Consider the following 57,671-nt stretch of genomic DNA (forward strand, 5'->3'; position numbering starts at 1 on the left):
GGTGTCTTGATATTTAAACCCATGATTTCCCAATGTCCCGTCATGGTATCTTTCCCGTTGGAAGCTTCCTTCATTTTCGTATAAAAGGCAAGAGGTTTTCCCGCCTTTTGAATTCCTTTTAGCTCACGAATATTACTCAGACCTAGCTTCCCCATGTTGGGCATGTCGAGCCCGTTCATTTTTTCCGCGATATGTCCAAGCGTATCGGCACCCTTGTCGCCGAATTTTTCGGCATCAGGGGCTTCACCAATACCTACGGAGTCCATCACGACAATAAAAATACGTTTATATGTATTAGCCGCCATTTTACTCTTTTCCTCCTTAATGTTCACCGGCTATGGCCACCTGTTAACTGGCCACACAGCATTGATAACGTTTTCACACCTTCTAAAAAAGAAGCAATTCACAACTATATGTTGTCCTATTTAGGCTCTATTACTCTAAAAAAGCAGCCGAGCATTCGTCAGAAGTCTGACCTCTTTTATTTTACTAAATGCAGGGAAAATTACAAGGAAAAAGCTGCCCATTTTTTCGGCAGCTTATGACATTTTTATGAATCTATCAATCTATTAAGCTCTCGGATGAAATTTCCGATAAACATCAGTCAAACGAGGCTTCGTAACCTGAGTATAAATTTGTGTTGTCGAGATATCTGCATGGCCGAGCATTTCCTGGACGGCACGCAAATCAGCCCCATTTTCAACCAAGTGTGCTGCAAAGGAATGACGCAATGTGTGCGGTGTTAGCTCTTTATCAATACCTGCTTCAAGCGCCAATTTCTTTAAAATTTTCCAAAAGCCCTGACGAGAGAGGCGCTTTCCTTGATGATTTAAAAATAGGGCATTATCAGCATGTTTTAGGGAGACAAAATGGGGTCTACCCTGTTCAAGATAGTGTTTGATGGCGTCGGCAGCCGTTTTGCCAATGGGGATGATCCTCTCTTTATCCGCTTTGCCCCTGCAGCGGATAAACCCCATCGTCAATTGGACATGCTCGATATCCAAGTCAATCAGCTCGCTGACGCGAATTCCTGTCGCATAAAGAAGCTCAAGCATAGCCTTGTCTCTTAAACCATAATGGTCATTGGTTTTAGGAGTATCTAACAGCTGTTCCACTTCCTTAAGGGTTAACACCTTCGGAAGCGACCGTTCCATCCGCGGTGTTTCAATCTGCACGGTAGGGTCATCCTCAACCACTTTACTTCTTAATAAAAACTGATGAAATGCGCGAATGGAAGCAATATGTCTTGCCAATGTCTTAGCAGACTTCCCCTGCTCCTTTAAATATTCCAAAAAATGAATGATATGTACCCGCTGGACATCATTTAATGAAGGAATCAGTTCTACCTTGTGTAAATAGTCCAAGTAGCTTTTTAAATCGCGCTCGTATGACAGCAATGTATTTTGGGCAAGTCTTTTTTCAACACCCATATATTGCTTGAATTCCTGTAAATGCTGTTCCATTGCCTTACTCCCCATTTAAATAAAAAAAGATCAGCCGGTCTACTAGAGAAGAATCGCTTTCGCTCATTGTATTTGAGACCTTAAGCGCCGTTCCTTCCGGTTCGTCGTAGCGGTGATAATTTTGATATTCTTCAGATACCCACATGATACCATAATAAAAAAGAATCGTGCACCCTGTGAATATGATAAATACCTTTACGGTTTGCAGAATGATTTTCATAAAAGAGAGCATTTTACGTTCCCCCAAAAATAGTTTTCTATTACAAGGTATGCCAAATTGGACAGGTTTTATACCTTGCTGCATCGGGTTTTCGCATGCTCATTTAAATGAAAGTTCGTCTATTGGCGAGTCCGTTAGGACGGTTCATGAGGCGTAGTTGAATTTATGCGTTAAGAAAGTGTAAAATTTGAAATATTTTACACTTTCTTATTAGCTAAAAAAGAAAAAGCCCTTTTCATTCAAAGGACTGTTTGATCTTATTCTGTTTGGTTGGTTCTTCGTCTTTGTCTTTATCCTGGCAGCGATGGCAGATACCATGAAAGGTAAGTCGATGGTCTTTTATTTTAAAATTCCATCTCTTTTCTACCACTGCTTCGACATCTTCCAGTAAGTCCTCCTGAATTTCACTAACAGCACCACATTCGATACAAACAAGGTGGTGGTGAAAATGGGCTGCACCTTCCTGGCGGAGGTCGTAACGGGAGACTCCGTCACCAAAATTTATTTTATCGACAATTTTTAACTCCGTTAATAATTCTAAAGTCCGGTAAACAGTTGCCAAGCCTATTTCAGGCGATTTTTCTTTAACGAGGAGGTACACATCTTCCGCGCTTAAATGATCCTCTTCATTTTCCAATAAAACTCTGACGGTTGCTTCACGCTGAGGTGTTAGCTTATAACTTGCTGAATGCAACTGCTTCTTTATTCTCTCAATTCTAGTTTCCATCCTGAAGCCCCTCCCACGCCACTGTTATTTCACATTATAACAGATGAGAAAGGAGATTCAAAATAAAATTATTATAAAGTGGAGTTTATATATATTATTATTTAATAATTATTATATACTGATTGATGTAATCATGGTTTTCATCAGCCATGGTGATAAATACGCTTCAACGACTGACGCTGCTGAAATAAACACGACCGCCGCGATGAGGGCGAAAATATATCCCTTCAGTAAAGGTGCTAAAGGCTTTGCATACTGCTTCATAAATTGTTTCTTAATCATTCTCAATGAAAAAATAACTGACAAGGCCGCCATGATAATAAAGACTGGGATGATAATCAGGTTTTGCGGCAGAATCGAGGAGACCGCCAGCAGAAACCCTTTCCAGCCCATTTGGCTGACCAGGAACCCAACTGTAAAGCCTACCACCATTCCTTTGACAAACAGAAGAATGAGAATAACAGGAAGCCCGATAATGGAAATTCCCAAAATCCAAATTAATCCTATGAATTTACTATTATGAAGGAAGCTTTGCAAGAACAAATCGCTGTTCTCGCCTGCGTTTTCTGTGGAGACTTGTCCAAAGAACTGCGATAAATAATAGAATAAGTCTTCCTTTTGTGTAAAGCTCATACTATTGACGACAATTGCGCCAAAAATAACACCCATAAAAAACAACACAACAATAAATAAGAAAATTGAGGAATGCTCACGGAAACTTACTACATTGGATGGGTACAAACGTTTTTTCATTTGCGGTTCCTCCTGGCATTTGCTAATGATTAATACATTCTATGCCAGTCTAGTTTTTCTATGATTAAAATTGATAGATTCCATAAAATAATTGGAAAAACTATTTTATAACTTTAACAGGAGCTTTTTTTGAGGGTAGAACTTTTTATAACAACCGGGAATATGTATTTTTAGACATTCGGGCATTTAGAGCCTTTCATAACGACCTAGCGCTTCATTTTTTCAATTGGTCGGGTGTTATAAGACCTTTCATAATGACGGGTACCTTTGTCTTTTCAGCCGTTCGGTCGTTATAAGACCTTTCATAACGACCGGGCGCTGGGTTTTTTCAATCGTTCGGGCGTTATGGGACCTTCATAACGACCGGGCACTGGGTTTTTATAGACGTTCGGGTGTTATGAGGCCTTCATAACGACCGAGAGCTGGGTTTTTATAGTCGTTCGGGCGTTATGGGACCTTCATAACGACCGGGCGCTGGGTTTTTATAGACGTTCGGGTGTTATGAGGCCTTCATAACGACCGAGAGCTGGGTTTTTATAGTCGTTCGGGCGTTATGGGACCTTCATAACGACCGGGCGCTGGGTTTTTATAGACGTTCGGGTGTTATGAGGCCTTCATAACGACCGAGAGCTGGGTTTTTATAGTCGTTCGGGCGTTATGGGACCTTCATAACGACCGAGCGCTGGGTTTTTATAGTCGTTCGGGTGTTATGAGGCCTTCATAACGACCGAGAGCTGGGTTTTTATAGTCATTCGGGCGTTATGGGACCTTCATAACGACCGGGCGCTGGGTTTTTATAGACGTTCGGGTGTTATGAGGCCTTCATAACGACCGAGAGCTGGGTTTTTATAGTCGTTCGGGCGTTATGGGACCTTCATAACGACCGGGTACTTCATTTTTTCAATCGTTCGAGCGTTATGAATCCTTCAAAAAAGGGAGCTCGCCTATTGGCGAGCTTAATAGATTGTTCATATGCAATGTTGCAGTTATTGATCCGCAATTTTTCCGTATTTCCCGCCGCCCCCAGCAGCGAGATTTACTTTTCCTTCTCTCGCTTTCATGATGAGGTCCGCAATTTTCTCAGGAACGACCTCTTTTAATGCTTCAAAAGGAACCTCATGTAAAATTGCCATTTCGCTGCCGAAGTGGTTGACGAGTTTTTCCAGCATGCGCGGGCCCAGTCCGGGGATAAATTCGAGCGGCACCTGATGAACATAAGGCGGACGTCCGGGCGGGCTTGTTTCAGCAGTTTTTAATTCAAGGATTCGGTCGGCCACTCCTTTAATGATTTTGCTATGACCACACAAATCACAAATTTGGTCATCTTCCTGAAGCGGATTCAAACACTCGGCGCAAACGGTTTTATGGTATTTGCCGAGCAGTGGATCCAATCCGAAGTTAGCAATTATTTTGCGCCCATCCTCACCCTTTAAGGCCTTAAATAGTTCCTTAAAGGTTGGCTCCTCCATTTCCACCACCTGATACTCACGGGCAATTTTTGCCAAGGAATGGGCATCCGAGTTAGTCACAAACGTATAATTGTGCAGTTCGCCTAACTGGTCAGCCATTTGTGTGTCAGAGCTTAAACCAAGCTCAACTCCGTCTATCAAGTTCGGGTCAAGGACCTCTGAGAGAGACTTTTTAACCCCTTTACCGTAAAGGCTTTTAAATGGTGTAAACACATGCGCCGGAATAAATATACCGCCCATTTCTTTGACCTTTTTCTGCAGCTCCATACCGGTGATATAAATCCTTTGCGAGCTGAGCTGAATATTTTTCAAATGGCCCGACAGCCAATTAGAAAAGTCCCGCATGACAGCGAGTGTTGGGAAGTAGCAAAGAAGATGAATCGGGCCGTGACAGTTTTCATCATAAATTTCCAATTCCGAGCCCGGAATGACGGTCAAATCGCCAAATATCAAGCCCCCATCCTTATGCTCGTAAACCTCTCCACTTTGAATTAAGCTCTCCATTTCCAAAATGACTTCCGGAGAATGGCTGTCAATGATTCCAACCATGTTTAGCCCTTTTACATGGCGTGCATGTTCAATAATATTTGTAAATGTAAGAGATTTGGCGCCGGTTATTTTAACAGGCTTGCCCGTCCAGGTCCGGCCAATATGAATATGTAAATCCACATAATAGCGGTTCATTATTTCTTCAACGCCTCTTGTAGTTGTAAGTATTGGACTGCGTAAATCGTTTTTGCGTCATAAATCTTTTGTTCTTTCACATATTGAAGGGCTTCTTCCAGCGTCAATTCTTCCAAATTGACAAACTCATCCTCATCAAGGGCTGCGGAATCTTCTTTTTTCGTTAAGCCTTTTGCGAGGTAAACATGGACAATTTCATCGGCAAAGCCCGGCGAGGTAAAAAAAGATGTAAGCAACTCAAGGCTTTCGCACACGTAGCCGGTCTCTTCCTCCAATTCCCGGCGGGCGCAAGCATCCGGTTCTTCGCCTTTTTCAAGCTTGCCAGCAGGAATTTCCACGATCGTTCGTTCTAGTGCTTTACGATATTGCTCGACCATGATGATTTTATTTTCAGGGGTGACGGCTAAAATAGCTACCGCCCCTGGATGCTTGATAATTTCCCTCTTCGATGTTTTTCCATTTGGCAGTTCCACTTCCTGTAAGTGAAGGCTGATGATTTTCCCTGAAAAAATTTCTTCGCTTTTAAGTGTTTTTTCCTCAAGCTTGCTCATTATCGTCAACTCCTGTTCTAGTCCGGTTCATTCACGTCATACATTTTACCATACTTGATTGGGAGGCGTATGGGATGAAGGTGTATGTGCATGAAAAGGGGATTATCCTTGTCGGCAAAGGCTGGGAAGTACTGCAAAAGCTAAAGGAATATCGGAAAGAGTTTGAGAATGTTTCCGACTGGGTGCAAAACGTCAAGCAAAAATGAATCCTGTTGTTTGTAGTCTCCCCCGTTCTTGATTAAAATTATAGAAAAAGAACGGGGGGATTTATTTGAAGAAGCGAAGGTTGGGTAGATCTGACTTGTATGTGACGGAACTTGGACTTGGCTGTATGTCAATTGGAACTGATGAAAAAGCGGCCCACGAAATTATTGAAGCCGCTCTTGAGGAAGGGATCAATTATTTCGATACCGCGGACTTATATGATTTTGGGGTTAACGAAGAAATTGTCGGGAAAACGTTAAAAAGTGTCCGCGAAAAGGTGATTATCGCTACGAAGGTCGGGAACCGCTGGAAGCCGGATCATTCTAGCTGGACGTGGGATCCTTCAAAGGTCTATATCAAAGAAGCGGTAAAAAACAGTCTGAAACGGCTCGGAACAGATTATATTGATCTCTATCAATTACATGGTGGCACGATTGATGACCCAATCGATGAAACAATAGAAGCGTTTGAGGAACTAGTTTCTGAAGGAGTGATCCGCTATTACGGAATTTCCTCAATCCGTCCGAATGTCATCCGTGAATATGTAGAGAAATCACATATTGTTTCGGTGATGATGCAGTACAGTATCCTTGACCGCCGTCCGGAGGAAGAGGCATTGCCGCTATTGGCTGAACATAGCGTGGGCGTTGTCACACGCGGACCGCTGGCCAAAGGGCTGTTAAGTGATAAACTTTTGGACAAAGCTTCTGGGAAAGGGTATCTCGATTATAGTTTAGATGAATTGAGTGAGGTTTTGCCTCGATTGAAGGAAAAAGTGGGCATAGGCCGTTCATTTACAGAGGTAGCGTTACAATATAATCTTGCTAATCCTGCGGTTGCCTCTGTTGTGGCGGGTGCGAGCAGCGTGGAACAGATTCGAAGCAATGCTGCTGTGGTTAGAAGTCAGCCGCTGACCGATGAGGAGGTTTCGGTAATTAAAGAACTGACTAAGGGTAGTGTTTATTTGGAGCATCGGTAATAAATAAGGAGAGCACTGCTCTCCTTTTATTTAAATTCCTTCCAATTCATGCCGCTCTCATTTAACAGCTCTTCAAAGGATTTGTTCTTTTCTTTTAATCTTCTTTCTTCCCGTTTTCTCTGCTCTTCTTCCTCGCGTTTTCTATCTTCTTCCGCTTTTAGCTGCTCCTGCTGTTCTTTTAACTTTTTTATTAAATCGGGATTCATCATGTCTTTAAGCGTTACTGCAGCATCGTCTTTTTTCGGCTGACGTTTAGGTTGTTGTTGTTTTTTCTTCATAGGTTTGATGCTCCTTCAAAAACTGCTTTTTCTTTATTATACAACCTGCAATCACTTAAATCATGCAAAAAGCAGGCTCCCTCTAAGGTCAGCCAGCTTAATTATATTATGTCAATTCCACAACCGTCGCGACCCCCTGGCCGCCGCCAATACACAATGTTGCTAGACCCAACTGGGCATTTCTCCTCTTCATCTCGTGAATCAGGGTAACTAGGATCCGCGCCCCGCTGGCACCGATTGGATGTCCAAGCGCGATCGCACCACCGTTTACATTCAAGATTTCCTTGTTAAACTGAAGTTCACGGTCTACAGCCAGCGATTGCGCCGCAAAAGCTTCGTTTGCTTCGATTAACTCAAGCTCTTCCAAGGAAACAGCAGCCTTCTCTAATGCTTTTTTCACAGCCGGAACCGGGCCAATGCCCATGATGCTTGGATCCACCCCAGCGCTGGCATTTGCCTTAATAGTTACTAGCGGCTTTAACCCAAGTTCATCCGCCTTTTGCCTGCTCATCACCACTAAGGCTGCAGCACCATCATTAATGCCAGATGCATTTCCCGCTGTTACCGTACCGTCCTTTTTAAAAGCAGGACGCAGCCCAGCCAATTTTTCCACAGTGGTACCCTTTTTCGGATATTCATCCACGGCAAATATAACCGGCTCGCCTTTTCGTTGCGGAATCACAACCGGAACGATTTCCTCTTTAAACCGTCCTTCTTCTATCGCCTTCACTGCCTTTTCCTGACTCCATGCGGAAAATTCATCCTGCTCTTCTCTTGTAATCGAATATTTTTCCGCTAGGTTTTCCGCTGTGAGCCCCATATGATAGTCATTGAATACACAAGTAAGTCCGTCTGATGTCATGGTGTCAATCAGCTTTTGGTCACCCATTTTAAAGCCTTCGCGGGCATTTTTTAATATGTATGGTGCCTGACTCATATTCTCCATTCCGCCGGCGACCACAATTTCCGCATCTCCTGCCAAAATAGCCTGTGCCGCTAAGTGCACAGCTTTTAAACCTGATCCGCACACTTTGTTTATAGTCATCGAGGAAACAGTTTCTGGGATTCCTGCTTTAAATGCCGCCTGCCTAGCAGGATTTTGCCCAAGGCCAGCCTGAAGGACATTACCCATAATCACTTCATCGACCTGCTCCGGTTTCACGCCTGCCTTCTGAAGTGCCTCCTTGATGACAACTCCTCCTAACTCAGCTGCACTTACACTTTTTAATCCACCATTAAAACTGCCAAGCGCGGTTCTGACAGCGCTAACAATTACAACTTCAGTCATTAACTCTCCCCCTAATCAAATTACTCATCTTATTTTAACACAGAAAATTACCATTTTTGTTAAAATTCTTGCTTTTAAAAAATCGACCCCGTTACAATGAAATTATGACAGGACGAGGGGGAACGAAATGCTGACTTTACCGAAAAAAGTAACCATAATTGAGGTTGGGCCGCGCGACGGCCTGCAAAATGAAAAATTGTTTGTGCCGACAGAAATTAAGAAACAATTTATTTCTGCTTTGAGAAACGCGGGACTTAAAGAAATGGAACTGACCTCCTTTGTATCGCCGAAGTGGGTGCCGCAAATGGGCGATGCAGCGGAAATTGTGGCCGACAGCCTTGATGAGGAAACAAGAAACATTGTCCTAGCTCCAAACCGCAAAGGAATTGACCGGGTATACTCCACCAATTGTCAAGCCGTCGCTGTGTTTGTCGGCGTTAGCAATACGTTTAATCAAAAAAATATCAACAAATCAACTGTTGACAGCATGACTGAATTAAAACCGATTATTAAAGAGCTTAAGGAAAAAAATTATTTTGTCCGTGCCTGCATTTCGACCGCTTTTTATTGCCCATATGAGGGTAAAATCGAAGAGGAAGAAGCATTGAAGCTATGCCGGGAATTTGTCGAGGCCGGAGCCGATGAACTAAGCGTTGCCGATACGATTGGAATGGCTGCGCCACACGAAGCCTACTCGTTATTTTCAAAAATTAAAGAGGAGTTTAAAGAAACCCTTATTACTGCCCACTTCCATGACACCAGAAAACTTGGGCTGGCTAACATCCTTGCTTCCCTCCAAGCAGGCGTAAACCGCTTTGATACATCTGCCGGCGGGCTAGGCGGATGCCCATTTGCCCCGGGCGCGAGCGGAAATACTGCAACAGAAGATGTCGTTTACATGCTCGAGCGGATGGGAATAGATACAGGAATTGATCTCCAAAAGCTTGTCGATGCCATTGAAATCGTCCGTCCCCATATCTCCAGGGAAATCACAAGCGGCTATTTCAGTCTTCATAGCCAAACCGTCTCGTGAATAAATGCCCCTGTGTTTAAGCATCTTATAGATGATAAGACCATCGAAGGGAGATTTATTCATGAGCCAAAAGCGCGATAAAGGGAACAGCATGCAAGGAAAAAACTACGCGGACTCAAGCGGGGGCGGCAAACGGATGATTGCTGCAGAAGAAATGGAAAAAGCCCTTCATCCGACGAAGCGCCAAAACGCAGAATCATAATCATGCCTTTCATTCAAAGCCGCCCATTAGATGCCGCGGCTTTTCTTATGTTAAAATATGGATTACCAACCTTCTGGAGGTGCCAAGTTTGAAGAAGGCCTTTCGAACCCTGTTTATTTTGTTATTTTTTTGGCTCGCTATCGGTTTGTTTTTTACCAACCGAATCATGTATATGAAGAAGAAAGATGAGGATTTCATTTTAAAGCGGGAAAAGGAGGCGGGCAGGTTCAATCCCGATGAATTTGAGTCCCTGCCTAAACGGGATGTGGATATCCCTTCTCCGTTCGGCTATACAATCAAAGCCTTGCTTGTGGAACCGCATCAGACCAACCGCTATGTGATTATTTCGCACGGCGTAACGGAAAACAAAATGAATTCTGTGAAATACATGAACCTGTTCCTCGAGCGCGGTTTTAATACCTTGATTTACGACCATCGCCGCCACGGGGAATCCGGCGGCAAAACCACCAGCTATGGCCATTACGAGAAATTTGATTTAAAAGCAGTGGTCGACTGGCTTAAACAAGAAAAGGGACCAGACTTGCTCCTTGGGATTCACGGGGAATCGATGGGGGCAGCAACGATGCTGCTATATGCTGGACTTCTTGAAGACGGGGCCAATTTTTACATCGCTGATTGTCCATTTTCTGACTTTAAAGAGCAGGTTGCCCATCTCATTAAAAGGGATTTTAAAATTTTTCCAGGGCTGCTGCTTCCGATTGGGGATGCTTTCCTTCGCCTGCGCGATAAGTATTCCATCCGCCATGTTTCGCCGATTTCGGCTATCGAAAACATCAAGCATCCGGTTTTATTTATCCATAGCCAGAAGGATGATTATATTCTGCCATCGATGACCCATGATTTATTCGAACACAAACAAGGCCCGAAAATGCTCTATATTGCAGAGGAAGGCGTTCACGCCCAATCCTTTAACGAAAACCCGGATGACTATAAGCGGGTCGTGGATGAATTTTTGGAAAAATATGTCCACTACGCTTACCCAAGCTAAAAACAGACTGTCCATAATGGATCAGTCTGTTTCTTTTAGGACGAGGCTCATTCGTCCGTTCAGGATTTGCTGCGGACTTTTTAACTGAAAGCAATTACTGGTTGTCGAGAAATCAATTTTCATTTGCTCGTCGAAGAACACCATTTTGTGTTTTTCGATATACACTGGCCTGTCATTCGTTTCAATTTCAACTTCAGTATCGTCTAATTCGCCTGTGAACCACAGAGCGGCAACACCACTGACTGCTCAGCCGCAGCCATCCGTATCGTATTTAAGCTGTAAATAGCCTTCACGTCCCGCTACCCGCTCATTTATTTTTTTGGCAGCCTCTTCGGTTATGATGATTTCCATGCTAACACACTCCCCTCATTTAGGCATATGATGATTGTAGCATATGTTGGTTCGGGCTGTTTTTATTTTGCTCGGTGCCATTTGGTTGCATTTCCCTATTAAACCAGTTATTCTCATGGATAATAAGAATATTTTTAAAGGAGTGCTTCGGATGTCAAAGGTTACTATTAAAGTTAACGATAATGGGTCACTTAGAATTACAGGCGATGTGGAATTGTTGGATGGAGAAGGGAATGTGTATACGACGAAACCATCCTTTTCTCTTTGCCGTTGCGGAATGAGTAAAAACAAACCTTTCTGCGATGGTTCGCATAAAGGGAATTTTGAGTCTCAAGTTCGGGTGCCTAAGGAAGAATAAATAAGGTGAAGAAAGAGCGGCTTTCTAGTTGGAGTCGCTCTTTTATATGTTCGTCATTCGAACGTCAGCAATAGTATCGATGGGAATGCGGTGCACTTCTTGAAATCGATCAATCACATGCAGCCTGTGCACGATTTCGTCCCAATAATGGATTTTACCAATGACGATTTCATAATTTCGGTTCCGATAATGGGTAATTGTCACGTACTGGTCAAATTCGATGGCCTCTGCCAAGATTTCGTTCATGAGCTCAAGCTGCTGCTCATCCATTTCTTTCTGCTGTTCATACTGATCTTCCTTCACCCAATCCCTGAGCATTTTTACATGCTCAGGCAGCATCATCGACGTCCATTTAATTCTGCCACGGTCGCGAATCATTTGCCTCGCCTTCTTTCTCTTATTACTGTTCAGTGAACTTTACTCGCGGATAGTCTAGCTTTACTTGCGGATAGCCTGCTCTTATTTGCGGATAGCCTGACTTTACTCGCGGATAATCCGCTTTTACTTGCGCAAACCAGTTATTTTACATCTTATGCCCGCCCACAAGCGTGGCCCGATGCTTGGCGGTTCCACCGGCGGTATAGGAAACAGCGCGCAGCAGCGAACCCGGACCAAAGCGTCTGCGGACCGCATCTACTACATAGCCAAGCTCTCGCCTTTTGTAAGCCCGCATGTCAAACAGATCAATCTGAAGCTCGCAGTCGTCCTCAATATTGCTAAGCGCAATGGAAATCTGCCGGACGGTTTTGCCGTTATAGTGCTCGTGAAATAGCTCCAGGCAGACACGGTAAAGGTCCATCGTGACATTGGTCGGCTGCTGGACGGTTCTCGAGCGGTTAAAGCCGCCGCCGAATTCATCCTGGCTGTAGCTGACGCCAAGGCTGACCGTCCGCCCCGCCTTCCGCCGTGTTCTCGCTCGCTTGGCAACCTCCTCGCACATCTCCAAAATGACATGCTTAATTTCCTCTTCGTCTTTATAATCCCGCAGCAGGATTTGGCTTTTTCCAAAGCTAATTTGCCCTTCGATAATCGGCGCACCCAAATCGGAAAGGTCGACTCCCCAGGCATGATGATATAGCTGGTTGCCCATGATACCGAATTTCTTCTCCAGTTGTTCTAAGTCATAGCGCGCGAGCTGGCCAACCGTAAAAATGCCCATGCCGTTGAGCGTTTTTTCAACCCGCCTGCCGATTCCCCACATTTCCCGAAGCGGCGACACCTTCCAAAGTTTTGTCTGCACATCATCATAGGTCCACTCGGCAACCCCGTGTTTCTTAGCCTCTAAATCAAGGCAGAGCTTTGCCAGCAACATATTGGGCCCAATCCCGACCGCGCATGGAAGCTGGAATTCCCGCTCAATATCGTCCTTTATTTTTTTCGCAATCGTCTGGGCATCGCCCCACAAATGCAGAGCGCCGTCCACTTTAATAAAGCTTTCATCGACGCTGTAGGTGTGGATGGCTTCCTTTGGAACATAGCGGTTAAACACACGGGAGATTTCTGTTGAAATACGTAAATAGGTGGCCATTTTTGGTTCGACCAGCCGAATCCGCGGATCGTTTGGAATTTCAAACAGCCGTGAGCCCGTCTTGATGCCAAATTCTTTTTTCAATCTTGGGGAAGCGGCAAGCACAACGCTCCCCTGCCGTTCTCTGTCGCCGACAATCGCGATATAGCAGTCGAGCGGATCAAGCCCCAGCATCACGGCAGAGCAACTGGCATAAAAGCTCTTCATGTCGACACATAAAATTTTATTGTGTGGTAGCGTGTTGTAATCAACCATGATTATCCCTCACAGTTTCAAAATTCGAACGTTTGTTCCTTGGTATTATATCTATTATCTTAAGCGAATATGCGTTCGTATTCAATGGAAATTTTTTAAGGCTTACCAAATCTGGCTAAGGTACAAAAAAGCGATATAATGAAGGTGAGGTGCATGTGAATGGATAAAAAGCTGATTGTAAAAATGATTAAGAATTGTTTTAAACAGTATTATGAGGCAGATTCTACACCGATTGGCGATAGAGAGTTGGAGGAGCTGGTTACTCGGATTCTGCAAACGAAGGACGAAGATCCGGATGCGGATTTATATGAGGTTGTGAATGATATGGTGTATGAGTTTTTAACAGGCTAAAATAAAAAAAAGCCTCTGATTCAATAGAGGCCAAACAAATCTACTTTTTATTTAACATCCTCTTCCCAATCCGCTCAAACAGTCTTGGAAACAGAACATAAACAACACTTCCCATATTCATCCAGCGCGGCAGGTTGATTTCCCGCGTTTTCGACAGCATACTGCCGACAACTTTCTGAGCAACGTATTCAGGCTGGAGCATGAATTTTTGGACGTTTTTTACATAAGTGCCCTGTTCATCGGCGATGTTAAAAAAGTTCGTGGCAATCGGGCCCGGATTCACCGAGGTTACCTGAATGTTGTAGTCATCAAGCTCCATCCTTAATGCGTTCGTGTAGCCAAGTACCGCATGCTTGGTCGCTGAATAGACACTCGATTTCGGAGTGGCAATTTTTCCGGCCTGGGAGGCAATGTTGATAATATGACCAAAGCGTCTCTCGCGCATCCTAGGCAAGACCATGCTCGTGCACGCCATCAGCCCGACAACATTCACCTCAAACATGCCCTTAACTTCATCAATCGATGCCTCATGGGCTTCGCGGAAAATCCCAAAGCCGGCGTTATTGACAATAATGTCAACATGGCTGATAACCGCAAAAATATCCCCAAAGACCTTCTCGACTTGGTCGGTATCCGCTACATCCAGCTGAAACACTTCGACCTTAACGGAATACCTTTTTTCAAGCTCCACTTCAAGCTGCTTAAGCTTATCGATGCTCCGGGCCAGCAATACGAGATTGGCGCCGCTTGCGGCACAAAGCCGGGCAATTTCTGCTCCGATTCCACCGGAAGCCCCAGTTATGACAATATTTTTATCCTTCAATCGTCCGTTCATCAATAAAACACCTCATCAGGGTCATCCCACCCGCCTTAAAGCTTGGCGTAATAAAGAACGGGATGAGTATCTTTACTACTAATTTCTCCGATGGATGCCAAATAGTCAAGCTGGGCGACGGTTTCCGATATCGTCAGCATCAATTCGCGTTTATAAACACTCGGGAATAGCCGTTTGCAGATGTCAAAAACAGTCAGCTGTTCTTCCTTCAGCCAGCTGTTAACTGTCATCGCCCGTTCGTGCTGGCGGATAAGCCGTTTCTCAACAAGCTCTGCTAATTCGTAGACATCTTCGCCATGCCCGGATTTTACCACCTGAATCGGATACGACAGTAATTTTTGCATCGAATGATTATGCTGCAGCTGCGGCTTTGGCCGCTCCATTTCCCCTGGTGCCGGCGGTTCGAGCAATGGATTTGGGGATATATGAGCGATGATCAAATCGCCGCCAATCAGAACGCCATCCTTTTCCCGATAAAGGGCAATCTGGCTCTGGGCGTGCCCTGGTGTTTCAATGACCTGCCATTCCGACAGGCCCAGCGGTCTCATCCCTTCTACAAGCTGGCCAGTTAACGGACGATTGCATATGTATCTATGGCCTTCCCTGAAAAAAGATGTCAACGGAAAATACTCATTTGGCAGCCCAAACTCTTCAAACAGTTCTTTGAAAAAAGCCTCTTGTTCCTGTAAAAATGTTTCCGTTGGCTGAATCCAGCGCTCATTCAACGGATGGCCGTACACATCAAGTTCGTCTGGAAAAAAATCAAGCAGACCGCAATGGTCCGGATGGTGATGGGTAAGGATTACCTGTTCAATATCTTGCGGCTGCAAATCTAAATCAGCCAGCTGCTGGGTAAGGGAGTTCCACGCTTTTTCGGTTTTCGGCCCTACATCTACTAAGGTCAGCCGTTCCCCTCTTATTAAATATACATTGACATCCCCGACTGGAAATGGGGTCGGCAGTGTAATTTTGGCAACGCCGTCGTTCCATTCTGTCATCTAAAAAACTCCTAACGTTATTTTTGAATAAAGAATAATTATGCATAGAGCATGATAGTTATGTATCGTCCAATAATAAAATAAAGTGTACATATTTTATTCACCATTGTCATTATTTTTACATAACTTTTTCGAAAAAACAAAAAATTGGCAAATTTATCTCTTGACAGACAAGCCATTTTTCCTGCATAATCACTATTAAAATTTGATTCGTTCACATGCAATGAGTAAGGCCAGTAGATGGAAAAAGGCGAAAGAGAGTGAAGTCCGGAGGCTGAAAGACTTCACCGCCCTCTTGAACATCGAACCTACCTTATGAGCATTTAGGCAAACCTAACGTATCCCGGCGTTAACGGTGTTGAGTAAGCCCAACTGCGAAAATAGCAGCCGGGCAAATGAAGGTGGTACCACGGAAGCTAAGACCTTTCGTCCTTTACGGATGAGGGGTCTTTTTTATTTTATTCACGGTGAAAAGGGGGAATTTTTTCATGAAAAAGATGGCGATTATCGGTGCGGGTTCGATGGCGGAAGCCCTTATTTCAGGAATTCTTGAAAATGGTTTAATAGACCGGAAAAATGTATGGGTGACCAACAACTCTAACCAAGAAAGATTAAATGACTTGGAGAATCGGTATGGTGTTGTTGGAACGTACGATTTAAATGCTCTTTTTTCAGGGGCGGACATTGTCATGCTGGCGATGAAACCGAAGGATGCAGCGAGTGCGATCGATTATATTTGCGACCATCTGCGTGGTGATATGCTGATTGTATCCGTTCTTGCAGGTGTTTCGACGGAATCAATTGAAGCTCTCGCCGGAAAGCCACTATCCATTGCAAGGGCAATGCCAAATACATCGGCAGCAGTCGGAAAATCCGCAACGGCGATTGCCGTGAATGGTCGTGTTTCAGAAGAACAGCTTGAAACAGCTCGACAGCTTTTCGGGACAGTCGGATTGGCGGAGTTTGTAGAGGAAGTCCAGCTTGATGCGGTAACAGGTCTATCCGGGAGTGGCCCAGCCTATATTTATTACTTGATTGAAACAATGGAAAAAAGCGCGGTCGAGATTGGCTTGGAAAAGGAAATGGCGAAACAGCTGATTGTGCAGACGTTAATCGGCGCCGCTGAAATGGTCAAGAACTCTTCCAAATCACCGGAGCAATTACGCCGGGAAGTGACAAGCCCGGGCGGAACCACTGAGGCGGGTATTCGCGTCCTTGAGGAAAACGGCGTGCAGAAAGCGTTCATTTCCTGTATTAAAGCTGCGGCAGCCCAATCTAAAAGAATGGGAGATGCCTTATGCAGCCAGCTGCAAGTTGGGAAACGTTAGGAAGAGACTTTTTTAAAATTTTGGTAAACTAAGAGTAAGACGCAAAACAAAGGATTGTGGAAATGGAAAACATACTTATTCTATTGTTTTCATTAGGCCTCTTCGTTTGGCTTGTATTTCTCTTAGATGCAATGATCGGCTTAAGAAAATTAGATTTGTTAGAGCGGGAGGAGCCTCTTGATTGCGGGCCATTATTATCGGTCGTTGTTGCGGCTCGGAATGAAGAGAAACATATTAAAGCAAGTATTTTAAGCCAGCTTGATCAGACCTATAAAAATGTCGAGTGGATCCTGGTGAATGATCGCTCCACTGATGAAACCGGAAAATCAATGGAGCAATTGGCACACCAGGATTCAAGGGTTAAAGTCATCCATGTTCACGACCTTCCCGATGGCTGGCTTGGCAAAAATCACGCCTTATTCGCTGGTGCACAAAATGCACAGGGTAAATGGCTGTTGTTCACCGATGCTGATATCAAATACGAAAAAGAAGCATTCGCGAAGGCACTCCATTATGCAGAAAAGCACCAGCTTGACCATTTAACCGCCGCGCCGAATTTATCCGCAAAAAGCTTCTGGCTGAAAACCTTCGTCGCCTTTTTCCTGTTTGGGTTTTCCTATTTTAAACGCCCGTGGCTCGCGAATAATCCAAAATCGAAAACCGGAACAGGCATTGGCGCCTTTAACCTAATTTGCAAAGAAGCTTACGAAACATTCGGCACGCATGAACGGATCAAGATGCGGCCCGACGATGACCTGCAGCTGGGAATGCTTTTAAAAAAAGAGGGTTTTCGGCAAAGAATTGTTACAGCACTCCAACTAATTGAAGTGGAGTGGTACGGCAGCCTTCACGAGGCTTTCGTTGGTCTCGAAAAAAACACCTTCGCCGGATTAAACTATCGAATCAGCATGGTGTTTTTCGCTATTTTCGGAGTATTCACCACTAATGTTCTCCCTTTTATTACGATTTTTTCCGGAAATAAAACCATTGCCCTGCTTAGTTTAGGAAATATCCTCCTAAGCGGCATTCATTACTTCATGATTATCAGAAGAATGACGGTATTCTCTCCTGCCCTGTTTTTCGTTTTGCCACTTACCGCCTTATTGTTTATTTATTCCATCATCAGGGCAAGCTGGCTGACCTTTAAACGGGGCGGGATTGTATGGAGGGGAACGACTTATCCGTTAAGCAAGCTGAGAGACCATGAGTAAGCAGGATTTTTTCATGAAATAACAGCATTTGCTATACTATTAGTGGCTTATTTTTGAAAATTAGGAGGTTCGCAAATGGCAGCAAAATTATTTTCTCCTTACACCGTTAAGGGGATTACCTTTAAAAATCGGATAGTCATGGCGCCGATGTGTATGTACTCCAGCCATAATGAAGATGGTCATCTGCAAAACTGGCATCGCACCCACTATACATCAAGAGCCGTCGGGCAGGTCGGCCTCATCATTGTCGAGGCAACGGCAGTCAGTCCGGAGGGACGGATTTCACCGCAGGATTTAGGAATCTGGAGCGATGAGCATATCGCAGGCTTCCAGGAGCTTGCCGGACTTGTTAAAGAACATGGCGCCAAAATTGGCATCCAGCTTGCCCATGCCGGCAGAAAAGCTGTTTTAGAAGGCGAAATATTAGCTCCTTCTGCTATCGCTTTTAATGAAAAATCAAAAACGCCGAAGGAAATGACAAAGGACGATATCACAGCAACCGTCGAAGCTTTTAAAAAAGGGGCCGAACGGATTAAAAAAGCGGGCTTTGATGTGATTGAAATTCACGGGGCCCATGGGTATTTGATTAATGAATTCTTATCCCCGCTTTCCAATAATCGAACGGATGAATACGGCGGATCCGCCGAAAACCGCTACCGTTTCTTGCGCGAGGTTATTGATGCTGTTAAATCCGTTTGGGACGGCCCGCTGTTTGTCCGCGTTTCTGCCAATGATTATCATGAAGACGGATTAACACCGGAAGATTACATTACATTTGCCCAGTGGATGAAGGAGCAGGATGTTGATTTAATCGACGTCAGCTCCGGTGCGATTGTTCCGGCGCGGATTAATGTTTACCCGGGCTATCAAGTTAAATATTCGGAAACTATCAAAAATGGTGCCGACATCCAAACAGGCGCGGTCGGACTAATCACTTCTCCGCTCCATGCCGAGGAAATTTTGCAAAACGAACGGGCTGACCTGATCTTTTTAGCACGCGAATTGCTTCGTGATCCCTACTGGCCGCGCAAAGCAGCGAAGGAGCTCGGCGTTTCCATCGAGGGTCCAAAACAATATGAGCGTGGCTGGATTTAAGTAACAAAAGCGCAAGCGCCCTGGTCAGCGGCGTATGGCCTGGAGCTCTCCAACTGAGATAAAGGAAACACGAAGAGCGCAAGCGATTCGATGTTGACTTATCATAGGGCGGAGAGCGAAGGACACTAGCCGTTAGGGCGCTGGAGCTGGACGTGTCTATCCTGGTAACAAGTTACCTACAATGACTTAATCTAAAATTTCCTAGACCACCACTAGAAAAGCACTTACCGATTATGGTAAGTGCTTTTCTCCTTTTAATGGAATGTTAATCTCCTTAAAATCCTCGGCAATATCGGTATTTGAAAAGATTTCAGCTGCCTCTTTGACTAATTCCCGCCAGGCATGCTTGTCATAACGGGAACTGATATGGGTCAGGCAAAGCTGCTTTACTTCTGCCCGTTTCGCCACTTCGGCAGCCTGATGGGTTGTGGAATGGAAGTAGTCAAATGCCAGTTGGTCTTCCCCCTTTGCAAATGTTGCTTCATGAACCAGCAGATCTGCCCCTTTAGCCAAGAAAATCGCATTTTCGCAGAATCTTGTGTCACCAAGGATTGTCACAACCCGGCCCTTCTGAGCAGGTCCGAGAAACTCGTTAGGTTCAATCACCCGCCCATCTTCAAGCGTAACGGTTTCCCCATCTTTAATTTTTTTAAAAATTGGTCCTGGCTGTACGCCTGCTTCCTTCAGTTTATCTGCCAGCAAGGTTCCCGGTCTGTCCTTTTCAGCCACCCGATATCCGTAAGACATAATTCCATGGTCGAGCAGGCGGGCTTCCACGGAAAATTGCTCATCTTCAAAAACAATTCCTTCTTCAATATCGACCACTTTCAACGGGTACTTTAAATAGGTTTGGCTGATAGAAAGACTTATTTGAAGGAAATCTCGAATCCCTTTCGGTCCGTAGACTGTAACCTCCGTTTCTCCACCCTGAAAAGACCGGCTCGATAACAGTCCAGGCAATCCGTAAATATGATCACCGTGCAAATGGGTAACGAATATCTTTTCAATTCGCCGCGGTTTGATGGATGTATGTAAGATTTGGTGCTGGGTTGCTTCGCCGGCATCGAACAACCAGACAGAACCGCGCTCCTCCAAGAGCTTGAGGGCAATTGATGTCACATTGCGAAGCTTGGCCGGCATACCTGCCCCTGTTCCTAAGAAAAAGACATCCACAATAAAAACTCCTCTCTTCTCCGTACCACTTTTCATTATCGTTACTATATCATAAAGTATAAACCAATGCTTATTTGTTTCCTCCAAAAATGATACATGCTATTTTAGATATTAGCGAAATCTAAGATATATAAAAGCTATTATCGCTAGGAAAGAGGTTTATACATAATGGATCAAAATCTGTCATCATTAATCATGATTTTTGGAGCAACCGGGGATTTATCCAAACGAAAGCTGTTTCCATCCCTTTATCGATTATATGAACGCGGCCGTTTAGACAAATTTGCCGTGATTGGGATTGCCAGAACCCAGCAATCCCATGAAAAATTCAAGCAGTCCGTTAAGGATTCTGTCACTGCTGCATTAGGAGAAAAGCCAAACCTTGATGAGTTTGTGTCCCACTTCTACTATCAAAGTCACGATGTGGCGGATTCCAATTCCTATGCCGCTTTAAAAAAACTGGCGGATGAAATAGACGGTCACTACGGCCTTGAAGGCAACCGCATTTTCTATCTGGCTATGGCTCCTGAGTTCTTCGGACCGATTGCCCTTCATTTAAAATCAGACGGCCTTACCGATGTAAAAGGCTACAAGCGGCTTGTCATTGAAAAACCGTTTGGACATGACCTCGAATCGGCAATGGAATTAAACAAGCAAATCAGGACTGCTTTCTCTGAAAATGAAATTTACCGGATTGACCACTATTTAGGCAAAGAAATGGTCCGCAATATTGAGGTAATTCGTTTTGCTAATGCTATCTTTGAACCGCTTTGGAATAACCGCTATATATCCAATATTCAAGTGACCTCCAGCGAAACGCTGGGTGTTGAAGAACGGGGCCGCTATTATGAATCAAGCGGCGCACTAAGGGATATGGTGCAAAACCATATGATGCAAATGGTCGCCTTGCTGGCGATGGAGCCGCCAATCAAACTGACAACGGATGAGATTCGGTCTGAAAAAGTTCGTGTTTTCCGGGCATTACGTTCTGTAGAAGGTGAGCAGGTAAAAGAATATTTTGTCCGCGGGCAGTATGGTGAGGGAACAATTTCCGAAAAGTCGGTTCCAAGGTACCGTGATGAACCGAATGTGGATCAGGAATCCAATACCGAAACTTTCGTAGCCGGGAAAATCATGATTGACAATTTCCGCTGGGCCGGTGTTCCTTTTTACATTCGAACAGGAAAAAGAATGACTTCCAAAACAACTAAAATTGTTGTCCAATTTAAAGACATCCCGATGAATTTGTATTATCAGACGGAAAAAATGCTGAATCCAAACCTATTGGTCATTCACGTTCAGCCGGAAGAAGGAATTACCCTGCATCTCAATGCCAAAAAAGCGGGCGGCCACTTGGAAGCTCAGGAAGTGAAACTGAGCTTCGCCAATACCGGTATCCATGCCATGAACACGCCGGAGGGCTACGAGAAGCTTCTCTACGATTGCATGCGCGGTGATGCCACAAACTTCACTCATTGGGATGAAGTGGCCTACTCTTGGGCGTTTGTCGATAAAATCTCTCAAGTTTGGGAAAATGAAAAAGCAGAATATCCAAATTATGAATCTGGATCAATGGGACCTAAAGCGGCAGACGAGCTGTTGGAAAAGGATGGATTTTTCTGGTGGCCAGTGTCCGATATGTATGTTGATATTTGTAAATAAAAACAAAAGCTCCGCTTGGCTTATTATTAGGCTAAGGGGAGCTTTCTTTGTTTTTTTGTAAAAAATCTTTATTAAAGCTAGTCGCAGTACCTCGGTTTTCGTCAGAATCGGAATGGTGAGTGCCTGCCGTTTCGATAATATTTTTTCCATATTTGTCGCGAAGGCTGGAAAGGGTTTTAAGCAGCGGTTCTTTTTTGGCGTCCTTTTCATAGGAAAACAAATCCAGCTGTTTATAAGCGTTGTCATGTTCCACTAAGTCAGTTCCGGTGATTCCTAACAATCTAACCGGGTCTCCGCTCCAATGTTTTAAAAGAAGCTGTTTGGCTAATGAAGCAAGTTCCTCTTTTTGGGCGATTGGATTAGCTAGTTTCTTACTTCGGGTGATGGTCTTTCGATCTTTGTAACGAATGGTTATACCGATGGTAGTTGCCAGTACATTTTTTCGTTTCAGCCTAACTGAAACAGTTTCCGCGAGCGATTCCAAGACATGATATAGCTCCTGCTGGTTACTGACGTCTCGTGGCAGGGTGGTGGAATTGCCGATGCTTTTAAATTCATCAATCGACTCCGGGTCGACAGGCCGGTGGTCATTTCCATTTGCCCGCTCTTTTAAACGAATACCATTGATGCCAAGCAGTGTTTTTAGCTGAATATCATTGGCTTTTGCCAGTTCACCAATGGTTTCAATGCCGATGGTTTTTAGTTTTTCGGCTGTCTTTTTACCCACACCGTGCATTTCGTTTGTATTTAAAGGCCAGAGTTTGGAGGGAATATCACGCTTGCGAAGAATCGTGATTCCCATCGGTTTTTTCATATCAGAAGCCGTCTTAGCCAGAAATTTATTAGGGGCAATCCCGATGCTGCAGGGTAAATCTAGCTGCTCAAGGATTCTTTTTTGAATGGTTTGGGCGATTTCGATAGGACTGCCGAACTCAAAGCTTTCGGTAATATCCATATAGCCCTCGTCAATGGATACTGGCTCAACTAGGTCTGTGTACTGTCTGAGGATAGCAAACATGCCCATCGAGGCCGCCCGGTAGCGGTCAAAATTAGGTGATTTGACAATTAGCTGCGGGCAAAGCTTTTTCGCTTCCCAAAGGGGCATCGTTGTTTTCACGCCAAATTTTCGCGCTTCATAGCTGCAAGTGACGATAATTCCTCTGCGCTCCTCAACGTTTCCGGCGATGGCAAGCGGCTTTCCTTTTAGCGAAGGATCGTACGCCATCTCCACGGAGGCATAAAAGCTATTCATATCCACATGTAAAATGACCCGCCCATTTTTTGGGTACATTTCCTTCATGAAAGGCACATCCCTTATGAGTTTTGGATTCTCGTTTCCCTTTATTATACACCACTGCGCTGGGTGCTTGGGAATGGATGGATTCTTTTCAAATTTTACCGGAGGCTTTTCTGGCTGGCCTTTTTGGGCAAAAAGGGGCACTATTTTTACCGCTAGCTCGCTTGCAACTCCTCTTCGGGCAAAATAAGGCCGCTATTTTTACCGCCGGCCCTCTTGTAACTCCTCTTCGGGCAAAATAAGGCTGCTATTTTTACCGCCGGCCCTCTTGCAACTCCTCTTCGGGCAAAATAGGGCCGCTATTTTTACCGCCAGCCCTCTTGCAACTCCTCTTCGGACAAAATAAGGCCGCTATTTTTACCGCCAGCCCTCTTGCAACTCCTCTTCGGACAAAATAAGGCCGCTATTTTTACCACCAGCCCTCTTGCAACTCCTCTTCGGACAAAATAAGGCCGCTATTTTTACCACCAGCCCTCTTGCAACTCCTCTTCGGGCAAAATAAGGCCGCTATTTTTACCGCCGGCCCTCTTGCAACTCCTCTTCGGGCAAAATAAGGCTGCTATTTTTACCACCGCCCTTTTGCAACTCCTCTTCGGGCAAAATAGGGCCGCTATTTTTACCGCCGGCCCTTTTGCAACTCCTCTTCGGGCAAAATAGGGCCGCTATTTTTACCACCTGCTACGCTTGTAACACCCTTCGGATAAATTTGAACCAATTTTGACAGTATAACCTTTTAAAGAAAAGGAGAACCCTAAAAAACAAGGCTCTCCCCTCAAATTAACTTATTGATTTGTCACTTCATCAATGATCGCCAGGACCATTTCCCCAAGCTTGTAAAGCTCTTCAATCGGCATGCGCTCATTGGTAGTGTGGATTTCTTCGTAACCGACAGCGAGGTTCACTGTTGGAATGCCGAAGCCTGCGATGACGTTGGCGTCGCTGCCGCCGCCGCTGTGCTGCAACTCGCAGCTGCGGCCAATTTTAGCAGCTGCTTTACGGGCGATTTCCACTACCTGGTCACCTTCGCCAAATTTAAAGCCCGGATACATCACTTCTACATTCACCTCAGCGCGGCCGCCCATTTCTGAAGCAACCGTTTCAAAGGCTTCCTTCATTTTCGCAGCCTGCGCTTCCATTTTTTCGGGAATCAATGAACGGGCTTCAGCCAAAATGTCTACCCGGTCGCAGACAATGTTTGTCGCTTGGCCGCCTTCAAAGCGTCCAATATTAGCAGTTGTCTCGTGGTCAATTCGCCCTAATGGCATTCTCGCGATAGACTTTGCCGCAATTGTAATGGCAGAAACACCTTTTTCCGGTGCAACCCCCGCATGGGCTGTTTTTCCATAGATAACCGTTTTAATCTTCGCCTGGGTCGGTGCGGCCACAACCACGTTTCCGACTAACCCATCGCTGTCAAGCGCGTAGCCATATTTGGCCTTAACCAATGACGGATCCAAAGCTTTTGCCCCGACAAGGCCGGATTCTTCCCCAGCGGTAATCACGAATTGAATTTGTCCATGTTCAATGTTTTGTTCCTTCAAGACTCGAATCACTTCTAACATAACAGACAAACCTGTTTTGTCATCTGCTCCAAGAATAGTCGTTCCATCGGTCACAATATAACCGTCTTTAATCGAAGGCTTAACCCCCTTAGCAGGCACAACTGTATCCATATGAGAAGTAAAATAAATTGGGTCTACTCCTTCTTTCGTTGCCGCAAGGGTGCAGACTAAGTTGCCGGCGCCATGTCCGGTAACGCCTGTTGTATCATCCTCATATACGTCTAGTCCCAGGTCGCTGAACTTTTTCTTTAACACTTTAGCAATTTCGGCCTCATGTTTAGTTTCCGAATCAATTTGAACCAGTTCTAAAAATTCATTTAAAAGACGTTCTTGGTTAATCATTTGCCGAAGCCTCCAATATATGTACTTTACTTTTTCAGTATACCTTTTTTTCAAACGAGTCTACAAATGAAAGGACCATTAAAAATGGTCCTGAAAAAATCTACAGCGGAATATTTCCGTGCTTTTTATATGGTCTCGATTCTTTCTTCGATCTTAGCATTTCTAAAGCTTGGATTAATTTGATTCTAGTTTCGCGCGGGTCAATGACGTCATCTACCATTCCCCTGGATGCCGCTACATAAGGGTTCGCAAATTTCTCACGGTATTCCTCTATTTTTTGCTGCCTAGTCTGTTCGGGGTTATCACTGTTTTGGATTTCCTTTGCGAAAATAATATTAGCTGCTCCCTGCGGACCCATGACTGCAATCTCCGCATTCGGCCAGGCAAACACAAGATCCGCCCCAATCGACTTACTGTTAAGCGCCACATACGCGCCGCCGTAGGCTTTGCGCAGAATAACCGTCAACTTCGGAACAGTCGCTTCCGAATAAGCAAATAAAATTTTTGCCCCATGGCGGATGATGCCGCCATGCTCCTGCTTAACGCCCGGGAAGAAACCAGTTACATCTTCAAAGGTGATAATCGGGATATTAAAAGAATCGCAGGTGCGGATGAATCGGGCAGCTTTGTCGGAAGAATCGATGTCAAGACCGCCGGCCATTACTTTTGGCTGGTTACAAACAAGTCCGACTGTTTCCCCTTTAATTCTTGCAAACCCAACAACAATATTTTTGGCAAAGTCCTTATGAATTTCCATGAAGGAATCCGCGTCAACAACCTGTTCAATAACATTTCGTACGTCGTATGGACGGACAGCATCAAAGGGAATCACATCCGTCAAATCAGGACGGTAATCTTCCTCTTCTGCCACTTCCACTCTTGGCGGTTTTTCTTCATTATTCTGCGGCAAGTAGCTCAGTAGCTTTCGTACATTTGCCAAAACTTCTTCCTCGGTTGCACCGCGGAAATGAGCATTCCCGCTGATGGTATTATGTACACCGGCACCGCCCAAGTCTTCTGCCGAAATTTTCTCCCCGGTAACGGTTTCAATAACCTTTGGCCCGGTAATGAACATTTGGCTTGTTTTTTCCACCATGAACACAAAATCGGTAATTGCGGGTGAATAAACCGCACCGCCGGCACATGGGCCCATGATGACAGAAATCTGCGGAATGACTCCGGAATAAATGGAATTGCGGTAAAAGATTTGTCCGTAGCCGTCTAAGGATACAACCCCTTCTTGAATGCGGGCACCGCCGGAATCATTCAGACCGACAAACGGTGTGCCATTTTTGGCAGCCAAATCCATTACATTAGCAATCTTTTTGGCATGCATTTCCCCCAAAGCGCCGCCAAAAACGGTAAAATCCTGTGAAAACAAATAAATTGGACGGCCATTCACTTTTCCATATCCAGTTACAACGCCATCGCCTGGCCCCTTTTGGTCTTCCATCCCAAAATCGTTTGTGCGGTGCTCAATAAATGGATTTAGTTCCACAAACGTCCCCTTATCGACTAACAGGTCAATCCGCTCGCGGGCTGTCAGCTTCCCTTTTTCGTGCTGCTTTTCAATCCGTTCATCACCGCCGCCGAGTTCTACCTCCCGGCGCTTGTCATACAGCTCGTTTAACACTTCATAGATATCCATTTTGTTACCCCTTTGTCTGTTTCTTTTCGCAAAGCTCAAATAAAACGCCCGATGCCGATTTTGGATGCATGAAGGCAATATCTGCCCCGCCAGCCCCTGGCCTTGGCACCTCATCGATCATCCTGATACCATGCTCCTTCATTTCGGCAATTCTTGCTTCAATTGATTCCACCCCAAGAGCTACATGGTGTATGCCCTCGCCGCGTCTTTCAATAAAGTTGGCAATCGTGCTCTCCTCTGAAGTAGGTTCGAGAAGCTCAAGCTTAGTCTCGCCGGCCTGCAAAAATGCCACCTTTACCTTTTGACTGGCCACTTCTTCAATTTTTAAAAGCGGGAGCTTTAACACTTCCGTATAAAAAGGAAGGGTCGCCTCAAGAGACTTTACAGCAATTCCAATATGATCGATTTTTTTAATCATTTTTAAATCCCCTTTTTTCAATTTTAACATAAATTCGACAATAACATTATTCGTGAAAAAGTTCATAAATCCTTCCTAAATTGCTGAGTTGTTCCGTTGTCCATTTGGGCTTTTCCAAGTACAATATAGATAAAACCTTTAAATAAAGGGAGGCATTTCTTTGAAAAACAAAAAATCCAGAAAAATTATTGTTTATTTAATGCTCTTTGCTATGCTGGCTTCCACTCTTCTAATTGGAATTGCCCAGTTCTTATCATAAAGAAAACTCGCCGATTGGCCAGCCCCTAAGGGCGGTTCATGAGGCGTAGTTGCACTTATGCGTTAGAAAATTATAAATTTTGGAAGAAATTTATAATTTTCTATTAGCTAAACAATTAAGGGACTGTTCGAATGACGAACAGTCCCTTTTACTTATTTAATGGCACCAGCTTCCTCCGCCAGTGCTTCAAATGATTTTTTGGATGATGTTACTAAAATTTTTGTCCCAAGCGGAATCAAAGGAAATAATGAAGTTATCACCTCATTTTGCGCCCGGATGCATCCTTGAGATACATATTTTCCAACAGATGCCGGCTGATTGGTGCCATGAATGCCGTAGATCCTGCCATCCGTTTCCCTTGCGTCAAAACCAATCCACCTAGAACCCAGCGGATTCTTCGGGTCACCCCCTGGAATGTCGCTGCGGCGATAGTATGGATTCTCTGCTTTTACCGTAATCGTAAACAGGCCCTCCGGTGTTAAATCCTCTGTCTTTCCCGTGCCGACACTGACCACGGTTTGGACTCTATTCTCACTAATAAAGGCAAGTTCATTATTACTCTTGTTAACAATTACAAATGGGTCACCTGGCAATGGGTTCGACCCCAATGGCCAAATTGGGGATAGGGAAAGTGCCATCAGGATTGACGAAAAGATTTTGATCATAATCATCCTCCTGCCGTTTTCCCCCTAGTTTGTACATTTTTCTGTCGTTCATGCACGTCGTTATAACATTTTTTCTAAGAATTCCTGTGCCCTTTTGCTCTTAGGATTCGTGAAAAATTCGTCTGGGGCGGTATCCTCGACAAGTACTCCGCCGTCAAGAAACAGAACACGGTCCGCGACTTCTCTGGCAAAGCCCATTTCATGGGTAACAATTGCCATTGTCATTCCTGTGTGGGCTAGGTATTTCATTACCTCGAGCACTTCCTTGACCATTTCCGGATCAAGTGCTGAGGTTGGCTCATCAAACAGCATTACCTCAGGCTGCATCGCTAACGCTCTTGCGATGGCCACACGCTGCTTTTGACCGCCGGATAATCTGGTTGGATATTCATTCGCTTTTTCCGATAAGCCTACTTTTTCAAGTAATTCAAAAGCGATTTTTTCCGCCTCCGCTTTTGCTAATCCTTTTACTTTAATCGGGGCATAGGTGAGATTTTGTAAAACCGTTTTGTGTGGGAATAGGTGAAAATGCTGAAACACCATTCCGACATTTTGGCGAATCTTCATGATATTGTTTTTTTTATCAGTAACATCTTGGTCCCCTACCCAGACCCTGCCGCCAGTCGGTTCTTCGAGCAGGTTCATGCAGCGTAAAAAGGTAGATTTTCCCGATCCTGACGGGCCAATGATGGCCACGACTTCACCGGAATGAATAGTCGTCGTAATGCCCTTTAACACTTCTAATTTCCCATAGCTCTTATGCAAATCTTCTACCTTAATCACTGCGTCTCATTCTCCTTTCAACCGCTTTTCCTAGGAAGGTCAAGGTGATAACCATTAAGTAATAGATTAAGCCGGCGATTAACAATGGTTCAAAATATGAGTAGTATTCTGCACCCACTTGATAGGAACGGCGCATAATGTCCAGAACCCCAATGGTGGTCACAATCGCAGACTCCTTCGTCAGAGTGATAAATTCGTTCATTAATGCAGGCAGAATGTTCTTAAGGGCCTGCGGCAAGATAATATCCCACATCATTTTTCGGTAAGGTACACCTAACGCCATTGCAGCTTCCTGCTGGCCCTTATCAACTGCGAGAATGCCGGCACGGATAATTTCGGAAATATAAGCTCCTGAATTTAGGGCAAAGGATAACACGGCCGCTGTGTACGCCTCTATCTGAAAGCCAAATATCTGCGGCGAACCAAAATAAATTAACATTAACTGTAAAACAAGCGGGGTCCCGCGAAAGATGGATGTATAAACATCGGCAATCCAGCCGAGTACTTTAAATTTGCTGATTTTAAATAATGAGAGAATAATTCCGAAGATAAACCCTAATATCCCTGCTAGAATAACAATTTTTAACGTAACAATTATTCCTTTTAAAATATAGGGCATGGAAGGAATGAATTGAGTAAAATCTAAGTTCATTCTGTGACTTTCCTTTCCTAGTAAAAATAGTAGAGACGCTTAGAAGAAAATACTTCTTCAAAAGCGTCTCCTAAATTTGAGGAATTATTCCTCGCCGCCGAACCATTTCACAATAAGTTTATCCAGTTCGCCGCTTTCCTTCATTTTCTTTAACTCTTTATTAAACTTTTCTGTTAAGTCGCTATTCTTTGGAAATGCAATGGCAGAACCTGTGTCTTCTGATTCATCATTATTGTAAATAAAGCCTTGAAGATCCTTTTCCTTTGCAAAATACCCTTTTGCTACTGTATCTTCGATAATCGCTGTATCAAATCGGCCTGCTTTAATTTCTTGAATTAAGTCAGGAACACGATTGCGATTTTCAATTTTAATATCTACTGTCTTCGCAATCTCTTTAGCTTGTCCTTCTTGAATGGAACCCAATTGGACCCCAACTGTTTTTCCTTTTAAATCCTCAAGTTTAGTAATCCCGCTGTCTTTATTTGAAACAATCATGAAACCGGCAGTATAATAAATATCACTGAAATCTACGTTTTTCTTTCTTTTTTCAGTTGGTGTCATGCCTGCTAAAACAAAGTCTGCTTGACCTGATTTAAGAGCCTGGATTAAACCGTTGAAGTCCATATCCTTAACTTCCAATTTATAACCAAGCTTGCTAGTGATCGCTTTTGCTAAATCTACATCAAACCCGATAATGTCATCGCTTTTCTTTGAATCAACATATTCAAATGGAGCATAGTCAGCAGAAGTTCCCATTACCAGAACTTTTTTACCTTCGCTCGCTTTGCTTGCCTTTTCCTCTGTACCGCATGCTGCCAGCATTCCAACTGTCAGCATCAATGATAAAGCTAAGATGATTGCTTTTTTCATGTTTGCTCTCCCCCTGAAGTATTTTATTAAAATAGTAGTTTGTGTAATTAATAATTATTCAACGTAATGAATTTTAACACATATAAATAATTATGCAAATATATTTTTAAAAATAAATAAATATTTTCCTAAAGTAATTTTTTCCATAGAAAAAGCCAACCTCATTTATAGAGATTGGCTTACCTGAATTAAATTTCTTCGCAATATTTATCGAATTCCTGCTGAAGCTTGGCAACCACTGTTGCTGGGTCAAAGCCTTCAATCTGATGTCTTTCAATCATGGAACAAATCTTTCCGTCCTTTAATAAGGCGAAGGAAGGAGAGGATGGCGGATAGCCTGTGAAATAGCTTCTTGCCTTTTCTGTCGCTTCTTTATCCTGACCGGCAAAAACCGTTACTAGATGATCTGGGCGCTTATCATAATGAACGGAGTAAGCTGCCGCTGGACGGGCAATACCGCCGGCGCAGCCGCAAACAGAATTAATCATGACTAGAGTTGTACCCTTTTGGTTTAAAGCCTCTTCAACCTCATCGGCTGTCTTAAGCTCTTGGTATCCGGCAGTGGAGATTTCCTGACGCGCCTGGCGGACAACATCATTCATAAAAATATTAAAATCCATGCTCATTGAATTCACTCCTTATGTCTTACATACCTACATCATAACAGTTAAAATATGTTTTTTTCAAATGATTATTCCTGATCTGAAAAAGAAAAGCTGCCGATGAATCGGCAGCTATTGATTAGAGTTTATAAATGTCTCATAAAGCTTTTCCACGGCTGTGGCCACAGTTACGTCCCCTGTGATGACTTCGTTTTCATACTTGGGAAGCAAATTCTTCACACCAGGGTGATGAAAGAAATGATAGTGAAGCTGATCAGTGATCATCGAATACAGCCATTCTCTGGATTGAAATTTTCTTCTTTCGTCGAAAACGCCTGAGGCTTTCACAGTGGTTTCGAAGGTTTGGATGACCTTCCAGATATCTGCGATTCCCTCGTCGGTTAAAGACGAACAGGTATAGGCTTTTGTTCCCCATCCCTTTGTGGCCGGCTGGAGAAAATGCAGGATACGGTTATATTCTTTTCTCGTTTTCTCGGCATTTTGCTTATTTGCCCCGTCCGCCTTGTGGACGATGAGGCAATCGGCCAGTTCCATAATGCCTTTTTTCATTCCCTGCAATTCGTCACCAGCACCGGTCAGGACAAGAAGCATGAAAAAGTCGACCATATCACGAATGATAACTTCACTTTGGCCTACACCGACCGTTTCTATTAATATGACATCAAAGCCAGCCGCTTCACAAATCAGCATTGCTTCCCTTGTTTTCCGGTGAACCCCGCCAAGCTTCCCCGCCGTTGGCGATGGACGAATAAATGCTTTTGGATTCCGGGCTAATTTTTCCATTCGTGTTTTATCACCCAGGATACTGCCACCGCTAATCTTTGAGCTAGGGTCAATTGCCAACACAGCAACTTTTAAGCCGAGTTCACATAGATAGGTTCCAAACGCCTCTATAAATGTGCTTTTTCCGGCCCCCGGCACCCCGGTAATGCCGATGCGAATCGACTTTCCGGAGTGCCCAAGCAGTTTTTGCAGGAGCGCTTGCGCTTTTTGAAAATGCTGTTCGGCATTGCTTTCCACAAGGGTAATCGCCCGGGCTAGCAGGCTTCGATCACCTTTTAAGACTCCTTCATACAATTCGTCTAGCGAGGGCTCAGTCGACCCGCGTTTCTGAAAACGGACATTTTTTTGAAAAGTGACTTCACCTGTAATCTGCTCCTGCCCTTTCCTAATGACAGTAGAAAATTTATCCGGCTCATCCGGGTTTGCCCATTCCGGTCTTTGTTCACCCGTCATCTAATTTGCCACTTCCTCGTAACCAAGCTGTCTATATATCTCCTTGATTACCTTTTGTGCAGCTACTGGAATAATTGTACCAGGACCAAAGATGGCAGCCGCACCATTGTCATATAAGAATTGATAATCCTGAGCGGGGATAACGCCGCCGACAACAACCAAAATATCCTCACGGCCGATTTTTTTCAATTCAGCAATAAGCTGTGGAAGGAGCGTCTTATGACCAGCAGCCAGTGAACTCATTCCGATCACGTGAACGTCATTTTCCACAGCTTGCAGGGCTGTTTCCTCCGGTGTTTGGAAGAGCGGGCCGATATCGACATCAAATCCAAGATCGGCAAATGCCGTGGAAATGACCTTCGCCCCGCGATCATGGCCGTCCTGCCCCATTTTCGCAATCAGAATCCGCGGACGTCTGCCTTCATTTTCTAGGAATTCCTCTGTCATTCTTTGGACTTCGGCAATTTCTTCCTCGTTTGTAAAAGAAGTGCTGTAGACGCCGCTGATGGAACGGATGATAGCTTTATGACGCCCCGCCGCTTTTTCTATCGCATCGGAAATTTCGCCTAGCGTCGCTCTTTCGCGTGCCGCCTTGACAGCAAGTTCTAATAGATTTCCTTCGCCAGAAGCAGCCGCATTGGCTAAAGTTATTAAAGCCTCTTGCACTTTCTGTGCATCCCGATTTGCTTTTAAGGAATTTAGTTTTTCGATTTGTTTTAAACGGACAGCTGTATTGTCAATGTCCAAAATATCAATTGGCTCTTCTTTTTCAAGCCGGTAGCGATTGACCCCAATAATCGTTTCTTTCGCAGAGTCGATTTGTGCCTGTCTCCTTGCGGCCGCCTCTTCAATTTTCATCTTTGGCAGCCCGGTTTCAATAGCCTTCGCCATTCCGCCGAGATTTTCAATCTCCTCGATATGTGTCCAAGCCCGCTTGATTAATTCATCGGTCAGTTTTTCCACATAGTAGGAGCCTGCCCACGGGTCGATAACCTTGGTTATGCCCGTTTCTTCTTGTAAAAATAACTGCGTATTACGAGCAATCCTTGCTGAAAAGTCTGTCGGCAGGGCAATCGCTTCATCCAACGCATTTGTGTGAAGAGATTGTGTGTGGCCCATTGCCGCCGCATGCGCTTCAATCAGCGTCCGGGTTACATTATTAAACGGATCCTGCTCGGTCAAACTCCATCCTGATGTTTGCGAATGGGTACGGAGTGCCATTGATTTTTCGTTTTTCGGATGGAAGGATTTCATCATTTTTGCCCAGATATATCTTGCAGCCCGCATTTTGGCCACTTCCATGAAGTAGTTCATACCGATGGCCCAGAAAAAGGACAGTCTTGGGGCAAATGAATCAATGTCGATTCCGGCTTTAAGTCCGGTTCTTACATACTCCAAGCCGTCCGCTAACGTATAAGCGAGTTCGATATCGGCAGGTGCTCCGGCCTCCTGCATATGATAGCCAGAAATACTAATGCTATTAAACTTAGGCATGTATTTGGACGTATATTCGAAGATATCGGCAATCATCTTCATCGACATTTCTGGCGGATAAATATACGTATTCCTGACCATGTACTCTTTTAGAATATCATTTTGAATCGTTCCGGACAGTTTTTCCTGGCTGACTCCCTGTTCTTCGGCCGTTACGATGTAAAAAGCCAGTACCGGAAGAACGGCGCCATTCATCGTCATGGAAACGGACATTTGATCGAGCGGAATCCCTTCAAAGAGGGTTTTCATATCGAGCACTGAATCAATTGCCACTCCAGCTTTGCCAACGTCACCAACTACCCTTGGATGGTCAGAGTCATAGCCGCGGTGAGTGGCCAGGTCAAATGCCACCGATAAGCCTTTTTGCCCCATCGCCAGATTGCGGCGGTAAAAGGCGTTACTCTCTTCGGCAGTGGAGAAGCCGGCATACTGCCTGACTGTCCAAGGACGGTTCACATACATGGTCGGATATGGTCCCCTTGTATATGGAGGAAGCCCCGGCAGGCTGCCGAGCTGTTCTGTCCCTTCTCGGTCTTCTTTTGTATAAATCGGTTTTAGCTTTATTTGCTCATTGGTTTCGAACAGTAAATCATCAAGAGAGGATGCAATCTCTCTATCGACTTTTTCCCGCCATGCTTCTTCCGTGATAAAATTCTGGTTCTCAAACAGTTTTGCGTTTTGAAAATCAGGCTTTTGTTTGTTCAAGAGAGTTCACCTCCATGTCAGATAGGATTTCATCGATGGTTTCACAGCAATTGCTTTTTACATGAATAAACTGCTTTACTCCCTCTTCGTACCACTGGGCCTGCAGTTCTTTTTCAGGAAGCCCAGCTAGAAGGAAGATTAGGTTTGGAAACTCAGATTTTAACGCTGTCAGCATTTCATGTCCGGTTTGTTCGTACTGTTCATTTGTTCCGCAAATGCAGACAAAGTTAGTTTTTAAGTCTACGATAAATTGTCTGGCATCCTCTATCGTGTGGACCAGCTTGCTTTCAGCAGGATGGATTCCTCCAGCTGCAAGGAAGCCCTTCATGAAATCAAGTCTTGGTTTATACTGCTTTAGTTCGCCAAGACATAGCATGCCGACTGAAGGTGCAGCACCTGTTTTTTCCTGTAATAGGTTTGCCTTGAAGCGAAGCTCCTCATATGGTCCTGCTAATCTGTGCTGAGGGATGGCCTCAAAGTCTTTGGTGGCTGCGGCAATTTTTATTGGTTGCTTTTGGCTAGGTACCGCTTCATCCAATTTTGCATAAACATTAGTCCCGACGATACTTTGCTTTCTTGTTTGAATATCGAGGTTCTTTTTTTCATAAACAGTAGCGATTTGCTGTTGAAGCCAGTTTGACTTTAATGTCTCCAAAATGCCTCCCGCAGCCTCAATTTCCTTGAAAAATTCCCATGCACTTTCCGCTAACTGATTGGTCAGCGTCTCCACATACCAAGAGCCGCCTGCGGGGTCAACCACCTTCTGCAAGTGTGCTTCTTCTTTTAAAATTAGCTGGATATTGCGGGCAATCCTCTCAGAGAAAGAAGTAGGCCCGGTCAATTCATTAAACGGATCCACATGCAAATATTGGGCGCCCCCTAAAACGGCGGCAAATGCCTCGTTGGCGGACCGAAGGATATTGACATGATGGTCAAAAACAGTTTTTGTAAAAGATGAGGTTGTGGCAGCAATCTGCATACCCCTTGCTTCCGCTTCGGCACCGTAAAGTTCCGCAATCCGCATCCAGAGTACGCGGGCTGCTCTAAGCTTGGAGAGTTCCATAAAAAAGTTGCTGCCGATGGAAAATTGGAAAATCATTTTTGATAGAGCTTTTTCAATGTTCATGCCATTATCAAGAAGCTCCTGTAAGTAATAGACTCCTGTGGCTGCAGCGATCCCGAGCTCTTGAACAGCGTTAGCTCCGCCATTATGGTACGGAGTGGTGTCAACAAGAACAGTACGTAAATCAGGAAACTTTCCATCTGCTTGCAGGATTTGACTTGTCCGTTCTTTAAGTAATTCCTCTTGGATTGATCCAACTTCTGCAAATAGGGAAACAGGGTCATTGCCTATGTAGCCTGTAAGGTTTGTTCCATCACTATACTGGCCGGCAAGATTTTTTAAAATGTCATTCTGTTCCCATCTGGCGTTGATAGCAAATGGGTATTTTTTCTCTAAACCCGCCAATAAATCTGGAAAACTATTGTTTTTCGAAACTTCAAAGGAAAGCGCAGTTTGTCCCTTTTCAATGGCCACTTGAAGCTTTTGTTTAAGTTCCTCGGGTGTTTGATAAGATATTTTCTGGGCAACTTTCCATTCGTCTGTTACATATCCTAATGGGGCAATTCCCCTTCTAAAATCAGATCCTCCAGGATAGTCAGGTACCTGTTGTTCGTCCTGCTCGGTATAAAGCGGTTTCAAAACAATGTCCTCATAGGTGGTACTTTGTAATAATTCAGCCTTTTTCCCTTTTAATGATTTCTCGGCCTGTTCCTTCCAATCATCTATTGTTTTTACAGGGAAAGACTGGTTACGTATATTTTCCAAACTCCTCATCCCCCTTCTGCATTTTATTGAACTAATATTCAATTAATTCTATTTTAGGGTACAACCTCGATTCAGGCAACCGTTATAATTGAGGGGATTTTGGTGTTTCCGTTTTTATTGGGAATTTTCCTGGCATATTAAGGGGTTTTGTACTTGATTTGGTTATGAAGGACATTTTCATGGTTTCCTCAGTGGATTTTGTCCTTCATTCACCTTATGAAGGACATTTTCATGCTTTCCTCAGTGGATTTTGTCCTTCATCCGCCTTATGAAGGACATTTTCATGCTTTCCTCAGTGGATTTTGTCCTTCATCCGCCTTATGAAGGACATTTTCATGCTTTCCTCAGTGGATTTTGTCCTTCATCCGCCTTATGAAGGACATTTTCATGCTTTCCTCAGTGGATTTTGTCCTTCATTCACCTTATGAAGGACTTTCCCCTTCTTAAGAACAATTTTGTCTTTAAGAACTAATCAAGCCGCCAATTAAAAAATCGGCGGCATTATCAGTATGATTATTAATAAATAGTTGTATTATCTTTAGACATATTTTCAATAATCCCTTTCACCCTAGCCAGGAACCGGCCGCAAACAAGCCCGTCAAGAACACGGTGATCTAAAGACATACAAAGATTAACCATATCACGAACAGCAATCATCCCGTTATTCATGACAACAGGGCGTTTCACAATCGATTCGACCTGTAGGATTGCGGCCTGCGGATAGTTGATGATGCCCATAGATTGAACAGAACCGAATGAGCCCGTATTGTTGACGGTAATCGTTCCACCTTGCATATCCTCCGAACGAAGCTTTCCGGACCGCACCTTCAAGGCAAGATCAGAGATTTCACGGGCAATACCTTTAATTGTTTTCTCATCGGCATTTTTGATGACAGGCACGAATAACGCGTCATCTGTGGCGACTGCAATCGAAATATTGATATCCTTCTTTTGAATAATCTTGTCGCCGGCCCACATCGAATTAATCTGCGGGAATTCTTTTAGAGCTTGAGAAACGGCTTTAACAAAGAAAGCAAAGAACGTTAGATTGAAGCCTTCTTTTTTCTTGAATTCATCTTTTATGGAATTGCGGTAGTCAACAAGGTTGGTGGCATCGACTTCCACCATTGTCCAGGCATGCGGTATTTCATGCTTGCTGCGCAGCATGTTCGTGGCAATCGCTTTGCGAACGCCAGTAACTGGAATTTCGATATCTCCCGCTAACACCGGAACCGATACGGCAGGTGCCGGCGCAATAGCTGCTGGAGCAGGCTGACTTGGAGCCGCTGCCTCCTGAACAGGCAGTTTACTAGCTGCTTGCACTGGTGCCTCCGCTTTTTGTCCTGCTGCTGGAATATTACCAGACTCAATGATTTGCAATAAATCCTTACGAGTTATCCTGCCCCCAGCACCGGTACCTAAAACCTGCGTTAAATCAATGCCATGCTCCTGAGACAACTTAAGAACAGCAGGCGAATACCTGGCCCGATTCCCCTGATCCACAGGAGTGGCAATTCCGTTCCCTCCAACCGGTTTTTGTTCAGGTGCGGAAACAGCTGCCTCCGGAGCAGGAGCGCCGCCTTCCGTTTCGATCGTACAGATAATCTCCCCAACAGCCATTGTATCGCCTTCTGCAGCAATGAGTTCCTTAATCACACCTGAAAAAGAAGAAGGAACTTCCGCGTTAACCTTATCTGTCATCACCTCTGCCAGAGGGTCGTATTTATTTACCTTATCTCCAACAGAGACTAACCATTTGCTGATCGTACCTTCCGTTACACTTTCGCCTAACTGCGGCATTTTAATTTGTTCAGTTGCCACTATTTCATCCTCCTAAAACTAAAACTCCGCAAGCTCGCGCATTGCTTTTTCGACCTTATCAGGATTCACCATAAAGAATTTTTCCATTGTTGGCGCATATGGCATTGCTGGAACATCCGGACCAGCTAACCTTTTTATCGGAGCGTCCAGTTCAAACAGGCAATGCTCGGCAATAATGGCGGCAACCTCACTCATAATGCTGCCTTCTTTATTGTCCTCTGTGACAAGCAGTACCTTGCCTGTTTTCGATGCTGCTTCGATAATCGCTTCTTTATCTAGCGGATAAACAGTACGCAAATCCAAAATATGCGCAGATATGCCATCTTTGGCTAATTTCTCTGCCGCTTGCAGGGCAAAATGCACGCAAAGCCCGTAAGTGATAACGGTGATGTCCTCTCCTTCACGCTTTACATCTGCTTTACCAATTGGCAGGGTATAATCTTCGGTAGGCACTTCACCTTTAATTAAGCGGTAGGCCCGTTTATGCTCGAAAAATAACACCGGGTCATTATCGCGAATGGCAGCTTTTAAAAGTCCCTTTACATCATATGGGGTGGATGGCATCACAATTTTTAAGCCTGGCTGATTTGCAAATACGGCCTCAACTGATTGTGAATGATACAAAGCTCCATGAACGCCGCCGCCATATGGGGCGCGGATCACAATCGGACAGCTCCAATCGTTATTAGAACGATAGCGGATCTTTGCCGCCTCGGAAATAATTTGGTTTACTGCGGGCATAATAAAATCAGCGAACTGCATTTCCGCAATTGGCCGCATTCCGTACATGGCGGCCCCGATTCCGACACCAGCTATCGCTGATTCCGCCAGCGGCGTATCAATTACGCGCTCTTCACCAAATTGTTCATACAGTCCTTGTGTAGCCTTAAAAACGCCGCCTTTTCGCCCCACATCTTCACCAAGAACAAAAACTCGTGAGTCTCTCTCCATTTCCTCGCGAATAGCCATAGTAACTGCATCAATATATGAAATAACTGCCATATTTCCTCCCCCTAACGATCCCCGTATACATATTTCAATGCATCCTCTGGCGCTGCATAAGGCGCATTTTCTGCATAGTCAGTGGCTTCATTGACGATTTGCATGACGCGGTCATTGATTTCCTGCTCCAATACATCATTCAACACGCCGGTTTCCTTCAGATATGCACCAAAGGTGATGATTGGATCCTGCGATTTTGCCTTTGCTACCTCATCAGGCGCCCGGTATGAGCGGTCATCATCGTCAGAAGAATGCGGAGTTAAACGATAAGAAACAGTTTCAACTAAAGTCGGGCCCTCGCCGCGGCGCCCGCGCTCGGCCGCTTCCTTAACAACTTTATAAACCTCTAACGGGTCATTGCCGTCTACTGTATAGCCGGGCATGCCATAACCGATGGCACGGTCAGAAACCTTCTCACACCCCAATTGTTTTTCAATTGGCACAGATATCGCATATTTATTATTTTCACACATTAAAATAACCGGGAGTTTATGAACACCAGCAAAGTTGGCACCCTCATGGAAATCCCCCTGATTCGAGGATCCTTCCCCGAACGTAACAAAGGAAACAAAGTCCTTCTTCTCCATTTTACCAGCAAGAGAAATCCCCACCGCATGAGGAACTTGCGTAGTTACCGGCGATGAACCGGTGACGATCCGATTCTTCTTTTGCCCAAAATGTCCCGGCATCTGCCGTCCTCCGGAGTTAGGGTCCTCTGCTTTGGCGAAACCTGACAGCATCAACTCTTTTGGCGTCATCCCAAACGTTAATACAACACCCATATCACGGTAATAGGGCAATACATAGTCTTTTTCCCGGTCTAGGGCAAAGGCAGCACCTACCTGTGCAGCCTCCTGCCCTTGGCAGGATATTACAAATGGTATTTTACCTGCACGGTTCAACAGCCACATCCGCTCATCGATACGGCGGGCCAAAAGCATCGTTTCAAACATTTCCAGCACTTTTTCATCGCTTAAGCCTAAAGCTTCATGACGCTTTTCCACCATTAACTTCATTCCTCCCGTTTGTTCGCTTTAAATCATTTCTCTTCCAAAAACCTATCCATGTATGGCCTTCCCATCAACAGCCAATGCCGCCTCGCCAATTGCTTCCGAAAGGGTTGGATGAGGATGGATGGTGTGGGCAATTTCCCATGGTACAGCATCTAGCACCATCGCAAGGCCGGCTTCCGAAATCATATCAGTAACATGAGGACCAATCATATGCACCCCTAAAATATCATCGGTCTCCTCATCGGCAATAATTTTAACAAATCCATCTGCTTCACCGAATACAAGGGCTTTCCCAATTGCTCGGAAAGAAAATTTCCCCACCTTTACTTTATGCCCATTTTCCTTTGCTTGATTCTCGGTAATGCCGACACTGGAAACCTCCGGACTGCTGTAAATGCATCTGGAAACTAGGTCATAATTAAGCGGTGACGTTTTTTCAGCAGCAATATGCTCGACAGCAATAATCCCTTCATGCGAGGCAACATGGGCAAGCTGCAGCCCGCCTATCACATCACCAATGGCATATATATGGGATTCTTTTGTTTGGAAAACCTCATTCGTTACAATAAAACCTTTTTCAATTTGAATCTCTGTATTATCAAGTCCAATGCCCTCTGTATTGGACTGCCGCCCTACCGAAACAAGCAGCTTTTCCGCTTTGAACTCTTTCACTGAACCCTTTACTTCTGCCGAGATGGCCACTCCATTATCTTTCACCAATGTTTCAGGAAGAACTTTTGCGCTTGTAATAATATTAATCTTCCGCTTCTTCATCAAACGCTGCATTTCTTTCGAAATCTCGTGATCCTCCGTCGGTATGATTCGGTCCGCGTACTCAAGAACCGTCACCTCTACACCAAAATCGGAAAGCATCGAGGCCCACTCAATTCCAATTACTCCACCGCCTACAATAATGATCGAGCTGGGAAGGGCTTCAAGCTGAAGGGCTTCATCAGAGGACATGACGTATTCGCCGTCAATGTCAAGACCTGGCAATGTCCGGGGTCTTGACCCGGTCGCGATAATGACATTCTTCGGTATGAGCATTTCATTTTCAGAACCATTGTTCATTTCAACGGAAATGGTCCCTGGCATCGGCGAAAAAATCGAAGGTCCCAATATCCGGCCAATTCCTTCAAAAACATCGATTTTCCCCTGCTTCATTAGATGCTGGACACCTTTATGCAACTGGTCAATAATTTTGTTTTTTCGTTCTTGAACCTTGCCAAAATTAACCGAAACATCTCCAGTGATCACACCGAATTCATCGCTACGCTTTGCCGTTGCAAACACTTCCGCACTTCTGAGCAGTGCCTTACTTGGAATACAGCCTTTATGAAGACAGGTACCTCCAAGTTTGCCTTTTTCAACAATTGCTGTTTTCAAACCAAGCTGTGAGGCGCGGATCGCCGCTACATAGCCGCCGGTCCCTCCGCCAAGTATGACCAAATCATATTCTTGTGCCATTTGGTTCCCTCCCAAATTCCCCTAAATTTTCACTGTTTTAAATTTCCCTGGGTAATCCTTAACCTCTTCTTCTCCGAGTAAGACACGAAGTGCCCCTTCTGCTAACGCCTGCAGCTCATTTTCACCCGGGTGGACAATTACGTCTGCAATCCAGTTTATCCGATCAATAATTGATTTAACAAATTCTTTACCATATGCCAAGCCGCCTGTTAAACAAATAGCATCTACTTTTCCGGACAGAACAGCGCTGGCAGAGCCAATTTCTTTTGCCACCTGGTACGCCATTGCCTCATAGATTAGCTTTGCCTCCTGATCTCCAACCGCGATTCGTTGCTCAACCTGCAGTGCATCATTTGTACCAAGGTACCCGACAAGCCCGCCTTGGCCGACCAGCTTTTTCATAATTTCTTCCCTGAAATATTCACCTGAATAGCATAAAGCTACTAAATCACCAGCCGGAACCGTTCCGGCACGCTCCGGACTGAAGGGACCATCGCCATTGAGGCCATTATTGACATCGACGACCCTGCCCTGTTTATGTACTCCGATGGTAATTCCGCCCCCCATATGGGTAACAATCAAATTTAATTCGCTGTATTTTTTTCCAAGCTCTTTGGCAGCCCGTCTGGCGACAGCTTTTTGATTTAACGCATGAAAAATGCTTTTTCTTTCGATTAATGAAAAGCCTGAGATTCTGGCGATGGGGTCAAGCTCATCGACAACAACCGGGTCTACAATATATGAAGGAATATTAAGTCCCAAACCGATTTCAAAGGCAATGATACCGCCGAGATTAGATGCATGCTGACCTGAATAACCTTTCTTAAGGTCTTCTAGCATTTGGCTGTTAACTGCATATGTTCCGCCCTCGATTGGACGCAGCAAGCCGCCACGCCCACAGACAGCGTTTAATTTCGAAAGATTGATTCCTGCATGATCCAGTGTCTCCAAAATCATATTCTTTCTGAATTCATACTGGTCAATAATATTAGCAAAAGTATTAAGAATCTCTATGTCATGTCGAAGGTTTTTTTCAAAAATGGAAATTTCATTATCGAATATTCCAATTTTTGTGGAGGTGGAACCGGGGTTTATGACGAGAATTCGATATTCTTTATTTGGCAACGGATAAACCTCCAATTTACTTCTGAAACACTTGGCTTTCGAATATTAAAGGCAAAGACGCTGAATTTTCCCATTCAGCGCTTTTCCAAAGTATTTCAGTTGTTTCTATCTAGTTCTTCTTCTGCTTAAAATATTGTGGCCATTTTGCAGGAATTGGCTTCTGGAATTGCGCATTCTCTCAATCCGTTCCTCTGCCATGCGGTCTGCCGCCACGTAGGTTGGAATGCCATCCCGCTTAGAAATTTCAATCACTTTTTCAATGCTGTTGTAGATGGTTTCTACTTTTTTCATAGCGCGCTCATAGTTATAGCCATATAATTCATCCGCAACATTGATGACTCCGCCCGCATTTATGACGTAATCAGGTGCATATACGATTCCCATTTCATGAATGAGGTCACCATGACGGGTTTCTTTTAATTGGTTATTAGCAGAACCAGCAATTACTTTTGCTTTCAATTGTGGGATCGTATCGTCATTAACCGTTGCACCTAGAGCACATGGAGCATAAATATCACACTCTACTCTATAGATTTCATTTGGGTCCACTGCACGGGCGCCAAATTCTTCTACTGCACGGTTAACGGCTTCCCTATTTATATCTGTAACGATTAACTGGGCACCTTCTTCATGTAAATGACGGCAAAGACTATAAGCTACATTTCCAACCCCTTGGATTGCGACTACCTTTCCTTCAAGGGAATCAGAACCAAATGCCGCCTTCGCTGCGGCTTTCATTCCACGGTATACACCGTATGCCGTTACCGGAGAAGGATTTCCTGATGAACCGAATGCGGGAGAAATACCAGTAACATAGTCAGTTTCTTCATGAATCAAGTCCATGTCCGCAACAGTTGTTCCAACGTCTTCCGCTGTAATATAGCGTCCATTTAAGCCTTGAACATATCGACCGAAAGCACGGAACATTTCTTCGTTTTTATCCTTGCGCGGATCGCCGATGATAACCGTTTTACCGCCGCCAAGATTTAATCCTGCTGCCGCATTTTTGTATGTCATCCCTTTAGCCAGTCTTAACGCATCTTCGATTGCCGCTTCTTCTGATTCATATGTCCACATCCGTGTACCGCCAAGTGCCGGTCCCAAGGTTGTATCATGAATGGCGATAATCGCTTTTAATCCGGATTGTTTATCTTGGCAGAACACTACCTGCTCATAATCATATTGCTCTAGGTACTTAAAAATTTCCATGTTAATTCCTCCTCTGAAAAATAAGCGTACTAGTACTATACAGAACACAATGCCAATGCCAGCGAATATAGCTTGCTCTCAGCCGAATCGGCTCTTGAAGTCAAGACGATCGGTGCTTTTGCTCCTGAGATGACGGCACCCACTTTGGCATTTGCAAAATAAATTAATGATTTATATAAGGCATTTCCAACTTCAATCGCAGGTACTAATAGAATGTCAGCTTCCCCTGCAACCTCGCTCTGAATCCCTTTGTGCTCGGCAGCAAGCGCCGAGATGGCGTTATCCAATGCAAGCGGGCCATCAATAAGGCAGCCTTTTATTTGTCCCCTTCTGTTCATCATGGTTAACGCAGCAGCATCCAGGGTTGCCTGCATGGCAGGGTTTACTTCTTCGACAGCCGCAATCGGCGCGATCTTTGGGGTTTCAATCCCAATAGCCTTTGCCAAAGAGACGGCATTGTTGGTGATTTGAACCTTTTGCTGTAAATCCGGAGCAATATTCATAGCTGCGTCCGTTACGATAATAAAGCGTTCAAATCCTGGTACTTCGAATACTGCCGTGTGGGATAGTACATTCCCTGTCCGTAAGCCAAATTCCTTATTTAAAACAGATTTTAAAATAATATTAGTAGGAAGATTCCCCTTCATTAACACATGAGCCTCTTTGCTTGAGACAGCTTTAACAGCGAAATCTGCCGCTTCGGCTAATGAGGCAGTATGGATAATCGTAAGACGATTCTCGCTATTTGCATCTATCCCTTTCAATTGAAGGATGGGTTTGATTTTTTCTTGATCACCAAATAGTAAAAAATGAGCCAGGTTACGATTTAGCGCATCAAGGACTGCTTCAATCACTTCCTCGTCTTCTGCAGCCGCGACTGCAACTGTTTTAGCATCATTTTGGGTTGCTTTGTCAATCAATGTTTCAAGCAGCAAGCTATCATCAACCCTTTCACCTTTCCTGCAACTCCATATATTTAACTTGCAATAATCATGCCAAAGTTCCTTTTATGAAAACGCTTTATTTTACAGATTGCAAACATGCAATAAATTTCACACCTTGAAGTTTATTGCATGCTATTATTTTCAAGATTGTATTTTTCCAGCTTATAATATAAGTTTCTCACCGAAAGTCCAAGGGCTTTGGCGGTTTGTGTTTTATTTCCGTTGAGGCGGGCCAATGTTTGCTGGATAATCTTTGCCTCATGCTTTTCTATCATTTCTGATAATGTGCCCTCTAAAGAGATTGAATCCTGTATCTGATCATCGGAATGATCATTATGTAGCTTATTACTTGTTAGTTGCGGCAAATGAGGGACATCAATGAGCGTTTCGGAATAGTTCATAAAAATAATCGCTCTGCCAAGTATATTCTCCAGTTCTCTGACATTCCCTGGCCAGTCATATTCCATCAAAAAATGTAAAGCAGCCTGCGTAATCCCTTCTACGTTCCGGCCGTAGTCACGGTTAATTTTTTGAATCAGCCGTTCTGATAACGAGGGGATCTCCTCTTTCCGTTTTCTCAATGGGGGAATGTGGATAGGCATACGATTCAAACGATAGTATAAGTCTTCCCTAAAGCTTCCCTTCGCAATACCCTTTTCTAAATTGACATTAGTAGCTGCAATGATTCGTACATTGATAGTCATTGGTTTAGTTCCACCTACACGGATAATTTCATTTTCCTGCAGAACTCGAAGGAGCTTCGCCTGGGTATTTGCGGACAGCTCGCCTATTTCATCAAGAAAAATACTTCCGTTATTAGCTTCCTCAAACAGCCCTCGCTTTCCTCCCCTTATCGCTCCTGAAAACGCCCCCTCTTCATAGCCAAACAGTTCACTTTCAAGCAGCGATTCGGATATAGCTGCACAATTCACTCGGATAAACTTGTTATATTTTCGGTCGCTCGCATTATGGATCGCATGGGCAAACAATTCTTTACCTGTACCTGATTCACCGCGCAGAAGAACTGTCGCCGGGGTTTTTGCTCCCAATTTGGCCTGCTCAATGGCAAGCATCATTTCATCCGATTTTCCGATAATATCCTCAAATGTATATTTTGCTTCAAGCTTACGAATTAACTGTCTGGCCCTGTTTAATTCCCTGCTTAGCGATTTCATTTCTGACATATCATGAATGACCCCAACGCTGCCTTTCAATTTCCCGGTTACGATGATTGGCGCCACATTAACGATGACTTCCCGTTTGTGCGGTCCTACCCGCATTGGTACACCTCTCACAGCCCTTCTAGTTTGCAGCACCTTCATGTGCATACTTTCACCTTCGGAAATATCAGCTGTTGCAGGTTTTCCGATTACTTCCTCCTTCGTGAGCCCTGTTAATCTTGTATAGGCGGGATTAATAAGGATTCCCCGGCCCTCTTCATCCACGACTGAAATGGCATCGTCACTAGAATGAATAATCGCTTGGAGCATTGTCTGAATCTCTTTTAAATCGGTGATTTCCTCAGCAAGCTTTACCACTTCGGTTATATCCTTAAAAACGGCAAGAGCACCGATTAAAGTTCCATTCTCCTCAACAATAGGAATCCTAGTTGTGATAATCTTGCGGCCATTCCCCAAGACCATTTCCTGATTTGTTTCGATTCTTCTAGTTTGCAAAATAATCGGCAGCCGGCTATGAGGAATGATCTCTGTGACATATTGACCGATTGTCTCCTCTTTGTCTACCCCCATCATTTCTTCGGCTCTTCGATTAAAAAGAAAGATATATCCTTGATGGTCAATAACCACCATTCCATCATTGGTCGAATTAAAAATAAGCTCCTGAAGATAGGATTCATATTGATGCTTTTCAATTAACTCTTCTTTTTCTTCCATTAATTTAGAGACAAGAAAGGCGACACTACCTAGGATTAAAATCGTTTTTTGATTTTTTTCGTTTCGTAATTTTTGAAAAACATGTTCATCGCCTGTTACTTCAATGATGATGTCAAGGTTTTCGGTTAAAAAGGGTTGCCAATCCGTTCCGGTTTTAATTCCTTCCTTTTGGGCTAAAAGGATACCGGGGGCATCTAAGTTCCGGTCAATTACGACAGAGACGTTAAGCACTTCCGATTCTTTTAAAATTTTTAAAATGGCACTTCCGCCTTTTCCGGCCCCGACTATCATGATATTTTGCATAAAATCCGCCCCTATGTATAAAAGTACGCAAAATTTTTCTATTCTAGATTGTTTATTATGCAATTTTTTTCAGATTAATTGTAAACCGTAACCCGCATCTTGACAAATTAAAACCATGTACTATTATTTTTATGTGATATGCTTAAATAAAAAGCGGAAGGATATTTTTATGAAGCGGATTATTGCCCTCATCATTTTAGTCATCCCTGGATTTTTGGCAGCGGTTGGAATTAAATTAATGCGTGATATGACCTTTGGGGTTCTGCAAGCACCATTTCCGAAATTATGGCTTCAATTTATCGTCGGATTACTCTTACTTTTAGGCGGTTTAGGATTTGTAGCCGGATTTATCCTTTATCGCGACCGTAAAAGAAATAAGGTACAGGCTCGATTTAAGGAAACGAGGACCAAAAAATAAAAGAGGCCGTGGTCACGGTCTCTTTTCATATTGTTTTCGAACCTTTCTGGCCTTAACCGGGTTATCTGTGATAATTGCGGTACAATTCACATTAAACAGGCGATGCATATCCGCTTCGCGATTAACCGTATACGGCCGTACAGCGATACCATTTTCCATTGTCGTTTTGACAATTTGGTCTGGTATCGTGGAATGCTTTGGATGAATCCCACTTGCCTTTATTGATTGCGAATAAACCCACGGCATGTATATGCTTTCGATAAAAAGCGGTGCTGTTTCAATTTCCGGCGCTAAACGATAACTGTTAACAATGCTATAATGATTGAAAGAAGAAATGATAATCCGATCCGACAGATTATATTTACTTACCATTTCTATCACCTTTTGTTCCATTCCTTCATATGGAATGAGACCATTTTTAAACTCAATATTGCATAAGAGCTTGTTTGTTTTCATCCATTCCAGAACTTCTTCCAGAGCTGGAATTGGTTCTTTTTTAAACCCCTTGTTATTGGCGTTAAATTTCCTGATTTCTCTGTATGAAAAGTCTTTCACAAAGCCATTCCCGTTTGTAGTCCGATCAATTTTTTCATCATGAATGACAACGATTTCGCCATCATTTGTTAATTGGACATCAAGCTCTAACCCGTCGGCACCCGCTTTTTCTGCTGCTATAAAAGAACTCATCGTATTTTCAGCATAAGATGAGGAAAAACCGCGGTGAGCAAATATTTGTGTCATTTTTTCACTTCCTTAAACTAGATTGGAGGGTCTTGTATGAAACCTTTACAAATAACACCTGAAACTGCAGTCAAACTGGCCGAAAAACTAAAAGTTCCACTAGAACAGATTATGCATATGCCACAGCATATTCTCATTCAAAAATTAATGGAATTGGAAAAAGAAAATACAAAGTAAACGAAAACTCGCCGATTGGCAAGTCCGATAGGACGAAGAAAGAGGCGTAGTTGAATTTATGCTTTCCTATTAGCTAAAAAATTGCACAATAAAAAGCCTCAAACCTATGAGGCTTTTTTATTATTATTCCTTTCAAGAGGCCTTATGCTCCAAACGAAGCTTGTCAGCCACCATCGCGATGAATTCCGAATTGGTCGGCTTTGCTTTAGACATGCTGACGGTATAGCCAAATAGGGATGAAATGGAATCGATATTTCCGCGGCTCCACGCTACTTCAATGGCATGGCGGATGGCCCGTTCCACGCGGCTAGCGGTTGTATTATATTTTTTGGCAATATCAGGATATAACACTTTTGTAATCGAGCCGAGCAGTTCAATATCATTAAATACCATCGCAATGGCTTCGCGCAAATATAAGTACCCTTTAATGTGAGCAGGTACACCAATTTCATGGATAATGCTTGTAATGCTGGCATCGAGATTCTTGGGTTTTGCATCTGACTGTGTTCGATAGGTGGAGGCGGAAACCTTCCGTGCGGAGAATGAGCTTCTGCTGCCGCTGACCTGACGAATGTGGCTGCCTAAATTCTCCATATCAAAAGGCTTTAGGATAAAATAGGAGGCACCAAGCTCCACGGCTTTTTTCGTAACATCTTCCTGGCCAAAAGCTGTTAACATAATGACATTTGGCAATACTCCCTTTTTCAACTCGCGAAGGCGCTCCAGTACTGCCAACCCGTCAAGATGAGGCATGATAATATCAAGAACAAGTACATCTGGGTCAATCGTGTTTAACATATCCAGGCATTCCTGGCCATTATGGGCAACCCCTGCCACTTCCATGTCATCTTGAGAAGAAATGTAATCCTCCAATAACCCTACAAGTTCTCTATTGTCATCAACGACACATACTTTTATCTTCTTCAACTCCGGTTCCTCCTCAACTAATCACAATTCTCTATTTTGTAAATGTCAAAAATCCTCTAATTCTATTCTAAATTAGAAATTCGACAATGCAACAAAAAATCCTCTCATTTTTTTAATATTTCTTAAAATAGTGATAAAATCTTAGCTTTTCTTAATTTTTCTCGTTAATTCGACGAAAAACGCTATTTTTCCAAATTATAACTAAATTTTGTCGAAAAATCTATACCAAAGAAAAAGCAAAATAGGTAAATTATCCTATTTTGCTTATCATTTAACTTGCTTTATTTTTCGGCATTTCGTATATGTTAATTCCGGCTTCATTTAACATCCATTCAATGTGTACCCCGTAACCGGAGGTCGGATCATTCACAAACACATGGGTGACAGCGCCGATTAATTTTCCATCTTGAATTATTGGGCTGCCGCTCATCCCTTGGACGATTCCACCTGTTTTTTCAAGCAGTTTCGGGTCGGTCACTTTGATGACCATGCCTTTTGTCGCCGGAAACTTTTGCGGAATTGTACTAACAATTTCTACGTTAAATTCTTCTACTTTATCATCATTGACCACTGTCAAAATCTTAGCTGGGCCTTCTTTTACTTGGTGGGATAAGGCAATTGGCAGTGGTTTATCTAATACTCCGTTTTTTAATTCTTTGTTCAATTCACCAAAAATTCCAAAAGGACTATTCTTTTTAATATTTCCTACAATTTCACGATCTGATGAGAAACGGGCCAGTTTTTCACCGGGGTCACCGTTGCTTCCCTTTTCAATGGAAGTCACCGTAGAGCGGACAATTTGTCCATCTTCTACGACAATTGGCTGCTTTGTATCCATATCCGAGATAACATGACCAAGCGCACCATATTTCTTTGATTGCGGGTGAATAAATGTCATCGTTCCGATGCCCGCTGCCGAATCCCTAATATACAAACCAAGTTTATAGCTGTTTTCTCCTTTATCCTTCAAAGGAGTCAATTTTGTTGTAAATTTACCGCTTTCACGGCTGATTGCCATTTCAAGCGGTTTTCCATCCTGCCCAGCACTTTGAACGAATGGCGCGACATCAGCCATTTTTTCAATCTTATTTCCATTAATTTCTGTAATGATATCGCCAACTTTTATTCCTGCAATTTCGCCTGGAGATTTCTTTCCGTTTTCAGTATTGACTTGGTGGTGACCAACCACTAATACGCCAACTGTATTTAATTTTACACCAATCGACTGTCCGCCAGGAATCACTCGAAAATCCTTTAAGACATTTACATCGACCTTTTTAATGGGGATACCTGCAAACTCTAATAACATTTCGTTCTTACCGTTTTCCGATGCTTTTACAGCGACTGAATGGCTTTCCTGATCAAGTGTGATATTAGAATTGGGTGTTTGGACCGAAGCTGAAACAAATGCAGCCTTTTTAAAGCTAAAATCCTGCCCCTCAAAAAGGGTAATATCCTTCGGAACACTTAAATACTCACGCATAGGCTGAAAAAAAATAAGGCTGAATAATGAAACAAGGAGAATTCCACCAATTATTTTTCTAACGATTTCTAATTTCAAATCTTTTCACTCTCCTCGCTTCTTTTTCTGCTGTTGAAATGGCTACATCTTTAATTTTGCCTCCTTGACAATCATTTATAACTTTGTTCTATATAAAAAAGCTACCCAAGTTGGATAGCATTTCAAATTTTTTTATTTTCTTCTGCCATTTGCAATAATTCTTTCGCATGTTGCTTCGTTAACTCCGTAATTTCGGTCCCCGAAATCATGCGGCCAACCTCTTTTATTTTTTCTTGTTCATTTAGTGGCTTAACCGAGGTCGTCGTTCTTCCACCTTTTATCAGTTTCGATATATATAGGTGAGTATCCGCCATCGCTGCAACCTGCGGCAGGTGAGAAATACATAAAACCTGTGAATTTACTGATACTTTATAAATCTTTTCAGCAATCGCTTGGGCAACCCTTCCGCTTACACCCGTATCAACTTCATCAAAGATAATCGAAGTAACTCCCTGATGTTTGGAAAAAATACTTTTTAACGCCAGCATGATACGTGATAGTTCCCCGCCGGATGCCACTTTTGACAATGGCTTTAGCGGTTCGCCAGGGTTGGTGGAAATATAAAACTGAACATGGTCTATTCCTGTTTTTGAAAAATGCTGGGACTCTGTTTCGATTCGTATTTCAAAAACAGTTTTTTCCATATACAATTCCTTTAGCTCTGTATGTATAAGACCGGTGAGGTTCTTAGCCCACTTTTGCCTAAGGGCAGATAATTCCCTTGCCTCAAGAATTAAATCCTTATTGATGGAGGCCAATTCTTTTTCCAATTCACTGATATGCGTTTCTTTATTTTGCAGTGTTTCAATTTCTTCTTCTATTTTTGCCGCATATTCTAATATTTCCTTAATGCTTCTGCCGTATTTTCGTTTTAATTGGTTGATTTCATTCAGGCGGTCTTCGATTTCATGTAATCTTTGCGGATCAAATTCCATGTCATCCATTTCATTTCTTAAGGAACGGGCCGCATCTTCCAGCTGATAATAGCAATTGGACACTAGTTCATATAATTCTTTATAGCTGCTATCAAGGGAACCGGCATCCTCGAGATGGCCCATGGCCATGCCAATCCAGTCCAGTCCTTTTTGCTCGCCATTTAATGCGGAATAACTTAATTGAAAAGCCTCATAGACCTTCTCAAAATTCGCCAATTTCCTTTTTTCCTCAGCTAATTCTTCATCTTCATGGAGCTTTAAATCGGCTTTTTGAATTTCGTTTAACTGAAAAAGAATCAAATCTAGACGATGGGCCATCTGCTGGTCGTTTTCACTTAACGCTTTAAGTTTCTGGCGCGACTTCTCAAAGCGTGCAAAAACCTCCTGATACTCTTCTAAAGAAGCTGCGATTTCTTCGGCGCCAAATTGGTCGAGAAGCGGAAGATGCCTTGTTTCATCCATCAGTTCCTGATGTTCATGCTGGCCATGGATATCAACAAGAGCGGAACCGATTTCCCTTAGTGTTGAAATGGTTACGAGCTTCCCGTTTACACGGCAGACGCTTTTGCCGGAGCGGGAAATATCCCGCCGCAATATGACCATACCTTCCTCTATATCAATGCCAAATTCAAGAGCCTTTAAGTAGACCGGGTGCTGAGGTTCGTCAATTTGAAACAAACCTTCAATTTCTGCCTTATCTTCGCCATGTCTGACAAATTCAGCCGACCCTCTACCTCCAGCTAGCAAATGAATGGCATCAATAATAATCGATTTTCCCGCGCCCGTTTCCCCCGTTAAAACAGTTAAACCTTTTTCAAAAGAAATCGTTAAGGCTTCGATAATCGCGAAATTTTTTATCGATAGTTCTGACAACAAGAGACTCTCCCCCAAATTAAAGCATATCTAAGAACCGCTTTGTAATAACTTCTGTATCCTCCGGTGTCCGGCAAATAATCAGCATCGTATCGTCACCGCAGATGGTTCCAAGAATTTCATCCCAATCAAGGTGATCAATCAGCGCGCCAATTGCCATTGCGTTGCCGGGAAGACACTTCATCACGAGCATATGGCCTGCCGAATCAATACGGACAAAGGCATCCATTAAAGCACGTTTCAATTTTTGCTGCGGATTAAACCTTTGGTCTGCAGGCAGGCTGTATTTATAACGTCCGTCACTTAACGGAACTTTAACCAAATGCAATTCTTTTATGTCACGAGATACTGTCGCCTGAGTTACGTTATAACCGGCACTTCTTAGTTCCTCGACTAACTCATCCTGAGTTTCAATATCATTTCCCGCAATAATTTCTCTTATTTTAATGTGACGTTGGCCTTTATTCATTCTTCCACTCCTGTTTAAATACAAAATGAGCACTTCTACTCATATGTTAGCCCATTTTTGAAAACTTGTACATTTTTTCTTAATAAAAATACACTAATATGCAAAAATCAAACGAAAAAGGATAGGCATTCGCCCATCCTTTTATTGTTGTTTTGTATGAAATTCTTTATGTGCTTCTTTGACTATTGTCTCAGGTTCTGCAGGCAGGGAGTTAATGCCTGCACCCCGTTCACCTTCCCATTTAAGGTGAAGAAGAAATTCAATGTTTCCATCCCCGCCAGTAATCGGAGAGAAGGATAGATTGGCTGCCGTATAGCCTTGAGTTATCGAAAAATTAATAATTTTGTCAATAACTTGCAAATGGACTTTTTCATCACGTACGATTCCTTTTTTGCCTACCTGTTCACGGCCCGCCTCAAACTGAGGTTTAATTAACGCAATAATGTCGCTGTCCGGAACTAAAAGTGTTTTCAATACAGGCAAAATTAAGGTTAGAGATATAAAAGATACGTCGATTACGGCAAAATTGGGCATTTCCCCGCTTAAATCAGCAGGTGTGACATAGCGGAAATTCGTTCTTTCCATCACTACCACCCGCTCATCTTGACGCAGCTTCCACGCCAACTGATTATAACCGACATCCAAGGCATATGACTTCTTGGCGCCATTTTGCAGTGCACAATCAGTAAATCCCCCAGTTGATGCACCGATATCGATCAGAACCTTATCCGTGACACTTACATCAAAAACCTTGAGGGCTTTTTCAAGCTTCAGCCCGCCTCGGCTAACATATGGGAGCACATTTCCCTTTACGCTTAGTGAAATATCAATTTTTACTTTTTCACCCGGCTTATCAAGCCTCTCTTCATTTCCATAAACGAGCCCTGCCATAATGGCCCGTTTGGCTTTTTCACGGGTTTCAAATAAACCTTTTTCCACCAATAATACATCTAAACGCTCTTTATTTTTCATTGTTTATGCCCTTTGTTGTTTTTTCCTGGCCAAAATGGAAACCCGTTTCACAGCTTCTTCAGTTGTTAACCCAATTTCTTCAAGAAGGGAGCCGACATCCCCATGTTCAATAAATTGGTCAGGGATGCCCATTCTGTCAATTTGCGAATAATAAAATCCCTTATCGTGTGCATATTCAAGAACAGCGCTGCCAAACCCGCCCTGTAAAATCGCCTCTTCAATGGTGAGAATAGGGATATTTTCGTGCAAGATGCCGCTTAGCATTTTTTCATCCATTGGTTTAATGAAACGAGCATTAACTACTTTAACTGAAATTCCTTGCTTTCCAAGAATTTCAGCCGCTTCCATGGCCATTGGAACAGTCGTGCCAAAAGTCAAAATAGCAGCATCATCGCCCTCTTTTAAAACCTCCCAGGACCCGATCGGAAGGCTCCGCAATTCCTCGTCCATCGGAACCCCTAAACCATTGCCGCGTGGGAACCTCATGGCAATCGGACCGTCATCATAGGTCAATGCCGTATAAACCATGTGCTGGCCTTCATTTTCGTCCTTTGGCATCATTAACACTATGTTTGGAACATGTCTTAGGAAGGCAATATCAAACACACCTTGATGGGTTTCGCCATCTGCACCGACTAGTCCCGCCCGGTCAATACCGATAAAAACATTTAAATTCTGCCGTGCAATATCATGGACCACCTGGTCATAAGCCCGCTGCAGGAAGGTCGAGTAAATCGCCAAGAACGGCTTCATATTCTGGGTTGCCAAGCCTGCAGCGACAGTTGCCGCATGCTGTTCGGCAATTCCGACATCATACATTCGATCTGGAAATTCCTTTGCAAAACCTTCAAGCTTTGAGCCAACAGGCATGGCCGGAGTAATCGCGACAATCCTTTCATCGCTTCGTGCCATCCTGCGCACAGTTTCACTGACGAGACTGCTCCAGGCTGGTGGTTGTTTTTTATTCGGTTTAACAAAATCGCCGGTATCCATTTTATATGGGCCGGTCCCATGCCATGTCCCAGTTTTATCGGTCTCTGCCGGTTTAAAGCCTTTCCCCTTCTTTGTGATTACGTGAAGAAGTACAGGTCCTTCGGTCTTTTTGGCGTAGCTGAAGTTTTCAAATAAATCTTCGAAATTATGGCCATCAATCGGACCAAGATACGTAAAGCCCAGCTCTTCAAAAAACATACCGGAAACCAGTAAATATTTTAGGCTGTCCTTAATGCGTTCCGCAGTAGCAGCCAATACTCCGCCGACTGCAGGCACCTTCTTCAAAAGGACTTCAAGCTCATCCTTGACCCATTGATATTTGCCTGCTGTCCGCAATTGACTAAGGATGTTATGAAGCGCGCCGACATTTGGGGCGATGGACATCTCATTATCATTTAAAATAACGATCATATCCTTTTTTTCATGGCCGATATGATTCAATGCCTCGAGCGCCATTCCTCCTGTTAAGGCTCCATCGCCAATCACCGGTAAGACAAAGTTCTTTTCCTTTTTTAAGTCCCTTGCAATTGCCATTCCCATAGCCGCCGAAAGAGATGTAGAGCTATGTCCCGTCTCCCACACGTCATGCTCGCTTTCAATCCGTTTCGGAAAGCCGCATAAGCCCTTAAATTGTCTTAACGTATCAAATTCACAGGCTCTTCCAGTTAGAATTTTGTGGACATAGGATTGGTGACCGACATCCCAAAGAATTTTGTCCTTTGGGCTGTCAAAGCATTTATGTAAAGCAATGGTTAATTCAACAACCCCAAGATTTGGTCCGATATGCCCACCAGTGGCAGACAGCTTCTCAATCAAGAATTGGCGAATTTCTTGACTTAAAGCCTCCAGTTCTTTATTGGACATCCCTTTCAAAAAGGATGGGTCTTTTATTGTTAATAGATCCATTTATGGACCACTCACTTTCATACTTTTTCGTTCTAAGGTGTCTTTACAGATAATGATAAAATAGCCGCTAACACAATAGTGATAACGGCAGAATGACAACGTTTTCCACATGGAAACAATTATAACATACTTAATCTATTGCCTCAAATCACTGTTTTTCAATGGTTTCGGGAAGCGACCATATCGGTAATTTCCATTAATAATGTCGTATTTAAACCGGTTTTCGCCAGATTTTCTTTGGCTCGATGAGTCTGCTCACGGAGGGCCGCCTTCGCGCCATCAAGTGATAGCAATTTTGGATAGGTGCTTTTTGAATTGGTTGTGTCACTTCCTACCCGTTTTCCGATTTCCTGCTCATTTCCAACTACATCCAAAATATCATCCTGAATTTGAAAGGCAAGTCCCAAGTGATGGGCAAATGCAGACAGACTCTCTATTTGACTTTGATTCGCTCCGGCAATCAATGCACCAGCTAAAACACTAAATCCTAACAGCTTCCCAGTTTTATGGATGTGAATATATTCAAGTTCCTGAAGGGTAAGGGATTTTCCTTCTCCCTCCATATCCGCCACCTGGCCGCCAACCATTCCTTCCGTGCCGGCTGCCTTAGCCATTTCTACGATTAGTTTTAGTCTTGTTTCAGCAGTAATAGAGTCATTTGGAATATTTCCAAGCACCTCAAAGCTGTAGGTTAACAGAGCATCCCCGGCCAGAGTTGCAACAGCATCACCGAAAACTTTATGGTTTGTCGGCTTTCCTCGTCTAAGATCATCATTATCCATGCTTGGCAAATCATCATGAATTAAAGAATAAGTGTGGATCATTTCAATCGCTGCTGCTGCAGAAAGCCCCTTTTTCGGATCCATTCCAAATGCATCTATTGTAGCAAAAACTAAGAGAGGTCGAATCCTCTTACCGCCTGCTTCAAGGGAATAGATCATAGATTCTTTTATTATAGCCGGCGCATCCAGCTTTCCAACCAGAGAACGCAGATTGCTTTCAAGCAGCTGCTTATATTGTTTTGCAAATGCCTCTAACTGTCCGGTTTCCAAATCTATTCCTCCTCAACTACGGAGAAATTCTCCGTACGTCCATCCTCCGTAATAATTTGCGTTAATTGTTCCTCAACACTTTTCAATTTATCATGGCAAAGCTTAGATAACTCCATGCCCTCTTTATAATAAATAATCGCTTCCTCTAAAGGGACATCTCCTTCTTCAAGCTTCCCGACAATCTGTTCGAGCTTGTTCATTGCCTCTTCAAAGGTTAACTTTTGTTCATTTGTCACTTTTATCCCTCTCCTTTATCCCTTCCACTTTACAGAATAGACTGCCATCAGTCAGCTGAATTTGGACCTGATCAGACACACTCACTTGATTGACGCTTTTAACAAGCCGGTTATCCTCTGTATAAGACAAGCTGTAGCCCCGCTCCATGATTTTCAGAGGGCTAAGCGCCTGCAAAGTCGAAAGCATATGGTCAAAATCAGTTTGTTTTTTTGTCAGGATTTGCTTTAATGCCCGGTTCAATTCT

At 43.7% G+C, this 57,671-nt stretch carries 59 protein-coding genes and 1 pseudogene (2 of these 60 only partly in view); 15 read left to right on the plus strand and 45 right to left on the minus strand.

Going from position 1 to position 57,671, the window contains the following annotated elements; translation table 11 throughout:
* The 7 genes from deoB to QNN06_RS23080 form a co-directional block, all read right to left on the minus strand.
* Positions 1 to 305, minus strand: partial view of a phosphopentomutase gene (deoB, locus tag QNN06_RS23050; protein WP_284037973.1) — the beginning only. The gene continues 880 nt to the left of window position 1, outside the view; the window shows 305 of its 1,185 coding nt (coding positions 1-305); its start codon is at positions 303 to 305; the stop codon falls past the left edge of the window.
* A gap of 264 nt (positions 306 to 569) precedes the next feature.
* A complete protein-coding gene (gene xerD / locus QNN06_RS23055) occupies positions 570 to 1,463 on the minus strand; it encodes a site-specific tyrosine recombinase XerD (protein WP_213120296.1) in 894 nt (297 codons plus the stop codon).
* Positions 1,464 to 1,467: 4 nt separating this feature from the next.
* Positions 1,468 to 1,695, minus strand: a complete 228-nt coding sequence (locus tag QNN06_RS23060) for a YqzK family protein (RefSeq protein ID WP_213120295.1) — start codon at positions 1,693 to 1,695, stop codon at positions 1,468 to 1,470.
* A gap of 223 nt (positions 1,696 to 1,918) precedes the next feature.
* Positions 1,919 to 2,410, minus strand: coding sequence for a ferric iron uptake transcriptional regulator (gene fur / locus QNN06_RS23065; RefSeq protein WP_213120294.1), 492 nt, complete (start codon positions 2,408 to 2,410; stop codon positions 1,919 to 1,921).
* A 111-nt stretch (positions 2,411 to 2,521) separates the two neighbouring features.
* The gene (spoIIM, locus tag QNN06_RS23070) at positions 2,522 to 3,163 is read right to left on the minus strand and encodes a stage II sporulation protein M (RefSeq protein WP_213120293.1); all 642 of its coding nucleotides are present in this window, start codon (positions 3,161 to 3,163) and stop codon (positions 2,522 to 2,524) included.
* Positions 3,164 to 4,149: 986 nt separating this feature from the next.
* Positions 4,150 to 5,316 (minus strand): endonuclease Q family protein, encoded by a 1,167-nt coding sequence (locus QNN06_RS23075; RefSeq protein WP_284036003.1) that lies wholly within the window; start codon positions 5,314 to 5,316, stop codon positions 4,150 to 4,152.
* Entirely contained in the window at positions 5,316 to 5,867 is a 552-nt protein-coding gene (locus tag QNN06_RS23080; protein ID WP_284036004.1) for an NUDIX hydrolase, read from the minus strand. The genes QNN06_RS23075 and QNN06_RS23080 overlap by 1 nt, the downstream gene beginning before the upstream one ends.
* A 74-nt stretch (positions 5,868 to 5,941) precedes the next feature.
* Here QNN06_RS23080 and mciZ point away from each other — a divergent pair, with 74 nt between their 5' ends.
* Both mciZ and QNN06_RS23090 read left to right on the plus strand, forming a co-directional pair.
* A complete protein-coding gene (gene mciZ, locus QNN06_RS23085) occupies positions 5,942 to 6,073 on the plus strand; it encodes a Z-ring formation inhibitor MciZ (protein ID WP_213120290.1) in 132 nt (43 codons plus the stop codon).
* Positions 6,074 to 6,138: 65 nt separating this feature from the next.
* Positions 6,139 to 7,050: an aldo/keto reductase gene (locus tag QNN06_RS23090; protein WP_213120289.1), complete on the plus strand. Its 912-nt coding sequence runs from the start codon at positions 6,139 to 6,141 to the stop codon at positions 7,048 to 7,050.
* Positions 7,051 to 7,076: 26 nt separating this feature from the next.
* Here the strand turns inward: QNN06_RS23090 and QNN06_RS23095 are convergent, their stop codons facing one another.
* Both QNN06_RS23095 and QNN06_RS23100 read right to left on the minus strand, forming a co-directional pair.
* The gene (locus QNN06_RS23095) at positions 7,077 to 7,328 is read right to left on the minus strand and encodes a YqkE family protein (protein ID WP_213120288.1); all 252 of its coding nucleotides are present in this window, start codon (positions 7,326 to 7,328) and stop codon (positions 7,077 to 7,079) included.
* 106 nt (positions 7,329 to 7,434) lie between these two features.
* Positions 7,435 to 8,616 carry an acetyl-CoA C-acetyltransferase gene (locus QNN06_RS23100; protein WP_284036005.1) on the minus strand — a complete coding sequence of 394 codons (1,182 nt, stop codon included), beginning with the start codon at positions 8,614 to 8,616 and terminating at the stop codon, positions 7,435 to 7,437.
* 127 nt (positions 8,617 to 8,743) lie between these two features.
* Between QNN06_RS23100 and QNN06_RS23105 the strand changes: the two genes are divergently transcribed.
* From QNN06_RS23105 to QNN06_RS23115, 3 genes are all read left to right on the plus strand, one after another.
* Complete coding sequence (locus tag QNN06_RS23105; protein ID WP_217033585.1) at positions 8,744 to 9,649, plus strand: hydroxymethylglutaryl-CoA lyase; 906 nt, start codon at positions 8,744 to 8,746, stop codon at positions 9,647 to 9,649.
* A 61-nt stretch (positions 9,650 to 9,710) separates the two neighbouring features.
* Complete coding sequence (locus tag QNN06_RS23110; protein WP_213120285.1) at positions 9,711 to 9,851, plus strand: hypothetical protein; 141 nt, start codon at positions 9,711 to 9,713, stop codon at positions 9,849 to 9,851.
* Between the two features lie 88 nt (positions 9,852 to 9,939).
* Complete coding sequence (locus QNN06_RS23115) at positions 9,940 to 10,860, plus strand: alpha/beta hydrolase (RefSeq protein ID WP_213120284.1); 921 nt, start codon at positions 9,940 to 9,942, stop codon at positions 10,858 to 10,860.
* A gap of 21 nt (positions 10,861 to 10,881) precedes the next feature.
* On the opposite strand, the pseudogene QNN06_RS31270 reads toward QNN06_RS23115, so the two are convergent.
* Positions 10,882 to 11,088: pseudogene (locus QNN06_RS31270) on the minus strand (iron-sulfur cluster biosynthesis family protein); the annotation flags it as partial.
* A gap of 274 nt (positions 11,089 to 11,362) precedes the next feature.
* Here QNN06_RS31270 and QNN06_RS23125 point away from each other — a divergent pair.
* A complete protein-coding gene (locus QNN06_RS23125) occupies positions 11,363 to 11,569 on the plus strand; it encodes a CDGSH iron-sulfur domain-containing protein (RefSeq protein ID WP_213120283.1) in 207 nt (68 codons plus the stop codon).
* Positions 11,570 to 11,611: 42 nt separating this feature from the next.
* Here QNN06_RS23125 and QNN06_RS23130 read toward each other — a convergent pair whose 3' ends face one another.
* Both QNN06_RS23130 and QNN06_RS23135 read right to left on the minus strand, forming a co-directional pair.
* The gene (locus QNN06_RS23130) at positions 11,612 to 11,947 is read right to left on the minus strand and encodes a YolD-like family protein (protein WP_213120282.1); all 336 of its coding nucleotides are present in this window, start codon (positions 11,945 to 11,947) and stop codon (positions 11,612 to 11,614) included.
* A 145-nt stretch (positions 11,948 to 12,092) separates the two neighbouring features.
* A complete protein-coding gene (locus tag QNN06_RS23135; RefSeq protein ID WP_213120281.1) occupies positions 12,093 to 13,352 on the minus strand; it encodes a Y-family DNA polymerase in 1,260 nt (419 codons plus the stop codon).
* 159 nt (positions 13,353 to 13,511) lie between these two features.
* Here QNN06_RS23135 and QNN06_RS23140 point away from each other — a divergent pair, with 159 nt between their 5' ends.
* Positions 13,512 to 13,703 carry a YqzH family protein gene (locus QNN06_RS23140; RefSeq protein WP_213120280.1) on the plus strand — a complete coding sequence of 64 codons (192 nt, stop codon included), beginning with the start codon at positions 13,512 to 13,514 and terminating at the stop codon, positions 13,701 to 13,703.
* A gap of 40 nt (positions 13,704 to 13,743) precedes the next feature.
* Here the strand turns inward: QNN06_RS23140 and QNN06_RS23145 are convergent, their stop codons facing one another.
* On the minus strand, positions 13,744 to 14,538 hold the full coding sequence (locus tag QNN06_RS23145) for an SDR family NAD(P)-dependent oxidoreductase (RefSeq protein ID WP_213120279.1): 795 nt from the start codon (positions 14,536 to 14,538) through the stop codon (positions 13,744 to 13,746).
* A 35-nt stretch (positions 14,539 to 14,573) separates the two neighbouring features.
* A complete protein-coding gene (locus QNN06_RS23150) occupies positions 14,574 to 15,536 on the minus strand; it encodes an MBL fold metallo-hydrolase (protein ID WP_213120278.1) in 963 nt (320 codons plus the stop codon).
* A 488-nt stretch (positions 15,537 to 16,024) separates the two neighbouring features.
* On the opposite strand from QNN06_RS23150, the gene proC reads away from it, so the two are divergent.
* The 3 genes from proC (at position 16,025) to namA (ending at position 19,170) form a co-directional block, all read left to right on the plus strand.
* Positions 16,025 to 16,864, plus strand: coding sequence for a pyrroline-5-carboxylate reductase (gene proC, locus QNN06_RS23155; RefSeq protein ID WP_213120277.1), 840 nt, complete (start codon positions 16,025 to 16,027; stop codon positions 16,862 to 16,864).
* A gap of 62 nt (positions 16,865 to 16,926) precedes the next feature.
* Positions 16,927 to 18,075 (plus strand): glycosyltransferase family 2 protein, encoded by a 1,149-nt coding sequence (locus QNN06_RS23160; RefSeq protein WP_284036006.1) that lies wholly within the window; start codon positions 16,927 to 16,929, stop codon positions 18,073 to 18,075.
* Between the two features lie 75 nt (positions 18,076 to 18,150).
* Complete coding sequence (gene namA / locus QNN06_RS23165) at positions 18,151 to 19,170, plus strand: NADPH dehydrogenase NamA (protein ID WP_284036007.1); 1,020 nt, start codon at positions 18,151 to 18,153, stop codon at positions 19,168 to 19,170.
* A 231-nt stretch (positions 19,171 to 19,401) separates the two neighbouring features.
* On the opposite strand, the gene rnz is transcribed toward namA, so the two are convergent.
* Positions 19,402 to 20,343 carry a ribonuclease Z gene (gene rnz / locus QNN06_RS23170; RefSeq protein WP_284036008.1) on the minus strand — a complete coding sequence of 314 codons (942 nt, stop codon included), beginning with the start codon at positions 20,341 to 20,343 and terminating at the stop codon, positions 19,402 to 19,404.
* A 168-nt stretch (positions 20,344 to 20,511) separates the two neighbouring features.
* Between rnz and zwf the strand changes: the two genes are divergently transcribed.
* Positions 20,512 to 22,005 (plus strand): glucose-6-phosphate dehydrogenase, encoded by a 1,494-nt coding sequence (zwf, locus tag QNN06_RS23175; RefSeq protein ID WP_217033593.1) that lies wholly within the window; start codon positions 20,512 to 20,514, stop codon positions 22,003 to 22,005.
* A gap of 31 nt (positions 22,006 to 22,036) precedes the next feature.
* Here the strand turns inward: zwf and QNN06_RS23180 are convergent, their stop codons facing one another.
* Complete coding sequence (locus QNN06_RS23180; RefSeq protein WP_284036009.1) at positions 22,037 to 23,305, minus strand: DNA polymerase IV; 1,269 nt, start codon at positions 23,303 to 23,305, stop codon at positions 22,037 to 22,039.
* A gap of 77 nt (positions 23,306 to 23,382) precedes the next feature.
* Between QNN06_RS23180 and QNN06_RS23185 the strand changes: the two genes are divergently transcribed.
* On the plus strand, positions 23,383 to 23,544 hold the full coding sequence (locus tag QNN06_RS23185) for a hypothetical protein (RefSeq protein WP_284036010.1): 162 nt from the start codon (positions 23,383 to 23,385) through the stop codon (positions 23,542 to 23,544).
* 540 nt (positions 23,545 to 24,084) lie between these two features.
* Here the strand turns inward: QNN06_RS23185 and QNN06_RS23190 are convergent.
* From QNN06_RS23190 to mce, 3 genes are all read right to left on the minus strand, one after another.
* Positions 24,085 to 25,206 carry a tripeptidase T gene (locus tag QNN06_RS23190; protein ID WP_284036011.1) on the minus strand — a complete coding sequence of 374 codons (1,122 nt, stop codon included), beginning with the start codon at positions 25,204 to 25,206 and terminating at the stop codon, positions 24,085 to 24,087.
* Positions 25,207 to 25,306: 100 nt separating this feature from the next.
* Entirely contained in the window at positions 25,307 to 26,854 is a 1,548-nt protein-coding gene (locus QNN06_RS23195) for an acyl-CoA carboxylase subunit beta (protein WP_284036012.1), read from the minus strand.
* Positions 26,855 to 26,858: 4 nt separating this feature from the next.
* Positions 26,859 to 27,272 (minus strand): methylmalonyl-CoA epimerase, encoded by a 414-nt coding sequence (gene mce / locus QNN06_RS23200; RefSeq protein ID WP_284036013.1) that lies wholly within the window; start codon positions 27,270 to 27,272, stop codon positions 26,859 to 26,861.
* Positions 27,273 to 27,432: 160 nt separating this feature from the next.
* Here mce and prli42 point away from each other — a divergent pair, with 160 nt between their 5' ends.
* The gene (prli42, locus tag QNN06_RS23205) at positions 27,433 to 27,531 is read left to right on the plus strand and encodes a stressosome-associated protein Prli42 (RefSeq protein WP_213120267.1); all 99 of its coding nucleotides are present in this window, start codon (positions 27,433 to 27,435) and stop codon (positions 27,529 to 27,531) included.
* Positions 27,532 to 27,683: 152 nt separating this feature from the next.
* Here prli42 and QNN06_RS23210 read toward each other — a convergent pair whose 3' ends face one another.
* The 16 genes from QNN06_RS23210 to QNN06_RS23285 all read right to left on the minus strand — a co-directional run bounded on the left by QNN06_RS23210 (position 27,684) and on the right by QNN06_RS23285 (position 47,166).
* Positions 27,684 to 28,193 carry a L,D-transpeptidase gene (locus QNN06_RS23210; protein ID WP_372447640.1) on the minus strand — a complete coding sequence of 170 codons (510 nt, stop codon included), beginning with the start codon at positions 28,191 to 28,193 and terminating at the stop codon, positions 27,684 to 27,686.
* 63 nt (positions 28,194 to 28,256) lie between these two features.
* On the minus strand, positions 28,257 to 28,979 hold the full coding sequence (locus tag QNN06_RS23215) for an amino acid ABC transporter ATP-binding protein (RefSeq protein ID WP_217033600.1): 723 nt from the start codon (positions 28,977 to 28,979) through the stop codon (positions 28,257 to 28,259).
* Complete coding sequence (locus QNN06_RS23220) at positions 28,972 to 29,631, minus strand: amino acid ABC transporter permease (protein WP_213120263.1); 660 nt, start codon at positions 29,629 to 29,631, stop codon at positions 28,972 to 28,974. Before QNN06_RS23220 ends, QNN06_RS23215 begins: the two co-directional genes overlap by 8 nt.
* A gap of 84 nt (positions 29,632 to 29,715) precedes the next feature.
* Positions 29,716 to 30,501, minus strand: a complete 786-nt coding sequence (locus QNN06_RS23225) for a transporter substrate-binding domain-containing protein (RefSeq protein ID WP_217033602.1) — start codon at positions 30,499 to 30,501, stop codon at positions 29,716 to 29,718.
* 188 nt (positions 30,502 to 30,689) lie between these two features.
* Complete coding sequence (locus QNN06_RS23230; protein WP_213120261.1) at positions 30,690 to 31,127, minus strand: BrxA/BrxB family bacilliredoxin; 438 nt, start codon at positions 31,125 to 31,127, stop codon at positions 30,690 to 30,692.
* A gap of 108 nt (positions 31,128 to 31,235) precedes the next feature.
* On the minus strand, positions 31,236 to 32,360 hold the full coding sequence (gene meaB / locus QNN06_RS23235; protein WP_213120260.1) for a methylmalonyl Co-A mutase-associated GTPase MeaB: 1,125 nt from the start codon (positions 32,358 to 32,360) through the stop codon (positions 31,236 to 31,238).
* The gene (gene scpA, locus QNN06_RS23240) at positions 32,361 to 34,502 is read right to left on the minus strand and encodes a methylmalonyl-CoA mutase (protein ID WP_481819268.1); all 2,142 of its coding nucleotides are present in this window, start codon (positions 34,500 to 34,502) and stop codon (positions 32,361 to 32,363) included.
* Positions 34,503 to 34,539: 37 nt separating this feature from the next.
* Positions 34,540 to 36,396: a methylmalonyl-CoA mutase subunit beta gene (locus QNN06_RS23245; protein WP_284036015.1), complete on the minus strand. Its 1,857-nt coding sequence runs from the start codon at positions 36,394 to 36,396 to the stop codon at positions 34,540 to 34,542.
* A 507-nt stretch (positions 36,397 to 36,903) separates the two neighbouring features.
* The gene (locus QNN06_RS23250; RefSeq protein ID WP_284036016.1) at positions 36,904 to 38,208 is read right to left on the minus strand and encodes a dihydrolipoamide acetyltransferase family protein; all 1,305 of its coding nucleotides are present in this window, start codon (positions 38,206 to 38,208) and stop codon (positions 36,904 to 36,906) included.
* Between the two features lie 18 nt (positions 38,209 to 38,226).
* Positions 38,227 to 39,210: an alpha-ketoacid dehydrogenase subunit beta gene (locus QNN06_RS23255; RefSeq protein ID WP_217033610.1), complete on the minus strand. Its 984-nt coding sequence runs from the start codon at positions 39,208 to 39,210 to the stop codon at positions 38,227 to 38,229.
* 11 nt (positions 39,211 to 39,221) lie between these two features.
* Positions 39,222 to 40,226, minus strand: coding sequence for a thiamine pyrophosphate-dependent dehydrogenase E1 component subunit alpha (locus tag QNN06_RS23260; protein WP_284036017.1), 1,005 nt, complete (start codon positions 40,224 to 40,226; stop codon positions 39,222 to 39,224).
* 42 nt (positions 40,227 to 40,268) lie between these two features.
* The gene (lpdA, locus tag QNN06_RS23265) at positions 40,269 to 41,690 is read right to left on the minus strand and encodes a dihydrolipoyl dehydrogenase (RefSeq protein ID WP_217033613.1); all 1,422 of its coding nucleotides are present in this window, start codon (positions 41,688 to 41,690) and stop codon (positions 40,269 to 40,271) included.
* A gap of 21 nt (positions 41,691 to 41,711) precedes the next feature.
* Positions 41,712 to 42,815 carry a butyrate kinase gene (gene buk / locus QNN06_RS23270; protein ID WP_213120253.1) on the minus strand — a complete coding sequence of 368 codons (1,104 nt, stop codon included), beginning with the start codon at positions 42,813 to 42,815 and terminating at the stop codon, positions 41,712 to 41,714.
* A gap of 105 nt (positions 42,816 to 42,920) precedes the next feature.
* The gene (gene bcd, locus QNN06_RS23275) at positions 42,921 to 44,024 is read right to left on the minus strand and encodes a branched-chain amino acid dehydrogenase (protein ID WP_284036018.1); all 1,104 of its coding nucleotides are present in this window, start codon (positions 44,022 to 44,024) and stop codon (positions 42,921 to 42,923) included.
* 35 nt (positions 44,025 to 44,059) lie between these two features.
* Complete coding sequence (yqiS, locus tag QNN06_RS23280; protein WP_213120251.1) at positions 44,060 to 44,959, minus strand: phosphate butyryltransferase; 900 nt, start codon at positions 44,957 to 44,959, stop codon at positions 44,060 to 44,062.
* Between the two features lie 131 nt (positions 44,960 to 45,090).
* Positions 45,091 to 47,166 (minus strand): sigma 54-interacting transcriptional regulator, encoded by a 2,076-nt coding sequence (locus QNN06_RS23285; RefSeq protein WP_284036019.1) that lies wholly within the window; start codon positions 47,164 to 47,166, stop codon positions 45,091 to 45,093.
* Between the two features lie 169 nt (positions 47,167 to 47,335).
* Here QNN06_RS23285 and QNN06_RS23290 point away from each other — a divergent pair, with 169 nt between their 5' ends.
* Positions 47,336 to 47,584, plus strand: a complete 249-nt coding sequence (locus QNN06_RS23290) for a DUF2627 domain-containing protein (protein WP_213120249.1) — start codon at positions 47,336 to 47,338, stop codon at positions 47,582 to 47,584.
* A 12-nt stretch (positions 47,585 to 47,596) separates the two neighbouring features.
* Here the strand turns inward: QNN06_RS23290 and QNN06_RS23295 are convergent, their stop codons facing one another.
* Positions 47,597 to 48,325 carry a glycerophosphodiester phosphodiesterase gene (locus QNN06_RS23295; protein ID WP_213120248.1) on the minus strand — a complete coding sequence of 243 codons (729 nt, stop codon included), beginning with the start codon at positions 48,323 to 48,325 and terminating at the stop codon, positions 47,597 to 47,599.
* Between the two features lie 36 nt (positions 48,326 to 48,361).
* Here QNN06_RS23295 and QNN06_RS23300 point away from each other — a divergent pair, with 36 nt between their 5' ends.
* Positions 48,362 to 48,502 carry a YycC family protein gene (locus QNN06_RS23300; RefSeq protein WP_213120247.1) on the plus strand — a complete coding sequence of 47 codons (141 nt, stop codon included), beginning with the start codon at positions 48,362 to 48,364 and terminating at the stop codon, positions 48,500 to 48,502.
* Positions 48,503 to 48,634: 132 nt separating this feature from the next.
* On the opposite strand, the gene spo0A is transcribed toward QNN06_RS23300, so the two are convergent.
* From spo0A to xseA, 9 genes are all read right to left on the minus strand, one after another.
* Entirely contained in the window at positions 48,635 to 49,429 is a 795-nt protein-coding gene (gene spo0A, locus QNN06_RS23305) for a sporulation transcription factor Spo0A (RefSeq protein ID WP_213120246.1), read from the minus strand.
* Between the two features lie 271 nt (positions 49,430 to 49,700).
* Positions 49,701 to 50,990 (minus strand): SpoIVB peptidase, encoded by a 1,290-nt coding sequence (gene spoIVB / locus QNN06_RS23310; RefSeq protein WP_284036020.1) that lies wholly within the window; start codon positions 50,988 to 50,990, stop codon positions 49,701 to 49,703.
* 122 nt (positions 50,991 to 51,112) lie between these two features.
* Positions 51,113 to 52,801 carry a DNA repair protein RecN gene (gene recN, locus QNN06_RS23315; RefSeq protein WP_284036021.1) on the minus strand — a complete coding sequence of 563 codons (1,689 nt, stop codon included), beginning with the start codon at positions 52,799 to 52,801 and terminating at the stop codon, positions 51,113 to 51,115.
* Between the two features lie 16 nt (positions 52,802 to 52,817).
* Positions 52,818 to 53,267 (minus strand): transcriptional regulator AhrC/ArgR, encoded by a 450-nt coding sequence (gene ahrC, locus QNN06_RS23320; protein ID WP_213120243.1) that lies wholly within the window; start codon positions 53,265 to 53,267, stop codon positions 52,818 to 52,820.
* Between the two features lie 141 nt (positions 53,268 to 53,408).
* The gene (locus QNN06_RS23325; protein ID WP_284036022.1) at positions 53,409 to 54,239 is read right to left on the minus strand and encodes a TlyA family RNA methyltransferase; all 831 of its coding nucleotides are present in this window, start codon (positions 54,237 to 54,239) and stop codon (positions 53,409 to 53,411) included.
* Between the two features lie 3 nt (positions 54,240 to 54,242).
* Entirely contained in the window at positions 54,243 to 56,138 is a 1,896-nt protein-coding gene (dxs, locus tag QNN06_RS23330) for a 1-deoxy-D-xylulose-5-phosphate synthase (protein WP_213120241.1), read from the minus strand.
* Positions 56,139 to 56,296: 158 nt separating this feature from the next.
* Positions 56,297 to 57,190 (minus strand): polyprenyl synthetase family protein, encoded by an 894-nt coding sequence (locus QNN06_RS23335; protein WP_284036023.1) that lies wholly within the window; start codon positions 57,188 to 57,190, stop codon positions 56,297 to 56,299.
* Between the two features lie 2 nt (positions 57,191 to 57,192).
* Complete coding sequence (locus QNN06_RS23340; RefSeq protein ID WP_213120240.1) at positions 57,193 to 57,426, minus strand: exodeoxyribonuclease VII small subunit; 234 nt, start codon at positions 57,424 to 57,426, stop codon at positions 57,193 to 57,195.
* Positions 57,416 to 57,671, minus strand: partial view of an exodeoxyribonuclease VII large subunit gene (gene xseA, locus QNN06_RS23345; RefSeq protein WP_217033620.1) — the end only. Its footprint extends 1,100 nt past the window's final position; only the last 256 of its 1,356 coding nucleotides appear in the window; the start codon falls outside the window, past its right edge; the stop codon is at positions 57,416 to 57,418. The genes QNN06_RS23340 and xseA overlap by 11 nt, the downstream gene beginning before the upstream one ends.

Source organism: Neobacillus sp. 114, from assembly GCF_030127045.1.
GTDB lineage: Bacteria > Bacillota > Bacilli > Bacillales > Cytobacillaceae > Neobacillus > Neobacillus rhizophilus.

Coding starts and splice junctions, on each gene's coding strand:
- QNN06_RS23140 (WP_213120280.1), top strand. CDS start 13,512: ATGGATAAAAAGCTGATTGTAAAAATGATTAAGAATTGTTTTAAACAG.
- fur (WP_213120294.1), bottom strand. CDS start 2,410: ATGGAAACTAGAATTGAGAGAATAAAGAAGCAGTTGCATTCAGCAAGT.
- dxs (WP_213120241.1), bottom strand. CDS start 56,138: ATGGATCTATTAACAATAAAAGACCCATCCTTTTTGAAAGGGATGTCC.
- QNN06_RS23160 (WP_284036006.1), top strand. CDS start 16,927: ATGGAAAACATACTTATTCTATTGTTTTCATTAGGCCTCTTCGTTTGG.
- QNN06_RS23290 (WP_213120249.1), top strand. CDS start 47,336: ATGAAGCGGATTATTGCCCTCATCATTTTAGTCATCCCTGGATTTTTG.
- QNN06_RS23130 (WP_213120282.1), bottom strand. CDS start 11,947: ATGATTCGCGACCGTGGCAGAATTAAATGGACGTCGATGATGCTGCCT.
- QNN06_RS23150 (WP_213120278.1), bottom strand. CDS start 15,536: ATGACAGAATGGAACGACGGCGTTGCCAAAATTACACTGCCGACCCCA.
- QNN06_RS23230 (WP_213120261.1), bottom strand. CDS start 31,127: ATGAGCATGGATTTTAATATTTTTATGAATGATGTTGTCCGCCAGGCG.
- mce (WP_284036013.1), bottom strand. CDS start 27,272: ATGATTAAAAAAATCGATCATATTGGAATTGCTGTAAAGTCTCTTGAG.
- QNN06_RS23105 (WP_217033585.1), top strand. CDS start 8,744: ATGCTGACTTTACCGAAAAAAGTAACCATAATTGAGGTTGGGCCGCGC.
- QNN06_RS23325 (WP_284036022.1), bottom strand. CDS start 54,239: ATGAAAAATAAAGAGCGTTTAGATGTATTATTGGTGGAAAAAGGTTTA.
- QNN06_RS23190 (WP_284036011.1), bottom strand. CDS start 25,206: ATGATTAACCAAGAACGTCTTTTAAATGAATTTTTAGAACTGGTTCAA.
- xerD (WP_213120296.1), bottom strand. CDS start 1,463: ATGGAACAGCATTTACAGGAATTCAAGCAATATATGGGTGTTGAAAAA.
- QNN06_RS23285 (WP_284036019.1), bottom strand. CDS start 47,166: ATGCAAAATATCATGATAGTCGGGGCCGGAAAAGGCGGAAGTGCCATT.
- QNN06_RS23110 (WP_213120285.1), top strand. CDS start 9,711: ATGAGCCAAAAGCGCGATAAAGGGAACAGCATGCAAGGAAAAAACTAC.
- QNN06_RS23075 (WP_284036003.1), bottom strand. CDS start 5,316: ATGAACCGCTATTATGTGGATTTACATATTCATATTGGCCGGACCTGG.
- QNN06_RS23125 (WP_213120283.1), top strand. CDS start 11,363: ATGTCAAAGGTTACTATTAAAGTTAACGATAATGGGTCACTTAGAATT.
- spoIIM (WP_213120293.1), bottom strand. CDS start 3,163: ATGAAAAAACGTTTGTACCCATCCAATGTAGTAAGTTTCCGTGAGCAT.
- lpdA (WP_217033613.1), bottom strand. CDS start 41,690: ATGGCACAAGAATATGATTTGGTCATACTTGGCGGAGGGACCGGCGGC.
- QNN06_RS23225 (WP_217033602.1), bottom strand. CDS start 30,501: ATGAAAAAAGCAATCATCTTAGCTTTATCATTGATGCTGACAGTTGGA.
- bcd (WP_284036018.1), bottom strand. CDS start 44,024: ATGGAAATTTTTAAGTACCTAGAGCAATATGATTATGAGCAGGTAGTG.
- QNN06_RS23095 (WP_213120288.1), bottom strand. CDS start 7,328: ATGAAGAAAAAACAACAACAACCTAAACGTCAGCCGAAAAAAGACGAT.
- QNN06_RS23145 (WP_213120279.1), bottom strand. CDS start 14,538: ATGAACGGACGATTGAAGGATAAAAATATTGTCATAACTGGGGCTTCC.
- QNN06_RS23185 (WP_284036010.1), top strand. CDS start 23,383: ATGGATTCTTTTCAAATTTTACCGGAGGCTTTTCTGGCTGGCCTTTTT.
- QNN06_RS23295 (WP_213120248.1), bottom strand. CDS start 48,325: ATGACACAAATATTTGCTCACCGCGGTTTTTCCTCATCTTATGCTGAA.
- zwf (WP_217033593.1), top strand. CDS start 20,512: ATGGATCAAAATCTGTCATCATTAATCATGATTTTTGGAGCAACCGGG.
- namA (WP_284036007.1), top strand. CDS start 18,151: ATGGCAGCAAAATTATTTTCTCCTTACACCGTTAAGGGGATTACCTTT.
- QNN06_RS23080 (WP_284036004.1), bottom strand. CDS start 5,867: ATGAGCAAGCTTGAGGAAAAAACACTTAAAAGCGAAGAAATTTTTTCA.
- QNN06_RS23060 (WP_213120295.1), bottom strand. CDS start 1,695: ATGCTCTCTTTTATGAAAATCATTCTGCAAACCGTAAAGGTATTTATC.
- QNN06_RS23220 (WP_213120263.1), bottom strand. CDS start 29,631: ATGAACTTAGATTTTACTCAATTCATTCCTTCCATGCCCTATATTTTA.
- ahrC (WP_213120243.1), bottom strand. CDS start 53,267: ATGAATAAAGGCCAACGTCACATTAAAATAAGAGAAATTATTGCGGGA.
- QNN06_RS23260 (WP_284036017.1), bottom strand. CDS start 40,226: ATGAAGTTAATGGTGGAAAAGCGTCATGAAGCTTTAGGCTTAAGCGAT.
- QNN06_RS23300 (WP_213120247.1), top strand. CDS start 48,362: ATGAAACCTTTACAAATAACACCTGAAACTGCAGTCAAACTGGCCGAA.
- QNN06_RS23100 (WP_284036005.1), bottom strand. CDS start 8,616: ATGACTGAAGTTGTAATTGTTAGCGCTGTCAGAACCGCGCTTGGCAGT.
- meaB (WP_213120260.1), bottom strand. CDS start 32,360: ATGACGGGTGAACAAAGACCGGAATGGGCAAACCCGGATGAGCCGGAT.
- mciZ (WP_213120290.1), top strand. CDS start 5,942: ATGAAGGTGTATGTGCATGAAAAGGGGATTATCCTTGTCGGCAAAGGC.
- QNN06_RS23195 (WP_284036012.1), bottom strand. CDS start 26,854: ATGGATATCTATGAAGTGTTAAACGAGCTGTATGACAAGCGCCGGGAG.
- QNN06_RS23135 (WP_213120281.1), bottom strand. CDS start 13,352: ATGGTTGATTACAACACGCTACCACACAATAAAATTTTATGTGTCGAC.
- proC (WP_213120277.1), top strand. CDS start 16,025: ATGAAAAAGATGGCGATTATCGGTGCGGGTTCGATGGCGGAAGCCCTT.
- QNN06_RS23245 (WP_284036015.1), bottom strand. CDS start 36,396: ATGAGGAGTTTGGAAAATATACGTAACCAGTCTTTCCCTGTAAAAACA.
- QNN06_RS23180 (WP_284036009.1), bottom strand. CDS start 23,305: ATGAAGGAAATGTACCCAAAAAATGGGCGGGTCATTTTACATGTGGAT.
- QNN06_RS23255 (WP_217033610.1), bottom strand. CDS start 39,210: ATGGCAGTTATTTCATATATTGATGCAGTTACTATGGCTATTCGCGAG.